Below are 57,671 nucleotides of genomic sequence, written 5' to 3' on the forward strand. Positions count from 1 at the left end.
TCCACATCGCGTCCGCCACTGAAAAAGAAAGTAACGTGCGGATACTTTTCTGTCTCAGCAATACGCAATTGCTTTTTGTTGTTTTGTACCAGCACTTCACCAAACGTGTTGTCCAGATTTTTCGGTTCATAGGCAACAAAGCCTCCAACCGTTTCACTGAACAAGGTCAGGCAAACAAAGTGCAGATCCTTAGGCCATTTTGGCCCACGGTCAAAACCACGGAAATCTTCATTGGTAAATACTTGAGACAATTGAATCGCACGGTCAGGACGGAAATTCAGGAATACGACAGAGTCATTGCTTTCGACCAGCCCTACAGGGCTTCCATCAGCCTTCACAATAACAGTTGGTTCCACGAATTCATCGAACACTGACTTTTCATACGATTCCTTCAATGCTTCGAGTGGGTCGGTGTATTGAGGACCTTCACCGTATACGATTGCACGGTAAGACTTCTCAACACGTTCCCAACGTTTGTCGCGGTCCATTGCATAATAGCGCCCTTGTACGGTTGCAATTTGGCCAATGCCCACTTCCTGAATTTTAGCGACCAGTTGTTGCATAAAGCCTACGCCGCTATCAGGCATAACGTCACGTCCATCCATGAAAGCATGAATGTACACTTCAGTTAATCCTTCTTTTTTAGCCAGATCCAGCATAGCGAACAGATGGCTGATATGGCTATGCACACCACCGTCGGACAGAAGTCCGTACAGGTGAAGTTTAGTGTTGTTCTTCTTCGCATGTTGCACGGCTTTAACCAATGTTTCATTGTCGAAGAACTCGCCTTCACGGATGGACTTCGAAATACGAGTCAAATCTTGATATACAATTCGACCTGCGCCGATGTTCAAGTGACCTACTTCGGAGTTACCCATTTGTCCTTCCGGCAGACCCACCGCTTCACCAGAAGCCGTCAACGTGGTATGTGGATACTGTTTTAAATACTGGTCGTAATTCGGTTTGTTGGCCTGTGCAACCGCATTGCCTTCCACAGTGTCACGCAGTCCGAATCCGTCCATAATAATTAAAGCTACCGGTTTTGGTGCTGTCATCTTACTTCGCCCCCTCAACAAGCGCGATGTACGACGCCGGTTGAAGACTGGCACCGCCCACGAGCGCGCCGTCAATATCGCTTTGACCCAGGTACTCAGTAACATTTTCAGGTTTTACACTACCACCGTACTGAATACGTACAGCATTTGCTGTATTTTCATCATACAGCTCTTTAATCAGACTACGGATGTAGGAAATCACTTCATTCGCATCCTGCGAAGTAGAGGATTTGCCTGTTCCGATGGCCCAGATTGGCTCATAAGCAACTACGACTTGTGCTGCTTGATCTTTAGCCAGACCAGCAAAAGCTGCTACAGTTTGCACTTTTACAACTTCTTTGGTTTGACCTGCTTCACGGTCTTCCAGCTTTTCGCCTACACATACAATTGGTGTCAGGCCATGACGGAATGCTGCATGAACCTTTTTGTTCACCGTTTCGTCTGTTTCGTTGAAATACTCACGACGCTCGGAGTGTCCGATCACAACGTAGTCTACGCCCAGATCTTTAAGCATTCCGCCGCTGATTTCACCTGTAAATGCGCCATCTTCTGCAAAGTGCAGGTTTTGTGCGCCGATTTTAATAGATGTGCCTTTTACTGCTTCAACCAGAGCAGGAAGATTTGTAAATGGAGCACATATAACGCTCTCCACTCCTGCAACCTCTGCTTTACCTTTGATCTCTTCGATGAAGGTTTTAGCTTCTGGTACGGTTTTGAACATCTTCCAGTTACCCGCGATAATCGGTGTTCTCAATGGTTTCAACTCCTAACTATTAGGTGCCCTAAAGCCTTTATTACGCGTAATGCGTTTGATTATTTATCGTTAAGTGCAACAACACCCGGAAGTGCTTTGCCTTCCATGAATTCCAGGGATGCGCCGCCGCCAGTGGAGATGTGATCCATTTTGTCAGCCAAGTGGAATTTTTCAGCCGCAGCCGCAGAATCACCGCCACCAATGATGGTGTATGCTTCTGTTGTAGCACAAGCTTCCGCTACTTCACGAGTACCGCCAGCGAAAGGCTCGATTTCAAATACACCCATTGGTCCATTCCAAACAACCAATTTGGAGTTTTTGATAACATCTGCATAAATTTTACGAGTTTTCGGTCCGATATCCACGCCTTCCCAATCTGCAGGAATGCCGTCGATGTCCACAATGTTCGTGTTCGCTGTAGCACTGAAATCGTCAGAGATAACGATATCCACAGGAAGGTAGAAGTTTTTGCCAAGCTTCTTCGCTTTTTCAATAAATCCAAGAGCTACGTCCAGTTTGGATTCATCCAGCAAAGATTGACCCACTTCATGACCTTGAGCTTTGAAGAATGTATAAGTCAAACCGCCGCCAATAATTACGTTATCTGCAATGTTCAGCAGGTTGTCGATTACGTCGATTTTGTCTTTTACTTTGGAACCACCAATAATGGCTGTAAAAGGACGATCTGGATTCGACAAAGCTTTACCAATAACAGACAACTCTTTTTCCATCAGCAAGCCGGAAACAGCCGGAAGGAAATGCGCGATACCTTCTGTAGAAGCATGAGCACGGTGTGCTGCACCAAAAGCATCATTCACGAAAATGTCAGCCAGTTCAGCAAATTGCTTAGCCAGTTCAGGATCATTTTTCTCTTCTCCTGGGTAGAAGCGTACATTTTCAAGCAATAGCACATCGCCGTTTTGCAGTTCAGCCACTTTCGCTTTAACAGCTTCACCAACTGCTTCGTCCACTTTAACAACTGGCTTTTTCAGCAGTTCGGACAAACGTACACCAGCAGCAGTCAGACGCATGGATTCAACGACTTGACCCTTTGGACGTCCAAAGTGACTCGCCAAAATAACTTTTGCACCTTTTTCAATCAGGTAGTTAATGGTTGGCAAGGTTTCGCGAATACGCTTGTCATCTGTAATTTTACCATCTTCAACCGGAACGTTAAAATCTACACGAACAAACACCCGTTTTCCATTCAGTTCTATATCACGTACGCTCTTTTTGTTCATCTCCATATTCCTCCGCACCCTTATAATTTTACTAAACAGGAATTTAAGGCACATTTTGATATATAAAGAGCGGAAACAATAACACCTGTTTCCGCTCTATGATGTTGCTCGATAAGGAAATTCTTATTTAGCCAATTTAGCGAAGTATTCCAAAGTACGGATCAATTGTGCAGTGTAGGACATTTCGTTGTCGTACCAAGCTACAGTTTTAACCAGTTGTTTGTCGCCAACAGTCAGAACTTTAGTTTGAGTTGCATCAAACAGGGATCCGAAAGTCAGACCTTTGATGTCAGAAGAAACGATTTGATCTTCAGTGTATCCGTAAGTTTCAGGATCGGAAGCTTCTTTCATCGCTGCGTTGATTTCTTCAGCAGTTACGTTTTTCTCCAGAACTGTTACCAGCTCAGTCAGGGAACCTGTTGGTACTGGAACACGTTGAGCTGCGCCATCCAATTTACCTTTCAGCTCAGGGATAACCAGACCGATTGCTTTAGCAGCACCAGTAGTGTTAGGGATGATGTTTTCAGCTGCTGCGCGAGCACGACGGAAGTCACCTTTAGCATGTGGAGCATCCAAAGTGTTTTGGTCGCCAGTGTAAGCGTGAATTGTAGTCATCAAGCCTTCAACGATACCAAATTTGTCTTGCAATGTTTTAGCCATAGGAGCCAGGCAGTTAGTTGTGCAAGAAGCACCGGAAATTACAGTTTCAGATCCGTCCAGAATTTCATGGTTTACGTTGTAAACGACAGTTTTCATGTCGCCAGTAGCTGGAGCGGAGATAACAACCTTTTTAGCGCCGCCTTTCAAATGTTTCTCAGCAGCTTCTTTAGTTGTGAAGAAACCTGTGCATTCCAGAACGATGTCTACACCCAGGTCTCCCCAAGGCAATTCTTCTGGGTTACGGTTAGCCAAAACTTTAACTTCTTTACCGTTTACTTTGAAGAAACCATCATGTACTTCTACTTCCCCTTGGAAAGTACCTTGTGTTGTATCATATTTCAACAGATGCGCCAGCATTTTGGAATCTGTCAAGTCGTTAATTGCTACTACTTCAATACCTTCTACGTCTTGAATACGGCGGAAAGCAAGGCGTCCAATACGTCCGAAACCGTTAATACCAACTTTAACTGTCATGAGTGAGTTCCTCCCAAAGTTCGTTTAGTTTAGTTTTATATATTCAAGACAGACCCGAAAGCCCGTCAAGACAACACAATTAAAAAACCTTATCAATCTCTTAAATAACGGCTTACAATCTCGGCAGCAGCGCCTTCGTCAGTGACAAGAATGTCTTCCTGTCCGAAACGCAATACCGCATGAATAGCAGCCGCCTTGCTCTTGCCTCCAGCCACACCTAACACCGTCTCCGTGCGCCTGATGTCCTCCAAACGGAGTCCAAGCGTCAGCATTCTGTGAACAACGACGCCGTCTTCGTTAAAATAATAACCAAACGATTCGGCGACCGCGCCCTCATTGCTGATCTGGGCAAAGGTTTCAGGGTCAAGCTTGCGTCTGTGGGCCATTGCTATGGCGTTGCCTATCCCGTGAATGATAATACGACTCTCTCGAATCAGGCTCAATATATCCTGAATATTCGTATCCTCAAGCAAGGAGTTGTAAGCATGATTGCTGAGCAAATCCGGTACATGGAGCAGACGGTATTGAGCGCCGACCTTGCGAGCCATCGTGGAAGCAATTGTATTTGCCTGCATTTCCATGCTCTCTCCCAAACCCCCGCGTGCCGGTACAAACCATCCGCCTTTAAGCGGGCCGTTAGCAGGTAATGTCAGTTGTTCCGCCACATCTGCAATCGTCGTGCCACCTGTTACAGCGACCACGTCCTCGTCATCCATAACACTCAGCAGCGCCTTTGCGCCAGCACGGCCCAGTTCCTGCTTCGCTAACGGTGAAGCATCCGAATCCCCTGGAACGACAACCACCTTCCTCAAACCGTAGGCTTGACGAATCTGATCCTCCAATTGGGACAGGCCGAACAAGTTGTTCGCAATCGGCTCCAGCTGTTCCAGCAGATCCAGTCCTGCTTTGCTCACCTTCATGCCCACACTCTCAATCTCAATTAGCCCTTGCGCTTTAAGGAGATCAGTCTCAGCGCGCAGTACGCGCTCGGTCATATCCAGTGAAGCTGCCAGTGTTCTGCGTCCAATAACTTCGGACAGCATAATCTGATGCAGGATCGTGTACCTTTTTTTCAAAACATCCATGAGGTCGGGCAGAAGCTGCTTCTGTATTTCTAATATCTTTCGCATGCTTTCCACTCCCGCACACTTCTAAGTTCTGTCTCTATGCTATATCTCTAACTGGTCTTAAAATGTCCCGGGATAACTTTTTAAGTCCCACGTATATCTTACCCAATATTTGCTTCACATGCAAGTCTATCTGAACCTATATTTCTCAACTTTTTATGTGAATATGCGCACGTAATAAAAGCTTGCAATTCAATGCCGTATATCATATAATCATCTTTGTTTCCAAATTAATTAGTTAGTTGCTTGTAATGTTCATCTGTGCGCCCGTGGTCCAACGGATATGACGTAGGCCTCCGGAGCCTGAGATCGAGGTTCGATTCCTCGCGGGCGCGTCGTTTTATATGATTGGCTAAATGTTCCATATAATGTTTTTAACCAAAAAGAGCGCTGAGCGCTCTTTTTTTAATCAATAGTTTGACTTTCTTTGACTTTTTGTTTGAAATTGTTTATCATGTGGTTAATACGGTAACAGTTTATAAATAGGGATGTGTAATCGGCATATCCACCAAATCCACTAACGATATTTAAGGGAGGTTTTTTGACGTGAGCTATGTTCCTATGGTAGTAGAACAAAGTAACCGCGGCGAACGCGCCTATGACATTTATTCCAGACTGTTGAAGGATCGCATTATTTTGTTGGGCTCGGACGTCAATGACGTTGTAGCCAACTCAATTATTGCACAAATGCTGTTTTTGGCTGCTGAAGATCCTGAAAAAGACATTCACTTGTATATTAACAGTCCTGGCGGTTCCATCACAGCTGGTATGGCCATTTTCGATACGATGCAATACATTAAACCTGACGTATCTACCATTTGTGTAGGTATGGCTGCTTCCATGGGTGCTTTCTTGCTGAATGCAGGTGCCAAAGGCAAACGTTTTGCCTTGCCAAACAGTGAAATTATGATTCACCAACCACTGGGCGGTGCACAAGGACAGGCAACGGATATCGAAATTCGCGCCCGTCGCATTCTGAAAATGCGTGACAAATTGAACCGCATTCTCGCAGATCGCACAGGTCAACCACTGGAACGCATCGAAAAAGACACAGACCGTGACTATTTCATGTCCGCTGATGATGCCAAAGAATACGGTATTATTGATAAAGTGTTAACTAGCTCCTCTCCAGAAGGTGTATAAGAAAAGTGGTTTACTTCTGAATAGCTGGTAAATAGAAAGGCTGCCTCGGATTTTTGTATCCAGTAGGCAGCCTTTTTGATTTGCTATTTTTTAAAAATATAGGTCATCCAAATTATTGATTTTGTCCCGCAAAAGGCTTCCCGCCCTGAGGCAGCAGTTGAGCGAACGAGTAAGTAAACTCTGGAATTCCATACGCGTATGGAGCATAATCATACAAATCAAACACGATGATTACTCCACTATTGGTCACATAAAAATTCTGATCTGCGGCCAACTCTTTAAATTTTTCAAAACCTTCGCCAGCCTGGAGCGCATCAATTTTTTTCTTCAGATCAGCATTCAAAAACTTTTTATAGTTCGGATTTGCCTTCAATACGTCAGACAATTGTAGCAGCTTGCCATCAGCGAGCGAGAACGTGTATCCTTTACGCGCCGTCATACCATGTGCGCCACCTGTATACGAGTAGTCCTGCATAATCACACTTAGAATACCGTCCTTGTTATAGGCAATTGCAAAATCATTTTCGAAATCATACGGTCTTTCTGCTGTAACCTCTCCCTCTGCCACCATCTTTTTGCCTGCTGCCAATACTGTCTCTGCATGCTTCTTAAGCACATTATTAATGGCCTGTTGAGCCTCAGAATTTAGCTGATTGCCGCTGATTTGCGGATACTTAATCTTATAAGACACCTTTGCATTACTCGAAGCTGGAAGCGTCTGAGATGCAATTGTAATTGGATTTAGCTGGCTTTTACTCAATGTTACGGTTTTCTGAGCTGCATTCCACTGAGCATCGATACCCAGATAGTCTTTCAGCAGACTCATAGGGATGTATAACTTCCCGGCGACCATTTTGGCATCCATGCTGCGCGTGTTGATTCCGTTCACATTGACATAGGCATCCGAGGAGGAGACCACGATATAGAGCTTGTTGTACCCACTCCCCACTGTATATGTCCCTTCTTTGGTGTCATAGCTCACCGGAATTCCCAAGCTGTCACGCAGTGCTGCCACTGGAATCATGGTGTTCCCGTTCACTTGAATACCTTTAGCGGCCAACGTTTTACCATTCCATTGGATGGCGATCCCTGGTTGCTGTGTTGTCGCTTGCTGCTGTTTGGTCGATGCTGCCCCAATATAGGAAACCGGAATAACCGCAACTCCTGCTAAAATTCCCGCTGCCAGCAATGCTGAGCCCCATTTTTTTGTATGTTTGTTCATCGTAAGTATTCCTCCTATTGCAAATCTGTATAATCTATGTGTTTTGATCACTTTTCTTATTATATCTATACCCTATTGTATGTAGTTTACAATCTGTACACTCCCTGATTTCAATCTGTACACCTAACAGCCATTAGCAATGACAGACTCATTACAAAATGGTTTCAATAGACAAAAGAAGCCAACAAGTCATCCTGCAATGTTGCAGGCGCTTGCGGCTCCGCTTAATGGTCTATACTAGTTCATCTCATATTGAGCAGACACTTGGACTTTCACCGTTACTTGACCCGACTGTATCTCTGTTCCGCCACTCATATCCATGAGCGCTTTGGACATGGCATTCTCACGTTGTGTGAAAACCTGAGCTTCCCCGCCATCTACTGTAACATTCACCAGAGCTCCTAAGCCACGTTTAGCTGATTTTGCTACGGCACTGGCTTTGGATTGAGCATTATCCAACGCCTTTGCAATGGCTGCTTCCTCATAAGCGGAAGAATTCTCTACGGAAAACTGTATATTATCTACGTTGTTTGCCCCGGAATTTGTAGCCTCATCCAACAGTTGACCAATTTTGTCCAAATTGCGATATTTCACTGAAAGTGTATGGTTGGCCATGTAGCCTTTGAGCTTCTGTCCTTCTTTCTCGTTATAGGTATAGTTAGGTTGTACAGAGAACTGGCTTGTCTGAATATCGTCTGCACTAATGCTCCATTTTTCTTTTAATAGCTGTGTAACCTTGTTTATTTTCGCAGCATTGGCTTTTTGAGCAGCAGCAGCGGTGTTCCCTTCCGATTGCACACCAATAGAGAGATAAGCGATATCTGGCTTAGCCATTATTTCACCACTTCCACTCACGTTAATTACACCATTCGCCGTTGCTGCATAAGCGCGATCAGCTCCCGTCCACAGCCCTCCTGCTATTCCCCCAGCTAATAATGCTCCTGCAAGAATTGCTGTGCTTACTGTTTTTGTCCAAACTCTCATTGTAGTCAGCCTCTTTCTTGAAAATGTTTGTACCTTCCAGACGGAAAAAACGGGAAAAGGTTGCAGTCAAGCGGTATAAATTTCCGAAACAGAGCATTACCCAGGGGTTTTAACTATTTGTAGCTTGGACTTAACGCGGTCGCTATATTCAAATAAATATACATAAATAGCTTAATGGCGGGGCTGGTTGAATGCTTTTTTCTGGATACAAAAAAAAGCCCCCGAGGGGGCTTTCACTAAGAGCATACATCATATCACAAAGCAAATGCTCGTTTATTGATTTTCCAGCTCTACCTTACTAACCAGACTTACTAAAGCGTTTACAGCCTGTTCGGCGTCCGCACCTTCAGCACTAATATTGATTTCAGTACCTGTACTGATGGCGAGGCTCATAATACCCATGATGCTCTTGGCATTAACCTTTTTGTCTTCTTTTTCCACAAAAATTTCAGATGAATATTTATTCGCTTCCTGTACGAACAACGCAGCAGGTCTGGCGTGCAGTCCTGTTTTCAAGCGTACAACTACTGGATGTTTTGACATGTCAGCTTACCCCCTCATCAAATAAATCTGGACGCTATTTACTCCATTTTATTTATCACATTATAACATTAACCCGGGACAGACACTAGAAAAAAAACTAAAAAAACCGGTTCTAAAAGCCCCACAGACCCTCTTTTACGGAATCAGGCCGTTTTCCCCCCTGATTTTGTCAGCCATCTCATCAATTTTGCGAAGTCGATGATTTACACCCGATTTACTCACGACCCCTTTGAGCATTTCCCCGACTTCTTTTAAATTCAAATCGGGATGAGCAAGCCGAATTTCTGCCACTTCACGCAGTTTATCTGGCAAGGTCTCCAAACCAACTTCCCTCTCCAGCAACTTAATATTCTCAATTTGCCGGACAGCAGCTCCGATCGTCTTGTTCAAATTAGCTGTTTCGCAATTAACAATACGGTTTACGGAATTGCGCATATCGCGCATGATACGTACATCTTCAAATTTGAATAAGGCTTGGTGCGCCCCAATGATACTGAGCAGCTCAATGATCTTCTCGCCTTCCTTGATGTAAAGGATAAAGCCTTTTTTTCGCTCAATACAGCGGGCATTGAGATGAAACTCATTAGCGAGATCAACTAGCGCCTGACAATGCTCCTCATACATCGAAGAAATTTCAAGGTGGTAAGACGATCCCTCTGGATTATTCACAGAGCCACCTGCCATAAAGGCACCCCGCAGATAAGCCCGCTTACAACAGTTTTTCCGAATGATATCTCGATTAATCCCGTCAGTGAACAAGAAACCTTCTGAGACAATATAAAGCTCCTTTAGCAGCTCTTGTACACCATTAGGAATACGGACAATATACACATTATTTTTTTTCAAGCGCATTTTTTTCCGTACAAGCAGTTCGATGTGAAGTTGAAAATGCTTTTTGATCAAGGAGTAAATCCGCCTTGCAATCGCGGCATTTTCTGTGGACACGTCCAATATCACCCTTTTATTCGACAGTTGTACGGATCCGAGCATACGTATGAGCGCAGACAGTTCCGCTTTTTCACAGCAGGGCTGGCTTTCAATCATCGTAAGCTCTTTTTTCGTTTGTGCCGCAAAGGACAAGGGACTCACCTCCTTCTTAACATCCAGTTTTGTACCAATTGGTAAATATGCTGGCTCAGTTTGTCGGCGTCATGCCGTAAATACGTGCGGAACAGAACTAACGTATCTGCCACTACTTTATATCCTCGATCAGCCAGCTCGCCCATGTCTACTTGAACAGGCTTAGCTCCCTGCTCGGCATACATCTCCTGTACTTGGGGCGGAATTTCTCCGTTATTTACAATGACATAGTCGAACAGATGATGTCCTACATGCTCATAGATCGCTTGCAGGTGATCTCCCACTGTATAGCCATCGGTTTCCCCCGGCTGGGTCATCACGTTGCAGACAAATATTTTGATAGCATCTGATTTCACCACAGCCTCAGCAAGTTTCGGTACAAGCAAATTCGGTAAAATGCTGGTATATAGACTGCCGGGACCAATCAGAATCGCATCGGCTTCATTAATGGCTTCCACAGCCTCAGGCAACGGCTCCACGTGAGTCGGTTCAAGAAAAACACGTTTGATTCGTCCGCCCGCTTCTGGGATTTTGGACTCCCCGGTGATCACCGTACCATCCTCCATCTCGGCGCTGAGCACAACGCCTTCTTCAGCCGCCGGTAGTACACGCCCTCGGACAGCAAATACACGGCTAAGCTCACGCACCGCCGTTACAAAATCCCCCGATATATCAGTCATCGCTGCTAAGATCAAATTCCCCAAGCTATGGCCTGACAACCCTGATCCAGCACCGAAACGGTATTTTAGCATATCTGACATTACTGGTTCCACGTCAGCCAAGGCAGTCAGCACATTGCGGATATCCCCTGGAGGGGGCATCTGCAGCTCACTGCGCAATATCCCGGAGCTTCCGCCATCGTCAGCGACTGTAACAATAGCCGTAATATCCAGCGGCTTTTGCTTCAAGCCCCGCAGCATGACGGACAAGCCGGTTCCGCCGCCCATAACAACAATACGTGGGCGCTCCCGTTGTGATCCGGTCTCTTTCATGATTTCACCTCATTAATGCCGGTCCCGATCAGCATCCCGATGCGAAACAGAAACGGATTCTGTCTCGCTGGCACCCAGCATTTTTCCTAAATACTCCGATATTGCAACTGAACGATGCTTACCTCCAGTACAGCCAATACCGATAATGACCTGGCTTTTACCCTCTTTGCGATACTGCGGAATCAAAAAGTGCAACATATCCAGTAACTTGGTCAGAAACGCCTGAGTCTCCGGCCACTTCATAACATAATCATATACATCGCTATCCTGTCCCGTGTGTGGACGTAGCTGGTCCACATAGTGGGGATTAGGCAGGAAGCGCACATCGAATACAAGATCGGCATCAATGGGAATACCATACTTGAAGCCAAAAGATGTAATGTTCACGGACAGCATACTGCTCTCCAGATGAGAAAATCTCGAGATAATCCTCGCCTTTAAGGTTGCGGGCTTCATCGTACTTGTATCAATAACCTGTGTAGCGGAGCTTTTGAGTTCCTCCAACATCTTACGCTCCAAACGAATCCCATCCAAAGGCATACCATCTGGAGCAAGCGGATGCCGTCGACGGCTTTCTTTGTACCGCTGTACGAGAACACCGTCATTCGCATTCAAGAATAAAATTTCACAATGAATCGTAAAATGATCTTTAATATAATTAAGCGATTCCGACAAGGCGGTGAAAAATTCTCGTCCGCGTAAATCAATGACAAGAGCCACTTTGCCTATTTTACCGTTAGACTGCTCAATCAACTCGGCAAATTTGGGAATCAGCACAGGGGGCAGATTATCAACGCAGAAGAAGCCCAAGTCTTCAAGGCTCTGCACCGCAATGGTCTTCCCTGCGCCTGACATCCCCGTAATAATAATGAGCGTTGCCCACGGTGCAGCATTTTTTAGATTGTCTGTCATATGGACTTCCCTCTCCTTTTGCTTCTTCGCTCTATGCCAGTACCCCTATCATCAACCTGTGGATTAGGAGCGTAGCAGCAACCCTGCAGCTCCTACGATACCCGCGTCATTGCCTAACACCGCTGGTACGATATATACACCTTTTTGAAGCGGTTCAGGTGCCAGCTTGGCGTATACGCGACGCATCTCTTCAAACAAAAAGTCGCCTGCTTTAGAAACACCGCCGCCTATAATAAACAATTCTGGATTGAGCACAGCGGCAACAGCTGCCATCGATTTCCCCAAATAAAAGGCAGCCCGGTTCACGATACGCAGCGCGACTTCATCCCCGGCTTTAGCAGCATCGAATACTTCCTTAGCAGCAATGTGATCTTCCAGAGCCAGAGAGGTCCGGTCGCCACGTTCCACAGCATCCTTGGCCATACGAATGATGCCTGTTGCGGAAGATACAGTTTCCAAGCAACCCATTTTGCCGCATCCACACTGAATAGCCTCCAGATCAGGCACAACGCTGATATGGCCAATTTCCCCAGCCATGCCCGAAGAACCTTGATATATTTTACCGTTTATAATAATACCGCCACCTACGCCTGTTCCCAGGGTATAGCATACGCAGTTTTCAATGCCTTTGCCTGCACCAGCCCAAGCCTCACCCAGCGCAGCAACATTCGCATCATTGTCTATTTTCACAGGCTTGCCAATCCGGTTCTCTAGGAGCGCACGGATCGGTACGTCACGAAAGCCAATATTAGGAGCGAGGACAATAATACCATCACGAACATTCGTAAAACCTGCAACGCCTGCACCGACACCCTTTAGTTGATCCCACTCATAAGGAGATTCCTCAACAATGTGCCGCACATATTTTTCGATATTACCAATGACAACGTCTACACCTTTATCGGTTTCGGTTGGTCCCTCATATGTGTGCAAAAGCTGTCCGTTTTCATTACAAATGCCGACTTTAATCGCGGTACCACCCAAATCGACACCTACATAGATACTTTCAGACATGTTCCAAGCCACCTTTTATGTTTACTTAAAAATCTGGTATGAAATATAGCTTAAAATTCCTGCCTCATAATAGTAATCCTACGTTCCAACTATAATTGAAGCCCCCGTTACGGTCAAGGACACTTGCCTGTTGAAAAATGTACGATTAGCTGAACTTTTAACCTCATGCCTCCATAAGAAAAACGTCTGTTGACGTACTTTCAAGGAAGCCAGACCACGCTTAACGGAAATTTTTCTTGCGATTAAAGAATTGTTCAGCTCCGCTGAACATTTATAAATTCTATAATCATAAAAAGGAGAAAGCCTGTGCAAATGCACCAGGCTTTCTCTTCCTGAACAAACAACGGGGCTTAACAGAGGGCCCTTAGCCCCTCACATTAGCCACTTTGTGTATTATAGACACCCTTTATTGATCCAGTGTTTCGCTCCAGTCGTGGACGGCGCTGCCTTCAAGATACTTCTCGCAATCCATAGCCGCCATACAGCCCGTTCCCGCAGCCGTAATGGCTTGTCGATAACGGTTATCCTGAACGTCCCCACAGGCAAAAACACCCGGGATATTCGTTTCCGTCGTGCCTGGCTTCACTTCAATATAGCCGTGCTCATCGGTATGGATCTGTCCGTTCAGAAAGCCTGTATTCGGTGTATGCCCAATCGCCACGAACACGCCATCTGCCTCTATTAGCTCATCCTGGTTGGTCTCATTATTGTGTACTTTCAAGCCCTTTAAGCCAGTTTCTCCCGTCACAACTTCCAGAGGAGTCCGGTTTAATGCCCAATGTACTTTTTCATTCTCGCGTGCGCGGTCTTGCATAATTTTAGATGCCCGCAACTCGTCACGACGATGGACCAAGGTTACACTGGAAGCAAAACGGGTCAAGAAGCTCGCTTCCTCCATGGCTGAATCGCCACCGCCGACCACGATAATCTTTTTCCCACGGAAAAAGAAGCCGTCGCAAGTTGCGCATGTGCTAACTCCGCGACCTACATTGTCCTGCTCACCTGGAATGCCGAGGTATTTGGCGGACGCACCTGTAGCAATAATAACCGACTCCGCCTCAATGATGCCTTTACCCTCTACCTTCACTTTAAAAGGGCGCTTGCTGAAATCGACTTCCTCTACCCAACCGGAAGTAAACTCAGCGCCAAAACGTTCGGCCTGCTTGCGCATGTTATCCATCAGCTCAGGTCCGAGGATACCTTGCTCAAAACCCGGGAAATTTTCAATTTCAGTCGTTGTGGTAAGCTGCCCACCGGGCTGCATTCCTTCAATGATCAGCGGATTCATGTTGGCGCGTGCCAAATAGATAGCGGCTGTGTAGCCTGCAGGACCTGTACCAATAATTATGGATTTATACATACGTTTGTTGCCTCCTTTAAGTGATGTTTGGAGCAGGTCTCAGACCTGCTTTTTAAACGTGGAGAGCGGCTGCTTCAGCTTCTGTTTGATACCACACACGCTGTCAATTTGACGTGCGTAGCGGCTTACGGTCGATACGGAAATACCATAGCGGTCGGCTACTTCCTGATAGGTGACTGAATGATGATGCATTTTGGCTGTCAAATATTCCAGCGCAGCTGCCCATCCCTCAGTATGCTGAACCATCGGGACTTCTGGAGCAAGCCGATCCAGATACTCCTGCCAAAGTGATCTCAAATCATGCTGCATGGCCGGATCGGATGATTTGCTCATGACGGTCAGTACCTTGTCCAGCACGGCCTGCCATTGTGGATCAACTGGCGAAGCAGAGATATCACCTTCGGTTGTATGCGGATCTTTCTCAGCCTCCAACCGCTCAGGATGCTCCGTAACCGCGTGTGTATTCTGTACTTCCTGCTCTGCCAGCTCTTGCAATACTTGCAGAGCACGGCGTTTGAGTTCACTCTCCTGATCCGGGTCTTCTACGAAGGACTCCAGCGCCTGACGCACCTCATCGTCACCGATCAGGCTTAACGCCTGAATGACCTGAAGCTGAGTCGCCCGGTCTCCGTGGCGCAAGGCCCAAAAGAAAGATGACCGGATTAGCGGGTCCTTCTTCATACTGTCAGGCACCTGCTCAGCACCAAACTTCTCCCACATGCGGAATTGCTCTTCAAACGGGAGATGATAGTGATAGCTGAGCACTTGCAGCGGTGTACCTTCCTGCTGAAGCTCTTCCAATCTGGACAGGAAAAATCTTGGAACCTCCGAGGAAGCATCCTGCTTTTGCAAATGACTCCATAACCGCCGAGCTTCCGCATATCTTCCTGTATTGCTGGCAGCTACCGCTGTGTAATGGTACAAAGAAGCGTCCGCATTGTTCTCTCCATTGCCATGAAGCAACCTACGAAAATGTCTGTAGGCCTCCTCATGACGTCCGAGAATCCCCATAGTGGTCGCCAGCTTGAATACCTGCTCCTCCTGAAACGGTATAGTGACCGCCAAGGTTTGAACCAGACGATCCAATTCCGGACCGCCGCCTTCGTGCTGATAAAAAATCGCCAAGTTGCACAATGCGTGTAAATTACCTGGCTCATCCTCCAACACTTGAATAATGGTAGCCTTAGCATTTTGGAACAATCCCATGTAGTAATACGCTAGCGCCAGATTATTCCGCGCAGCGAACATGTCTGGTTGCTCCTCAGAAATTTGCTTGAGCAGTTGGGCTGCCTGAGCAAATTTCCCTTCCTCCAGCAGAACACGGGCCTGATCATGCTCAACCACTCCCTGCCGGGCCTTAATGCGGTTCAGCTTCGTCGGACGGTCCAGCTCATAATAGAGCAGCTCCATCATTTCCTCGGCTTCATCAAGAAACTGGCCTTCTTCGTCCTCCTCCAGGTACGTGACCAATGCTTTTTCCGCTTCTTCAAACTGCTCCATATTAGCGTAATTATTCGCCATATAGAAATAACATTCTGTCATCGACGAGTCTACGTCACTCAGAACAGAGGACAGGATCTCATTCGAACCTGCATAATCCCCCATCTCTGATAATATACCCGCCATATTGCAATGATTCACCGGATTATCCGGTTCATATTCAACGGCTTTGCGAAAATATTTCAATGCCTTGTCATAATGATTGCGATCAAGCGAGCGCACAGCTTTCTCAAAAAAGAAAGATGCGTCGAAACGCAAAGCAATAATCTTAGGGCTAGGTTCCGAAACTCGCAGATGTTTCCCTTTCATAAATAACCAAGGCACCTCCTTTAAAAGTAACTGGCATGTTCATACCCTTCAGTATACCACAACTTCAAAACGACTTGACAGTCGATCCTACCTCATTCCAAAAATCGGTTCCGTACTCATACCCCGATAGATACATATGCAAAAATACGCAAAATAGCCGAGCGCATTTTCCCTGTATGAAAGGTGCGTTCGGCTAGCAACTAGATATAACATTTTGACCCAATAAATAAGTATTATAGCGTTAACGGTACCCGTGAACGTTCACGATGCTGAAATACGGCAAGCTCGCGATAGCCGACTTCATATAAAAGTGATCGCGCCTTCTCCAAGTGCTCAGACAGCTTCGCTGGATCATGGGCATCCGAGCCGATGGTCAACGGGATACCTAGCGTGAAAGCTTGCTCCAGCATGCGGCGGCTCGGAAACATTTCGACACAGGGTTTGGATAGTCCTGATGCATTCAGCTCCATGGCCCGACCGCTGCGGGCTACGGCTGAGAGTGCGGAGCGCTCCAATTCACGCAGCTCCTCCTCTTCCTCTGGTTTCGGATGATAGCCGAAGCGCTTAATGACATCCAAATGACCCATGATGTCATACAACCCCGTAGCGGCCGCCTTGGAAACCGCATCATAATATGTGCGGTACACCTCTAGCACATTTTTACCTTCCCAATGGTGTACCTGACGGAAGTCGGTGACATCCCACTCACCGAGAAAGTGGACGGAACCAATCACATAATCCCATGGGTATGCATGGACGATATCTTCGATTTCGCGTTCCCAGCCCTCGATATAGTCGCCTTCCAAACCAACACGAATATCAATTTGCCCTTTATAACGCTCCTTCAGATCCAAGCATTCTTCCACGTATCGGGGCAGCTCATCCATAGGCATCGCCATTTCTGGATAATAGTTGGCTGGTTCTACATGCAGCAGCGGCATATGATCGGATAAGCCGAGCTGATCCAGCCCCAGCCGGATCCCCTGCTGCACATACTCCTCCAGACTTCCTATCGCATGCCCGCAGCGGGAATGATGCGTATGATAGTCAATTTTCATGCAGCCCTCCCCCTTTCAAATCCTACAATAGCCGTCCTAATCACGACGAGGGCGTTCATGACGGCGATTCAGCTCAGCCAGCACGTCATCGAGTGGTAGCTTGCGCTCCTGCAACAGCACCAGCAGGTGATAAATCAGGTCGCTGACCTCCAGACGCAACTCCTCATTATCTTTATTTTTGGCTGCAATGATTGTCTCAGATGCTTCTTCGCCAACCTTTTTCAGGATTTTGTCTACACCTTTATCAAAAAGATAGGTCGTGTAGGCTCCTTCAGGACGCGTCTCCTCGCGTTCCTTAATAATTGCTTCCAATTGGGCAAGCACCTCAAAGCGGCCTTCTGAAGCAATGGGAATAGCATCGGTACGAGTTACCGACACTTGAGCTCCTGCTTTTCCTGCCACAGGTGTTACAGCTGTTCCTGGCACGGAAATATCACGAGAAAAGCAACTCGTTGCGCCTGTATGACAGGCCGGACCGCTCGGAATGACACGCACCAATAGAGCATCGCCGTCACAATCCAGCTGGATGGAGGAGATCTTTTGCGTATTCCCAGAAGTTGCTCCTTTGTGCCACAGCTCCTGTCTGGAACGTGACCAGAACCAGGTCTCTCCTGACTCCAAAGACCGTTTCAGCGACTCGCGGTTCATATAGGCCAGCGTCAACACCTGAAGTGTAGCATCATCCTGCACAATCGCCGAGACAAGCCCCGCCTCGTTCCAGCGGACATTATCCAGTATCTGCTCCAGAGATAGCTGTTGGTTCAATTCGTTGCTCATCGTATCTCCACTCCTCTGCGCTTCAAATCCCGTTTCAGCTCAGGGATTCCGATTTCTTTATAGTGAAAAATCGTTGCTGCTAATCCAGCATCCGCTTTACCTGACGTAAACACGTCATAGAAATGTTCCTGTTTGCCTGCTCCGCCGGAAGCAATCACTGGAATCCCTACGGTATCCGAAACCGCGGAAGTCAGCGGCAGGTCAAAGCCATCCTTAGTTCCGTCTGCATTCATGCTGGTCAGCAGAATCTCACCGGCCCCCAGATGCTCTGCTTCCTTGGCCCAGGCCAAGGCGCGAATACCCGATGGCGTGCGGCCTCCGTGCGTGTATACTTCCCATTCGCCCCACGCCTCATTGTACTTGGCATCGATGGCAACAACGATACATTGTGAACCAAAGCTGCGCGCACCTTCCGCGATCAGCTGAGGGTTGCGGACAGCCGCCGTATTTACGCCGATTTTATCAGCACCGGCACGCAAAATGCGTTTCATATCATCGACATGAGATATCCCGCCACCTACGGTGAAAGGAATAGCAATTTCTCCGGCTGTCTGCCGAACTACTTCTTCCATCGTGGCACGACCTTCAACCGAAGCGGAAATATCCAGAAATACGATTTCGTCCGCCCCTTCCCGGTCATAAAGCGCAGCCAGCTCCACCGGGTCACCTGCATCGCGCAAGTTCACAAAATTAACGCCCTTAACCACCCTGCCATCCTTTACATCTAGACAGGGAATAATACGTTTAGCCAGCATGCCTACTCCCCCTATGCCTTTGCTACAGCTTGTACGGCAACCTGTAAATCAATGCTCCCTGTATACAATGCTTTACCCACAATTGCACCACCTACGCCTTCTTTCGCATAGGTGCTCAGTGTGATTAGATCATCCATCTTGCTGACTCCGCCGGATGCAATCACGGTTCGTCCACTGCTTTTGGCAAGCGCTGCAATAGCCTCTACATTCGGGCCCTGCATCATGCCGTCGCGAGAAATGTCTGTAAAAATAAATGTTTCAGCTCCCTTGGAGGCCAGTTCAGCAGCCAATTCATCTGCTCGAACCTCCGAGGTTTCGAGCCATCCACGCGTAGCCACATAGCCATTTCGCGCATCTAGACCGATGGCGATCCGATCACCGTAGGTACCCAATACCGCTTCCGTAAAAGCACGATCCTCAATAGCTGCCGTGCCCAAAATCACCCGGCTCACGCCCAGCGACAACAGCCGCTCCACATGCTCAAGCGTACGTAAGCCACCGCCCACTTGTACAGGTACTTGCACCGCAGAAGCAATCCGTCCAATGAGCGCATCATTCACCGGTTGACCTGCTTTGGCACCGTCCAAATCAACCAAATGAATGTAGGAGCCGCCCAAGCGCTCCCATTCTCGTGCTACTTCCACCGGATTTTCGTTGTATATTGTCTCCTGGTTATAATCACCTTGTACCAGTCGTACACATTTGCCATCGCGAATATCAATCGCCGGGTATATCGTGAACAAAGTATGACCCCCTTATGAACTAATCAGCAGCTATATACCTTCACACCCATCAACGCCCAAATTTGAGCCTACTAACACAAACGCTCAAGTAGTTATGCTCGCTTTTCCGCTTCCGCCAATTCCAAAAACTGACGAAGCAGACGCATCCGCTTTTCTCCGGATGGAACTGCATACCGTATACATGGCCTCTGCCAACAATAGCCGTTACAGGTCCACCATATTCGGTTACTGCCAGCAGGTCACTTTCAATCTCCGGCTTTGCATGATAGGAATGCACAAAATACACATGCCCTTCCTCCAAGCCCTGCAATAACGGGTGCTCTGGCTGGGTGATATGCAGACGATTCCAGCCCATATGTGGCACTTTAACGCCCAGATCAGGAGCAAACCGAACGACCTCGCCTGGTAATATATTAAGTCCTTCGTGACTGCCGTATTCTTCACCACGAGTGAATAATAGCTGCATTCCCAAACAAACACCGAGCAGCGGTTGTCCAGCACTTGCAACCTCCTGAATAACCCGATCCAATCCACTGGAACGCAGATGTTCCATCGCATCCCCGAAAGCCCCTACCCCCGGCAAAATTACACCGCTAGAGGTACGAATCACTTGAGCATCTCCTGTCACTACAGCCTCATAGCCAAGGCGCTCAACCGCCCTGCTCACACTATGCAGATTCCCTCTGCCGTAATCCACAATGGCAATGGACATGGACTACAGCACTCCCTTCGTTGAAGGCACTCCTGTCACGCGCGGATCAATGGAGGTCGCCTCATCCAAAGCACGCCCCAGCGCTTTGAACACCGCCTCAATCATATGGTGGGTATTTTGCCCGTAGTGAACAATGACGTGCAGCGTCATGCGAGCCTCCAATGCAAATTTCCATAGAAATTCATGCACCAGCTCTGTCGAGAAGCTGCCTACCTGCTGAGACGGGTACTCTGCGCGATACTCAAAATGAGGTCGATTGCTCAGATCAATAACAACCTGCGCGAGTGCCTCATCCATCGGTACAAAGACGCTGGCATAGCGCTTGATACCTTTTTTATCACCCAATGCTTCCAGCAAGGTTTGCCCCAGACAGATCCCAATGTCCTCGACGGTATGATGATCGTCAATGTCCACATCCCCTCTGGCCTGTACATTTAGATCAAATTGTCCGTGCTTGGTGAACAAATCCAGCATGTGATTCAGAAAAGGAACATCCGTTTCAATCTCGGCCTGCCCTGTCCCGTCTACTGCAAATGACAGCTGAATGTCTGTTTCGTTCGTTTTCCGGCTGACACTGCCTGTACGCTCTGCTTTGTTATTTTCGTTCCCCATCGCCATCCACCGCCTTCTTCTCATTGTCCAATCGAACTTGTATCGCCCGTGCGTGGCCTTCCAGCCCTTCATGCCGGGCAAGCTGCATAATGGTCTCTCCATTGCGCAGCAGTGCTTCCTTGCTGTAATAGATCATACTCGACTTCTTGATAAAATCATCAATATCCACTGGCGAAGAAAAGCGTGCTGTTCCATTCGTCGGAATGATGTGATTAGGTCCGGCAAAATAATCGCCTACCGGCTCTGAGCTGTACGCTCCCAGAAAAATAGCTCCCGCATTTTCAATCAGCCCCATATGCTCCATCGGCTGCTCTGTCATGATCTCCAAATGCTCTGGGGCAAGCCGGTTGACAATACGGATGCCCTCTTCCAAATTGTCAACGACAATGATGGCTCCGTATGCCTCCACCGATGCAGCAGCGATATCTCTGCGCGGCAACTCCGCCAATTGGCGCTGTAACTCGGCTGATACTTCTTCGGCCAAGCGTTGCGAAGGCGTAACCAGAATGGCTGAGGCCATTTCGTCATGTTCCGCCTGTGAAAGTAGGTCGGCCGCTACATAAGAGGGATTCGCTGTGTCGTCTGCCAATACGACAATTTCACTCGGTCCCGCAATACTGTCGATATCCACTGCACCGTATACCTCTCGCTTCGCCAGCGCTACATAAATGTTGCCGGGACCGCAAATTTTATCAACCGGTTCAATACTATGTGTCCCGTATGCAAGCGAGGCAATAGCCTGCGCTCCGCCAACCCTGTATATTTCCGTTACACCAGCCTCTGCCGCAGCTACCAGTGTATAGGGGTCGATCCCTGCTTTGCCGCCTGTCGCCGGGGGTGTCACCATGACGATCTCCGGTACTCCAGCCACTTGAGCTGGAATAACATTCATCAATACCGAGGAGGGATAGGCAGCTTTACCACCTGGAACATACACGCCTACACGTTTCAAGGGTCGGATGATTTGACCGAGCAAGCTACCATCTGATTGTAAATCTATCCATGAGTTACGCTTTTGCTTGGTATGAAAAGCGCGAATATGAGCGGCCGCTTCTCGAATCGCCTGTATAAATGAAGGCTCTACCTTATCATAGGCCAACTTTAATTCTCCATCTGTCACACGAAGCTGCTCCGCTGTCAGCGATACACCGTCAAACATTTCTGTATACCGCAGGACAGCCTCATCTCCCTCTTGGCGTACCGATTGAATAATCGTACGCACAGCCTCGTTTTGCTCAGGTGTTCCGTAATCTACCTCTCGTTGGAGATTGAAATCACGGGCTGCTACGATCTTCATTTGCTCATTCCCCCTTACCTGCTGCTTGCTTGCAGAATGCTCCTTAACCGTTGCTCCGTTCCTTTAACCCTTCGGTACTACTTCAGTTGGAATCACCTGATGCAATCGATCACACAATGCCTGAATCGGACCATTTTTCATCCGGTAACTGACCCGGTTGGCAATCAAACGACTGGTAATATCTAGTATGTTAATCTGCTCAACCAATCCGTTCTCCCGCAAGGTCTGCCCAGTCTCCACCATATCTACAATGCGATCTGCCAGACCAATTAACGGCGCCAGCTCGATGGAGCCATTCAGCTTAATGACCTCCACCTGCTGACCTTGCTCCCGAAAATACTGGGAAGCCACATTTGGATATTTGGTTGCGACCCGCTGACGAATACCTGGTTGCCAATCGGGTAAAGCAATCACCGACATCCGGCAACGGGCAATCCCCAGATCCAGCAGCTCATATACATCCTTGTTTTCTTCCAGCAACACATCCTTACCTACAATGCCGATGTCAGCTGCACCGTACTCCACATACGTAGGAACATCGACGGGCTTCGCCATAATAAATTCCATCCCCAGCTCAGGCAGTGGAATGACCAGCTTGCGCGTTTCGTCCACATCCAGTGGAATGGGGACTCCTGCCCGGCGAAACAACTCAGAAGCCTGCTTGTAAATCCGTCCCTTCGGCATGGCTACCTTTAATGTTTCCGTCATGACAATTCCCCCCTTTGTACGGGCTGTCTTCCTTCAGCTGTATAGCTGTATACCTCTGCGTACAGATCCTGCTGCTCACGACGTCGATCCTCCAGTCCCCCCGTGAGTCCTGTCACCACAGTAAAACCCTCTGCACGTAGCTGTGCTGCGGCGGATAGCGCCTCTTGTCGTTCCTGCTCGTCATAACGAATAAATACCGGACGCTTCGTCTCTATTGAGATACCATCCACACCATCGACGATTCGGTTCGTCTTCAATGCGAATCCCGTTGCCGGTACCGATCGCCCAAACTGCTGAAGCAGATTGTCATAACGACCTCCGTTGCATACCGGAAACCCGATTACTGCTGCATAGCCCTCAAAAGTCATTCCTGTATAATATGAAAAGTCACCGATCATGGTAAGGTCAATTAACACATGCTCAGATACGCCGTATGCCTCCAGCACTTCCCACACCTCGCATAAATGTGCAATGGATTGAATCGTCTGTTGCTCCACACTAAGGCGGGTAGCCTGCTCGCAAATTTCCTTCCCACCACGTAGCCGAAGAATAGCCTCCAGCTTATCCCGATGCGCGGGGGCCAAACCTAAAGCTTCAATCGCCGTTCGGTAGCCCACTACATCACGACTGAGCAACAGTTCTTTTAGTGCTTGCTGTTCAGCCTGTCGACCTGGAATAATTTCTTCAAACAACCCGTTCAGGAATCCCACATGTCCCATGGCGATTTTAAAAGAGGTAACACCCGCTGCCTGCAATGATGCAATGGCCAATGCTACAACTTCTGCATCAGCCTCAGGTGAGTCATCCCCTACCAGTTCCACGCCTGTTTGAAAAAACTCTGCCTCTCTTCCTGCCTCTTCCTCAATCGCTCGAAATACATTGGCGTGATAGGAAAGGCGAAGCGGTACTTCCTCTTCCTTTAGCAACGAAGATACCACCCGTGCAATTGGAGCAGTCATATCAGAACGAAGTACCAACGTAGTCCCTCGGTTGTTGAGCAATTTAAACAGCTTCCGATCAGAAGTAGAGCTAGCTACTCCTACCGTATCGTAGTATTCCATCGTAGGCGTCATAATCTGACGGTAACCCCAACGTTCCATACAAGCGAGTACATTCAGTTCAATGGCCCGCAGCTTCGACACTGCACGTGGAAGGTAATCCCGAACCCCTATAGGAATCTCGAATCCTTTTGGCTTAGACATCTCTATCACCTCATGATTTCAATATCTTTATCATGGTAAAGTGCTAACAAACTAAAGTATATTCGATATATTATCATGCCCTACTTATGAACGTCAACCAAACGAAGCAGCCCATTTTTACAGCTCAGACAAGTCGCTGTCCTTCTCTATATTTTATCCAATGCAAAATGCATGAATCCTAAAAAAAGACTGTCAGCCTTAAGCCAACAGTCCAAGTCAAAATATTTAGCAATTTGCCTGTTCATCTTTACTCTGGGATGGAAACTTCGGAACTGTGCCCAAACCGATCCATGAAAATGGTACATATCGAAAAAACAACGTCACAATCAGCCATGATCCAAACAGCGCCAACACCCATCCGCCAGCAACAGAGAAGACATATTCTATCGGTGTACCATGCAAATCCAGTTTGCGATACACTCGTAATAACGCCGGATGAAGTAAATATATACCGAAAGAACATGCTCCCAGCCAACTGATGAACATTCGCAGTCTATCACTAGTATGACGATATAATAAAACTGATAACTGAAACAGCACCAATGCAGATACGAGAGCATATGCATTATGTAGCAGTTCATAGACCAGCGAGTCCGCATAAATGGCTTTGCGGTAGGCTATAAACCATATTTGTACATAAACGATCCCGAGTAATAACCAAGCCGCCCACAAGGCCCACCAGCTGATCAACTGGCCGCGACCCATTACCGTACCTGGGACTGGAAAAAGCCACTTTTTAAACCCTTCATATCCAATCGCTACAGCGGCACCCAAGGCAAAGTAACTGATATACGTAATCGCAAGGCTTCCTCTCTCCTCTTGCCAAACATATTTGTTCAGCAGTACAAACCCCCATTGAATGAGCAACCCTACTGCCAAAATGACAAAAGCTGCTCTCCGTGGATTCGATATCCAATGACGTAAACGCTGCACTCCCCACAACAGTAGCGGAAAGACCAAATAAAATTGGATGATAATAATAACATAATACAAATGCGTATACGCCTTTCCCGTTAGCAGCACGAGCGGAAGATCACTAAGCGGCATCAACCCACGTGTCACCAAGGTCAAATAGTACATAAGAGAAAATAAAACGTAGGGTAACACAATAAACATCAGTCTTTTTCGAAAAAACAAAAGCATACTCTTTCCACGAAGTGGCCGATCGACATAATTGTAAAATAAAACAAAACCGCTCACAAAAATAAATACAGGCACTGCAAAGCTGCTAAACATATTTAAAAATAAAAAGGGGTAAAACAATAGAGAATGACGCGCATCAATCAATGCCATTGAAGTTGCATGAATAGTAATGACGGCCGCAATTAATATTCCTCGGTAAATATCAAGCTCTGGTATACGTTCTTTTTTGACCAAATCAACACGCTCCCATATCGCCTTGCAAAAATATTTATTATCAATTTTTAAACATAACCAATATGCATTACCCCACTTATTATACAGAAAAACAGCACAAGAAAGACCCCTTAACACATAAGGGGCCTTTCTTATCGTGCTATTTACTTTTCATCCACACCAGAGCGTCTTAAATCACGCAACGGATTACCGCCTACAAATGCACCTGCCGGTACATCTTTATGCACAACCGCTCCGGCCGCTACAACAGCTCCGTCACCGATGGTAACACCCGGCAATATGGTTGTATTCGCGCCGATCAGCACACGATCCCCGATCACCACTTTACCGATGCGATACTCCTGTATAAGGTATTCATGAGCCAGTATGGTCGTGTTATATCCAATGACCGAATTGTTCCCGATCGTAATATGCTCTGGGAAAAAAACATCCACCATCACCATCAGGCCAAAAGCAGCATGTTCCCCCACCTTCATCCCCAGTATTCTGCGGTAAATAGCATTTTTCAGAGAAAGCACAGGACAATACCGGGCAATCTGTATAAAAATGAAGTTCTTAATGCCTTTCCAAGGGCTCACCGTCCGATAAATTTGCCACAACGCATTGGGACCTTCTACAGGATAGCGGTTCACCTTTCTCACGATACATTGACACCTTGAAGCTCCAGCTTCAGCAGATCCCTCATATCATATAGCATGTAGTCTGGTCCATATCCGCGCAAAGTTTCCTCACCCTTGAGCGACCAGGCCACCCCAGCAGATTTCACACCTGCCGCCTGAGCTGACAAAATATCAAAGGAACTGTCACCAACCATCAACGTATGTTCCGCTTTAGCATTTAAACCTGCCAAAGCCTTGAGCACTGGCTCCGCGTGAGGCTTCGGATGTTCCACATCGTCAACCGTCACAATGTAATCCATAGACGAAGTCAGATCAAACAGGTTAAGTACACGCATCGTGGATGGTCGTATCTTGGTTGTCACAACCCCTAGCTTAATTCCTCGTGCGCGCAGCTCCTGAATAACCTCAATAACATGTGGAAATGGCTTCACCATTTGATCATGATGAATTTGATTATAAGCACGGTAGTCTTTAATTAGCCCAGATACATCCGTTAATCCCGTAAAAGTACGGAGTTGATCGTCCAGTGTTCCCCCCATATGAGGAATAATATGCTCCCGCGTTAGCGGATCAGCATCTGGATGGTTCAAAATGTGTAAAAATGTGCTGATAATCAACTCATTCGTATCCATAATGGTACCGTCTAAATCAAACAAAATCGTATTTATCATAGATGCTCCTTCTTGTCCTCATCCGTGTCTTCCTTAGATAGCTTATCCACCGTGGCAGTTGGAGAAACCGCATCCTGTCCAGGACGGGACACCTGTTCTGGCGTCACATCAGGTACCTGATCAATCCCTGTCTTGCTGGAGACAATCGGGTCGCTATATCTCGCAACGGCTGAGCCCTTCCGACGACGAACCAAGATGAAAATCACAGCAGCTACAATGATGAAAATAGCAAGCAACTGTGAGATCCGTACGTTACCGTAATTCGGATCCAAGTACCCCGGTTCAAACCCTAGCCATACCATAGGGGACCACAGAGCATTCACAAAGGAAGCCAGCCAGTCCGGTCCCTGAAAGGCCAAGCTGTCCGTCCGCACCCGCTCGATGAAAAAGCGACCAATAGAGTACCAAATGAAGTAAAATGCAAACATTTCACCCGCACGTACAAATTTCATCCGGCGAATCACAAGCAGCAAAATCACGCCTACAATACTCCACAGCGATTCGTACAGGAACGTAGGGTGATGAAACACCCCGTTAACGTTCATCTGATTCACAATGAAGTCCGGTAGATGTAGCTGATCGCGCAAAAAAGTCTCTTTCGTTGGTCCACCGTAAGCCTCTTGATTGACAAAATTACCCCAGCGTCCAATCGCTTGACCGATTAATAGACCCGGCGCACAAATATCAGCGATACGCCAGAAGTTATACCCTTTATAGCGGAAATAAATAACCGCACATATAATGGCACCAATCAAGGCACCATATATCGCGATACCGCCGTTCCAAATTTTAAAGACATCCCATAGATTATCTCGGTAGTCTTCCCATTTGAAGGCTACATAATAAATACGCGCTCCAATAATGGCCGATGGAACACCCAGAAGCAGCATATCCATAAAGAATTCCTGCGGAATACCGAATCTTTTTCCCTCACGGATGGCGAGATATAAACCCACAAGTGCCGCCAGCCCCAAAATAAGCCCATACCAATGGACCTTGATTGCCCCGATTGAAAAAGCAATCGGATTCAGCAGTAATGTTGCCGTTGACATATGTTTCTCTCACTCCTTGTTATTCCTTGCAACCGAACGAACCTTAATCCATCTCTTCCATATCTTCAGAAATCGTCGCAGTCAGCTTGTTTGTAAATTGCAGAGCTGCATTAACGCCCATTTGTTTCAACCGATAGTTCATGGCCGCTACCTCGATAATAACAGCCAGATTTCGGCCCGGACGTACTGGAATCGTAACGAGTGGAACATCTGTATCAATAATGCGTGTGGTTTCTTCATCGAGACCGAGACGGTCATACTGCTTGTCCTGTTGCCATGCCTCCAGACGGACAACCAATGTAATCCGCTTATTATTACGAACTGCACCAGCACCAAACAGTGTCATCACATTAATAATGCCCACGCCACGAATTTCAAGCAGGTGACGAATTAGTTCAGGTGCTGTTCCATGCAACTGAAAGTCGGACGTTTGCCGGATTTCTACCGCATCATCTGCTACCAAGCGATGCCCACGTTTAACAAGTTCCAGTGCTGTTTCACTCTTACCAATTCCACTACTGCCAGTGATAAGCATTCCCACGCCATACACGTCACACAGTACACCATGAATAGTCGCCGTAGGTGCCAGCTTTCTTTCCAGAAAACCTGTGATCCGGCTTGATAAAATCGTCGTCGCCATATTGGTTCGCAGTACAGGAATATCTCGCTCTGCGCTTGCCTCCACTAACTCGGCCGGTACCTCCAGGCCACGTGTGATGATAATACATGGAGTCAGCTCTGTACACAAACGCTCCATCCGATCCCGTCGCTCCTCAGGAGGCAGCATACCCAAAAAAGCTAGCTCAGACCTTCCCAAAAGCTGTACCCGCTCCTGTGTATGATATTCAAAATACCCGGCCATCTCCAGGCCTGGGCGATTCAAATCGTCCACGGTGATCAGTCTGCGCAGACCTTTTTCACCGGAAATAACCTCCATTTGAAACTGCTGTACAAGCTCGGATACCTTTACCTGTTTAGCCATTGTATTCTCTCCTTCATCTGCAAAAACCGGATTCTATACGCCATTTGATTTATGTAGCATTATTCTATTAACCATACAAACCCATGCAGTCTATCCTGAATGAGTCCACACTTCACTTGATTTAACAATAGGATTCCAGGCTATCCCTATCCCGACAGTTGAACCCCCAAGCCCCAATCTAGGACTTATGCCAACGAACCTTGTCTGAGTCTAGACCTGCACCATTGTACACCCATCGTATCGGAATTTTCCATTGAATGCAATGCCAAAGCTAGTAGCGGATATCATATACAAAAGAGTCGCAGTTCTCCGCTTGGGGAAAACTGCGACTCTCTTCCAGAGGCTGATCTTATTCGCCAACCAGAATGCTCAATTCCGATTCCTTATCAAAAATATGAACTTTGTTCATATCAACAGCCAACTTCGCTTTGACACCATCACGAGTATTAGAACGTCCGTCTACACGGGCAATAATCGTGTCGTTTCCGGCACCGCTCAGGTACAACAGCATTTCATGACCGAGGTTTTCCGTTACATCCACAGTGGATGTAAAGATCGTGTTCGGAGAAGCCTCTAAGAATACAGGCTCTTCATGAATATCCTCAGGACGAATGCCCAAGATCACTTCTTTGCCAATGTAGCCTTTCGCTTTCAAAATCTGTCCCTTACCTTCAGGTACAAACAGATCCAGACCTGGTGCTGCGAAATGCAACGCACCTTCTTTTTCAACCAGCTTACCCGAGATAAAGTTCATCGTAGGAGAGCCGATAAAACCAGCTACGAACAGGTTCACTGGACGGTTGTACAGTTCATCCGGGGAAGCAGCTTGTTGAATGATACCATCCTTCATAACTACAATCCGATCACCCATCGTCATGGCTTCAACCTGATCATGTGTTACATAGATAACGGTCGTTTCCAAACGCTTAGCTAACTTCGTGATTTCCGCACGCATCTGACCACGCAGCTTAGCATCCAAGTTGGACAGTGGCTCATCCATCAAGAAGACTTGTGGATCACGTACAATCGCACGACCCAAGGCAACACGCTGACGCTGACCGCCTGATAACGCTTTCGGCTTGCGATCCAGCAGATGCTCAATATCAAGGATTTTAGCCGCTTCACGTACACGTTTATCAATTTCTTCCTTTTTAACCTTGCGGAGCTTCAGACCAAAGGCCATATTTTGGTATACGTTCATATGCGGATACAAGGCATAGGATTGGAATACCATCGCGATATCGCGGTCTTTTGGAGCCACATCGTTCACAACACGATCACCAATGTACAATTTACCGTCTGAAATTTCCTCCAAACCAGCAATCATACGAAGTGTAGTAGACTTCCCACAACCGGAAGGACCAACCAATACGAGAAATTCTTTATCTTGAATGTCCAAATTGACATCAACAACCGTAGCTTTTTCTGCACCTGGATATTTCTTAAAAATATGCTCTAAACGTACGCCAGCCATAGCTTTTGCCTCCCCAAGGTCAAGTTTTGAAATCGAATACATTTTCTACTTGTATCTTACCCTAGTACCCAAAGTATGACTATTCGCAAACTGCACAAAAATGCTATTTCCTTTTTGTCACTTTGTACAATAGCAGATATAGTTTGACCAAAACCGCATCATTAAACGTCCTCACGTCCAATCCGGTCTCCTGTTTAATCTTGTCCAAACGGTAAATCAACGTATTTCGGTGAACATACAGACGCTTGGCTGTCTCACTCACATTACAATCCAGTTGAAAAAAGATATCTAATGTAGCCATCGTTTCTGAGTCTTCCAGTATGACAGATGACTTCATTACTTGCTCCAAAAATAGCACACGTTGTTCCTTGGGAATGCGATTTAACAGTCTCTCCAAATGAAGCTCCCATGAAAGGTGGATGTGCTCTGTTACATGAAAAAGCTTGCCAAGATGGATCGTCTCCCATAATAAATTCAGCTCGTGGGGAAGACTTTGCAAAGGGATCGAGGGCTTGGAAATCGCCAAATGGAATACACCGACCCATTCATTCGCGATAAGTTCATATAACCCCAAGCTAAAAGCCGTAAGTACCTCCTCCAGCGGTTCCGCAAAATCTGCCTCTCTGGTCTCAGTATCTTTATCCCGTTCATCGTCGGCTCCTAATAAAAGCTCCTTTTTAGCGAGAATCAGCCAAGATTGTTCGTCTAATGGAGTAAGCAGCACATCCCCTCCAAAATAGCTCGCTAACAATCGATGAAGCTGCGTATAGGTAATAGCTCCATCCTGTGTTCCCTCACCATTTAGCAAAAAAGGCACCATACACGCTGATAGCGGATCACGAAGTTCTAATTCAGCAGGAACCTCTTCTTTACTGTTTAGGTTGGCTGCCTCCTGTATGAGCCATTGTCCAAAACGACTCATCCGCTCTTCCTCGCTATAAGCCCGGTTGACCGACAAGCTTGGACCATTGTGCCAAACTTGTTCCATGTTCCCCAGTAGCGCTTCTATCAACTTCCGTTCTCGATCCGACAAGTATCTGGCCTCTACTGCAAAAGCAGCCAGTTCACCTGCCGATGCACGAAACGGAAAATATAATTTATTTTCACTAACAAATGATCTATCCGGTATGACTGAATCGGTTGTTTCTCCTTCTGCCATCATTTCTGGGCACCAAGGCACTATGGTAAAAGGCGCTTGAATTATATTCTGAAGCTGTTGCTGAATCCACTCTGTATCCAAAGTCACGCGATCACCACTTCACTTTTTTTAGAATATAGATAAACACTAAGCGAACATAATGAACTTATTATAACCTGTCGATACCTTAAAACAAAAAGCTATATAAAAACATAACTTAAAACAATGCAAAAAAGCCATCAACTTATAGTTGATGACTTCTGATGAGCCATGAAGGACTCGAACCTTCGACACCCTGATTAAAAGTCAGGTGCTCTACCAACTGAGCTAATGGCTCATAAAACTGGTGGAGGATGATGGATTCGAACCACCGAACCCGTAAGGGAGCAGATTTACAGTCTGATGCGTTTGGCCACTTCGCTAATCCTCCATATAAAGGTGGCTCGGGACGGAATCGAACCGCCGACACGAGGATTTTCAGTCCTCTGCTCTACCGACTGAGCTACCGAGCCATATCCATTGCAAAAAAATAAAGTGCGGAGGGATACCCCTTCCCACTTTAGTACGGTGAAAATATTAAACTGAAAAATGGCGGAACTGACGGGATTCGAACCCGCGATCTCCTGCGTGACAGGCAGGCATGTTAGGCCTCTACACCACAGTTCCCTATATTTTTCAAAAAAATGGTGCCGGCGAGAGGACTTGAACCCCCAACCTACTGATTACAAGTCAGTTGCTCTACCAGTTGAGCTACACCGGCACAATGGTGGAGGCTGAGGGGATCGAACCCCCGACCCTCTGCTTGTAAGGCAGATGCTCTCCCAGCTGAGCTAAGCCTCCTGGGTATGTATGGTAGCGGCGGAGGGGATCGAACCCCCGACCTCACGGGTATGAACCGTACGCTCTAGCCAGCTGAGCTACACCGCCATAACATAATTCTCTAGCTTGTCCTAAATGGCGGAGAGAGAGGGATTCGAACCCTCGCACCACTTTCGCAGTCTAACCCCTTAGCAGAGGGTCCCCTTATAGCCACTTGGGTATCTCTCCATATGAATGGACTCGCTTAGTGAAATTCTACAGATATTCAGATTATCAGCAAAGTGAATCTGAATATCAAGCATAATTCCAAGGTGTTACACCCTGAAAACTGGATCCGAAACTTTATTGCGTCTTATCTTTAGGATAAGCCCTCGACCGATTAGTATTGGTCAGCTCCATGCATTACTGCACTTCCACCCCCAACCTATCTACCTCGTCGTCTTCAAGGGGTCTTACATACTGGGAAATCTCATCTTGAGGGGGGCTTCACGCTTAGATGCTTTCAGCGCTTATCCCTTCCGTACATAGCTACCCAGCGGTGCTCCTGGCGGAACAACTGGTACACCAGCGGTACGTCCATCCCGGTCCTCTCGTACTAAGGACAGCTCCTCTCAAATTTCCTACGCCCACGACAGATAGGGACCGAACTGTCTCACGACGTTCTGAACCCAGCTCGCGTACCGCTTTAATGGGCGAACAGCCCAACCCTTGGGACCTACTTCAGCCCCAGGATGCGATGAGCCGACATCGAGGTGCCAAACCTCCCCGTCGATGTGGACTCTTGGGGGAGATAAGCCTGTTATCCCCAGGGTAGCTTTTATCCGTTGAGCGATGGCCCTTCCATGCGGTACCACCGGATCACTAAGCCCGACTTTCGTCCCTGCTCGACTTGTAGGTCTCGCAGTCAAGCTCCCTTCTGCCTTTGCACTCTTCGAATGATTTCCAACCATTCTGAGGGAACCTTGGGGCGCCTCCGTTACTCTTTAGGAGGCGACCGCCCCAGTCAAACTGCCCACCTGACACTGTCCTCGCACCGGATCACGGTACCAAGTTAGAACCTAGATACGATCAGGGTGGTATCCCAAGGATGCCTCCTCTCAAGCTGGCGCTCAAGATTCTACGGCTCCCACCTATCCTGTACAGATCGTACCCAAATTCAATATCAAGCTGCAGTAAAGCTCCATGGGGTCTTTCCGTCTTGTCGCGGGTAACCTGCATCTTCACAGGTATTAAAATTTCACCGGATCTCTCGTTGAGACAGCGCCCAAGTCGTTACGCCATTCGTGCGGGTCAGAATTTACCTGACAAGGAATTTCGCTACCTTAGGACCGTTATAGTTACGGCCGCCGTTTACTGGGGCTTCGGTTCATAGCTTCGCTCCGAAGAGCTTACCACTCCCCTTAACCTTCCAGCACCGGGCAGGCGTCAGCCCGTATACTTCGCCTTGCGGCTTCGCACAGACCTGTGTTTTTGCTAAACAGTCGCTTGGGCCTTTTCACTGCGGCCCCCTCGGGCTATTCACCCTACCGAGGCACCCCTTCTCCCGAAGTTACGGGGTCATTTTGCCGAGTTCCTTAACGAGAGTTCTTCCGCGCGCCTTAGAATTCTCTTCTCGCCTACCTGTGTCGGTTTGCGGTACGGGCACCTTCTCCTGGCTAGAGGCTTTTCTTGGCAGTCTGAGATCATGACCTTCGCTACTATAATTTTCGCTCCCCATCACAGCCCAGCCTTAACGATGTGCGGATTTGCCTACACATCAGCCTCACTGCTTAGACGGACATCCATCAGTCCGCGTCACTACCCTACTGCGTCACCCCATCGCTCATCACGGATTACGGTGGTACAGGAATTTCTACCTGTTGTCCTTCGACTACGCCTATCGGCCTCGCCTTAGGTCCCGACTTACCCTGAGCGGACGAACCTTCCTCAGGAACCCTTAGGCTTTCGGCGGATCTGATTCTCACAGATCTTTTCGTTACTCATACCGGCATTCTCACTTGAATGCAGTCCAGCGCTCCTTCCGGTACACCTTCAACCCGCATTCAACGCTCCCCTACCCCTGATGCAAAAGCATCAAGCCATAGCTTCGGTGGTGTGTTTAGCCCCGTTACATTTTCGGCGCAGAGTCACTCGACCAGTGAGCTATTACGCACTCTTTCAATGGTGGCTGCTTCTAAGCCAACATCCTGGTTGTCTGTGCAACTCCACATCCTTTCCCACTTAACACACACTTGGGGACCTTAGCTGATGGTCTGGGCTGTTTCCCTTTCGACAATGGATCTTAGCACTCACTGTCTGACTCCCGGAACTAAATCTATGGCATTCGGAGTTTGACTGAGCTTGGTAACCCTTGCGGGCCCCGCACCCAATCAGTGCTCTACCTCCACGATTCTGTTTTCCGAGGCTAGCCCTAAAGCTATTTCGGGGAGAACCAGCTATCTCCGGGTTCGATTGGAATTTCTCCGCTACCCCCACCTCATCCCCGCATTTTTCAACATGCGTGGGTTCGGGCCTCCAGTGCGTGTTACCGCACCTTCACCCTGGACAGGGGTAGATCACCCGGTTTCGGGTCTACGTCCACGTACTCATTCGCCCTATTCAGACTCGCTTTCGCTGCGGCTTCAGCTCTTCACCTTAACCTTGCACGGGAACGTAACTCGCCGGTTCATTCTACAAAAGGCACGCCATCACCCATCGATCGGGCTCTGACTTCTTGTAAGCACACGGTTTCAGGATCTATTTCACTCCCCTTCCGGGGTGCTTTTCACCTTTCCCTCACGGTACTGCTTCACTATCGGTCGCCAGGGAGTATTTAGCCTTGGCAGATGGTCCTGCCGGATTCATACGGGGTTTCACGTGCCCCGCACTACTCGGGATCCGTCTCGGAGGGAACAAGTTTTGAACTACAGGGCTTTTACCTTCTCTGGCGGGCCTTTCCAGACCTCTTCATCTAACCGGTTCCTTTGTAACTCCATGTGAGACGTCCCACAACCCCAAGGAGCAAGCTCCTTGGTTTGGGCTAATCCGCGTTCGCTCGCCGCTACTGACGGAATCACTATTGTTTTCTCTTCCTCAGGGTACTTAGATGTTTCAGTTCCCCTGGTCTGCCTCTCACTCACCTATGAATTCAGTGAGTAGTGACTGTCGATGAAGACAGCCGGGTTTCCCCATTCGGACATCCCCGGATCAAAGCTTGCTTACAGCTCCCCGAGGCTTTATCGTTGTTCGCCACGTCCTTCGTCGGCTCCTGGCGCCTAGGCATCCTCCGTGTGCTCTTTGTAGCTTAACCTAGTATCTACATTGTAAATACGATATGCTACCTTTATTTCACTTGTTTACACAAGATCAGCTTAAAGGAATATTCTAAAACGCAATTTCGTTTCGGTATCCAGTTTTCAAGGTGCAATAATAAATCTTTTGGTGGAGCCAAGCGGGATCGAACCGCTGACCTCCTGCTTGCAAGGCAGGCGCTCTCCCAGCTGAGCTATGGCCCCAAAAGAAAATATAAAATTTATGGTGGGCCCTAGTGGACTCGAACCACCGACCTCACCCTTATCAGGGGTGCGCTCTAACCAGCTGAGCTAAGGGCCCATAATAAACCACCAAAGAAAGTTTTTCTTTAGTGGTTGCGCTTGGCGGCGTCCTACTCTCCCAGGACCCTGCGGTCCAAGTACCATCGGCGCTGGAGGGCTTAACGGTCGTGTTCGGGATGGGTACGTGTGGAACCCCTCCGCTATCGCCACCAAACGCTTGAGAGTTTGAACTCTCAAAACTGAGCAACGAGTGAGTAACAGGCCTAAACCTGAGTTTTGAAGCTTACGCTTCATATTTGAATGTTTCCATCGCAGGAAACGATTCTCCATAGAAAGGAGGTGATCCAGCCGCACCTTCCGATACGGCTACCTTGTTACGACTTCACCCCAATCATCTACCCCACCTTCGGCGGCTGGCCCCTTGCGGTTACCTCACCGACTTCGGGTGTTGTAAACTCTCGTGGTGTGACGGGCGGTGTGTACAAGACCCGGGAACGTATTCACCGCGGCATGCTGATCCGCGATTACTAGCAATTCCGACTTCATGTAGGCGAGTTGCAGCCTACAATCCGAACTGAGACCGGCTTTTCTAGGATTGGCTCCACCTCGCGGCTTCGCTTCCCGTTGTACCGGCCATTGTAGTACGTGTGTAGCCCAGGTCATAAGGGGCATGATGATTTGACGTCATCCCCACCTTCCTCCGGTTTGTCACCGGCAGTCTGCTTAGAGTGCCCAGCTTGACCTGCTGGCAACTAAGCATAAGGGTTGCGCTCGTTGCGGGACTTAACCCAACATCTCACGACACGAGCTGACGACAACCATGCACCACCTGTCTCCTCTGTCCCGAAGGAAAGGTCTATCTCTAGACCAGTCAGAGGGATGTCAAGACCTGGTAAGGTTCTTCGCGTTGCTTCGAATTAAACCACATACTCCACTGCTTGTGCGGGTCCCCGTCAATTCCTTTGAGTTTCAGTCTTGCGACCGTACTCCCCAGGCGGAATGCTTAATGTGTTAACTTCGGCACCAAGGGTATCGAAACCCCTAACACCTAGCATTCATCGTTTACGGCGTGGACTACCAGGGTATCTAATCCTGTTTGCTCCCCACGCTTTCGCGCCTCAGCGTCAGTTACAGCCCAGAGAGTCGCCTTCGCCACTGGTGTTCCTCCACATCTCTACGCATTTCACCGCTACACGTGGAATTCCACTCTCCTCTTCTGCACTCAAGCTCCCCAGTTTCCAGTGCGACCCGAAGTTGAGCCTCGGGATTAAACACCAGACTTAAAGAGCCGCCTGCGCGCGCTTTACGCCCAATAATTCCGGACAACGCTTGCCCCCTACGTATTACCGCGGCTGCTGGCACGTAGTTAGCCGGGGCTTTCTTCTCAGGTACCGTCACTCTTGTAGCAGTTACTCTACAAGACGTTCTTCCCTGGCAACAGAGCTTTACGATCCGAAAACCTTCATCACTCACGCGGCGTTGCTCCGTCAGGCTTTCGCCCATTGCGGAAGATTCCCTACTGCTGCCTCCCGTAGGAGTCTGGGCCGTGTCTCAGTCCCAGTGTGGCCGATCACCCTCTCAGGTCGGCTACGCATCGTCGCCTTGGTAGGCCTTTACCCCACCAACTAGCTAATGCGCCGCAGGCCCATCCACAAGTGACAGATTGCTCCGCCTTTCCTCCTTCTCCCATGCAGGAAAAGGATGTATCGGGTATTAGCTACCGTTTCCGGTAGTTATCCCTGTCTTTTGGGCAGGTTGCCTACGTGTTACTCACCCGTCCGCCGCTAGGTTATGTAGAAGCAAGCTTCTATATAACCTCGCTCGACTTGCATGTATTAGGCACGCCGCCAGCGTTCGTCCTGAGCCAGGATCAAACTCTCCATTAAAGACCAACCGAAGCTGGTTATAGAAAGAGCGATTAGCTCATTTTGAAACTGACGAGATAAAATATCTCATTGTTTGATTTTGCGAACAAAATCAGTTTACTCACTCGTTGTTCAGTTTTCAAAGATCAAACCTTCATTATGCCTTACTTTGCTTCATCACCGCATCTCAGCGGCGACTTAATTAATATAACACACACTCGGGATTTAAGTCAACACTTTTTTAAATTATTTTTCAATTTCATTTAAGCATTGCTCACACAAAAAAATTCCCGGGCTTTAAAAGCCGAGAATTAATGTATCACATTTTTGAATTCGTCGTCAACTATAATTCAAAAAATAAAACAATACCGCATCGGACTCACCAATACCCACTTTTTTTGGCACACTCTCCTTCCCTACAATAACGTTTCACACGGCCTGTCCGAACAATATTATTTTCAATCCCAGTAAAAGCGCAATGCCTGGCAAACCTAATATCGTTACTGCTCCCATCGTCACTGGGTTAATCGGAATGTACACCTGTGTAATCCATCCTGAATAATTGATAACATACAGTGCAATGGCTGCCAGAGCCATATGCGCGCCGAATACTACAAACCAACCGATCCCCAGATGTTTTTTGAGGACTAGATACATCAGTATTCCGGTACAAGCAATCAAGACAAGCCAGACTACCCCTCTCATTCCGCTCTCCGTTTGTGAACCCGGTCAGTATCATTGGCATACCCCGGTTCATCTGCTGGCAGGTGAAAACGATGTAACCCTTGTTGCTTTGCGCTTTTTAAATGTATTTGATATTTACGCTCTGCAGCTTCCAGGACAAAAATGGCGTAGTCGATTTCATCCTTACCCGTAGCTTCATGAAATAAACGATGCGCTCTTAACCATTCCGCATGCGAAGCTCGAATCTGAGCAAACAATTCCTGGCGATACTCTGCTTCTGATTTTCCATTCTCCTGACGACGGAAATTTTGTTTCATCCGTTCCCACATTCATTCATCCTCCTCACAAGCTGAATTATGTGTACAGTCTGCAAGACCACCTTATTCATACTTATTGAGTAGAGGACAAACTTAGAACTGGGAACGTCTATAAAGGCATCTATTACTGCAAATAAAAAAGGAGCCATAACGGCTCCCTAAGCGAGTCAAGGATGTCCCAAGGACATTTCAGACTCATAAATTATAACGTATAACTACACCTACTAATTAAGCTCTCTGCGGCCTTCTAGCGCTTTGGACAGGGTGACCTCGTCGGCATACTCCAAATCCCCGCCCACGGGCAAACCGTGAGCAATACGAGTAACCTTGATTTCAAAAGGACGCACTAGCCGCGAAATGTACATAGCCGTGGCCTCTCCCTCAATGTTCGGATTCGTAGCCAGGATCAACTCCTTGACACGTTCATCACTTAGCCTGGTCAGCAACTCCTTGAGTTTGATATCCTCAGGGCCAATTCCCTCCATCGGAGAGATTGCCCCGTGAAGTACATGGTACAAACCCTCAAACTCCTTGGTACGCTCCATAGCGACCAAATCCTTAGCATCCTGAACAACACAAATGACGGAAGCATCCCTCGTCTTATCCTGACAGATCCTACAAGGGTCCGTATCTGTAATGTTACCGCAGACTGAACAAAAGTGAAGATTGCGTTTTACATTGACCAGCGCTTTGGCAAAATCAATCACATCATCTTCCTTCATTTTCAGTACGTGAAAAGCCAACCGGGCAGCTGTTTTGGGGCCTACTCCCGGCAGGCGCGTAAAAGCATCAATCAGCTTTGCAATCGGCTCGGGATAATGCAATAGCGTGTTTCTCCTTTATGAGCAGACTAGAACAAGCCCGGAATTTTCATGCCACCTGTAAATTTACCCATATCATCATTAGCCAGTTCATCCGCTTTGGACAAAGCATCATTGACTGCAGTGAGTACGAGATCTTGCAGCATTTCTACATCATCAGGATCTACAGCTTCCGGTTTGATTGTGATGGACAACACCTTTTTATGTCCACTTACCTCTACAGTTACCACACCGCCACCAGAAGAACCTTCGATTACTTTCCCACCAAGCTCCTCTTGGGCTTTCAGCATTTGTTCCTGCATTTTTTTCACTTGCTTCATCATTTGGTTCATATTGTTCATTTCAATCATCTCCTTTAATGAAGTATACATCTACATTTGATTATTCTTTAATGACTACCAGATCTTCCCCGAAAAGCTGAATCGCTTCATCAATCCAGGGCTCCTTGGACTTTCCCGGCGCATCATGCTCCGGCTCCAGTTGCAATTCTTCGGCAGGTTGGTCAGAAACTCCTTCAATCGCAGCATTCCAATCCTTTTGCATCATCGTTACCAAACGATAAGGATGCTCCAACTGCTCATGTAAAACCTTCTCGATGACCTGCTTATTGGCAGGTTTTTCGGTAGTTTCACGATGAATGTTGTTCTTAAACGCGACCAATACACTGTCCTCTAACACAGAAACCGGCTCACCATCCATAAACCAAGCATGAACCGTAACTTTCGCCTCTTTTACCCCTTGTAAAATCTGGCTCCACTTACGCCCCACCGCTGCGAATGCTTCGCTTGACTTCTCAGCAATATAGCGATCCAACTGAGAAGGGAGTTTGGCCGGCGCTGAAAGACGTGGAGCAGGGGCACGACCACCAGAAGCCTGACGGCCGCCTGACGGTGTCTCCTGACCCGCCCCAACAGCCAAACCACCTTGCATTGCACGTTCCAGCTTCTTTTCCAGCTCAGCAAGCTGGCGTTTTAACATGGCCACATCTTCCTGGCCAGCTGCAGCACCAGAGCGCTGTGCAGTCGGCTGAGCAGCAGTTCCCGCTTCCCCCGGAATGCTGCATAACTTCAATAGAGCTACCTCAAATAAAGTTTGGGGCTGAACCGCATATTTCATCTCGCCCTGATAACGATTAAGGGTGTCGATCATTGCAAAGAGCTGCTCCTTGGTAAAAGCATCCGCCACTTCCTTAAACTGCTCCGGATTCAGCACTCGCTCCGTCATTTTGGTCGCCTGCGGCACCATCTTGATCATTAGCAGATCTCGGAAATAGTACAGAAGATTCTCCATACACTTATCCGCACTTTTCCCTTCCTGCATAAAGTTCTCGATCAATTGGAGCACTGTGCCTACATCTTCTTTCAGTAATGCCAAGGCCAATTTACCGAATTGCTCGGATGCGATCCCGCCCGTCATATCCAACACCTGCTGATACGTAACCCGGCCATCAGTAAACGAGGATATCTGATCCAAAACACTAACCGCATCTCGCATCCCGCCATCTGAAAGACGTGCAATATATTGCAGTGCATCCAAATCAGCTTGGATGTTCTCCTGTTGGCATATCAGGTCAAGCCGCTCTGTCTGCTCCTCCAGCGATACTCGCCGGAAGTCAAAACGCTGGCAACGCGAAATAATTGTCGCGGGAATCCGATGCGGCTCTGTCGTAGCCAATATAAACATTACGTGTGGCGGCGGCTCTTCCAGCGTCTTGAGCAGCGCATTGAACGCTTCCGTCGTCAGCATGTGCACTTCATCAATGATATAAACCTTGTGCCGCACTTCTGTGGGCGCATATTTGACTTTATCGCGCAAATCACGAATCTCTTCAACACCCCGGTTAGAGGCTGCGTCAATCTCCTGTACATCCATGACCGCTCCGGCCGTGATCCGTTTACAGGCTTCGCATTCGTTGCAAGGTTCCGGCGCAGGTCCATGCTCACAGTTGATTGCCTTGGCCAAAATTTTGGCCGCACTGGTCTTACCCGTTCCTCGCGGACCACTGAACAGGTAGGCATGGGACGTGCGATTTTCGCGGATGGCATTCTGCAATGTCTGGATAATATGCTGTTGTCCTACCATGTCCTTGAAAGCCTGCGGCCGCCAAGCACGGTACAACGCTATATGTTCCAATGCGCGTTCCCTCTTTCCCATTCACTTTCATGACCATTTATGGTCACTTCATTATACTATACTCCCGTCCGAATCTAAACTAGACACATTTCAATTTATAAACACAAAAAAACATCTTCGCATAATTGCCAAGATGTTCTAATTACTAATATAAACCGTGCACCTGTTATTGATCGTTGTGATCCGAGCGGCAACCCTGAACAACAACTCGGGCTAGGCAACCCTCCGGCACAAGAGTGGGCTTGCTTATGGCTGCTTCCTTCCGGACCTGACCAGGTTCACAAGTACTCATTGCGGAGGACCCAACCGTCAACATTGTGCGCAGGGACCAGCCTCACATCAACAACACCTCTAACAGGAATTCAACCTCGCTATAGCGGATTGCGAGTTACAGGGCACCGCTACCTCCCCATCTAGCACGGTGAAAATAAGTATATCGCATGGTTGCACAAAATGCAAATAGCAAATAACGACAAAAAGAGCCTCCTGCAATTGCAGAAGGCTCTAATAACTTTATCTCTTGCGGCAACTTATTAAATACCGTATTTCTTCTTGAAACGATCCACACGTCCACCAGCATCAATAAACTTCTGCTTACCTGTGAAGAACGGATGGCAAGCGGAGCAAATCTCTACACGCAGAGATTCTTTTACAGAACCAGTTTCAAACGTATTCCCGCAAGCGCAAGTAACATTAGTTACGTTATACTTCGGTTGAATAGCCTGTTGCATTAACTTTCACCTCTTTCCGCCCTGAACGTCCTATCAGCCCAGAGTTGTATGAACACATGTTCAAATTATAGCACTTGAATATAAGTGTTTCAACATCTTTTTAGTACACAAAACAGTGTAAGATCAGTGTGTTTTAAATATCTTCCGACCGTTTAGCTTCTGGCAAATTTGGGACGTGCCAGCCCTTGCGGCGGCACATGAGTGTAAGAACCGATAACCACATCCGGCAGTTCCTCACGATAAATCTCAAGCATTTGCTTCATACCAAGTATCTCCCCTTGAGCCGGTGGAATCAATTCCAGATAGCTTTCAGGATCAATATTCAGATTACGCATTTGAATCAGCTTGAGCTTAGTGCGTTTGGCAAATTCAATCATTGCCTCAATTTCTTCCTCCCGGTCTGTTACACCCGGAAAAATCAAATAGTTGATGGACGTATACACTCCCTGCTCTGACGCATAACGGAGTGACTTTTCCACATTAGCAAGCGTGTATCCGCGCGGCTTGTAATACGCATTGTAATGGTCGTCCAATGCACTAATTGTACTTACTCGCATAAGATCAAGACCCGCATCCACAATTCCCCGGATATGATCATTCAGTCCCGCATTCGTGTTGATATTAATATACCCCATATCTGTAACGGAACGCACTTCTTTGATCGCATCAATAATCAGTTTGGCTTGAGTGGAGGGCTCACCTTCACAACCTTGCCCAAAACTGATGATAGACTCAGGTGTCTTCAAATGTTCCAACATAACTTCTACAATCTCTTCCACGCGGGGACGAAAGTTCATTCTTGTCTGCGGAGATACAAAACCACTGTCATCCGGCTGTTCAGATATACAGCCAAAGCAACCCGCATTACAAGAATAAGATACCGGAACTCCCCCTTCCCAGCGATTCAGGAACGTATTCGAAGAAGTAAGACATTCGTACCCCAGCGCACAGTTAGACAAATGCTGGTACAGCCTATTTTCGGGATACTGTTCTGTCATTCGCTGAACTCCCAATTTAACTTGATTGCGGTCGCAGTTTTCGGGATTCCATTTGGAAGGACTGTCACTCTGCTCTGCTGTTACATAAAATGCCCCATCTTTCCAGACAACGGCCGAATAACCGAACAAGGGGAGTTTATACTCCTTATCCGTCTTCACATATCCCGGCAGACACAGGCGTGTAAAACCTTGCGGTAACAAAGCCCCTACTGCCTGCATATCTCCCGGAAGAGAGACCATTTCCCCTGTTTCAGGGTTCATACCGACCGGGCGGGTGCTGGGCAGGCTTACCAGTGTGGCTCCTTCCGGCAACGGAATAAGCTCATCCTCCATGATTTCAACAATCATGTCTGCACTACGGGCAAGCCCATACAAAGAAGCATGATCATATACATTGCCTTTTTCGTCGGCATACACCAAATACATTATGGAGCTCCTTTCGTTCCATTAAGCGCACCATTAACCAAAAGGATGGTAATGGCTGTCTACTTACAGAACAGATAAAATACATGAATTGGGTTTAATTGGTTGTGGCGGGAACCGACGCTGTGGTAGAACGCGTAGTTCTTCGTTGTTGACCACCAGAGCTACCTTGCGAACCGCTGGAAGAAGGTGCTGTCAAATCAAACGAAGCTAAAAACTCAGCGTTAGTTTTGCTGTTACGCAGCTTTTTGAGGAAGCCTTCCACAAAGTCATGGCTTTCCGTCATATTTTTACGAATAGCCCAGATCGTATCTAATTCTTCCTTTTTCAACAGTACTTCCTCACGACGTGTACCGGAACGCCGAATATCAATCGCAGGAAAGATACGACGTTCTGCCAGTTTGCGGTCCAAATGCAGCTCCATGTTACCTGTGCCTTTGAACTCTTCATAAATGATATCGTCCATACGAGATCCTGTATCAATCAGCGCTGTGGCAAGAATCGTCAAGCTACCGCCTTCCTCCACATTCCGAGCTGCACCAAAAAAGCGTTTTGGACGGTGAAATGCTGCCGGATCAATACCCCCACTCAAAGTACGACCAGAAGGAGGGATAACGAGATTGTACGCACGAGCCAACCGTGTAATACTATCCAACAGGATGACAACATCCTTTTTATGTTCTACGAGACGCAGTGCACGCTCCAACACCAGTTCTGCCACTTTAATGTGATTTTCAGGAAGTTCATCAAATGTAGAGGCCACAACTTCACCTTTGACAGAACGCTGCATGTCCGTCACTTCTTCAGGGCGTTCATCAATCAACAAGACAAATAGCTCAATCTCGGGATTGTTGGTAGAAATGCTATTGGCAATTTCTTTGAGGAGAAGCGTCTTCCCAGCTTTGGGAGGTGCCACAATAAGTCCGCGCTGTCCAAGTCCGACAGGGGCCAGTACATCCATAATTCTCGTAGACAAATGGTTGGGGGAAGTTTCAAGGACTAATTTGGTTTGCGGATACAGTGGAGTCAGTGCAGGAAAATGTAGCCGCTCAGCAGCTTGCTCAGGACTTCTTCCATTGACGGCGTTAACTTGAAGCAATCCAAAATACCGTTCATTTTCTTTTGGCGTTCGGCACTTACCGGAAACAAGATCGCCTGTTCTCAAGTCAAACTTGCGGATTTGTGAAGCAGAGATGTAAATATCTTCGGTACTCGGGAGATAATTGATCGGCCTCAGAAAGCCGTAACCTTCAGGAAGTATTTCCAGAACACCCTGCATAAACATTAATCCACTCTTCTCAGCTTGTGCGCGCAGGATGGCGAAAATCAATTCTTTCTTCTTGAGCGTTCCGTAGTACGGGATCTGGTATTGCTTGGCCAGCTTGTACAGGTCGGTCAGCTTCATTTCTTCCAGATCGGAAATTTGCAGATCCATATAATAACCACCTATTCAATTATTAAGTCCATTCATACATCTAAATGATAGACAATGATATCATAAACACCATCAACATAATTTTAACCAAAACAAATAAAGTTATGCAGCCAACTGCCTGGATTATACCGAATTATTCCGGTTTTTTGATAAAAGATTGTTAGGTATGAACCAAATCTTATATCAAGCAGCGGCTGCATAGGTGTTACCTGTTTTATCGCTTTGGTTACGACGAGTTCATACAAAGGACAGACATGGTTTAATTACTCAGTCTGCCGCCATACATCTGCGCCCAGAAGGCGCAGGTTGGAGACGAGGTGATCATAACCACGGTCAATATACTCGACACCTGCCACCTCAGTTACCCCTTCGCTTACTGTAAGCCCAGCAATGACAAGGGCCGCTCCAGCGCGCAGATCTGCAGCCTTCACTTTAGCCGCATTCAGTTGACCACCCTCAATAATGGCAGACCGACCCTCTACGCGAATTTTAGCCCCCATTCGCACCAGTTCAGGGACGTGCTTAAAACGATTGCTGTACACAAAATCGCTCAACACACTGACACCCTGAGCCTGGGTTAGCAAGCTGGTCATGGGAGATTGTAAATCCGTGGGGAAGCCAGGGTATACCAAGGCTTTAACGTCGACATGCCCATAGGAAGGTGCACCCAGTACGCGAATACTTTCATCATATTCCTCGATGCCGATGCCCATTTCCTGCATTTTGGCAGTGAGAGCCTCCATATGTTTGGGGATTACATTGTCAATCAATACATTTCCACGGGTTGCCGCAGCAGCAATCATATATGTGCCTGCTTGTATACGGTCAGGTATGATGGAATGACGGCAGCCATGCAGCTCCGACACACCTTCAATACGAATCGTCTCCGTTCCAGCGCCTTTAATAATCGCCCCCATGGAGTTTAACAGAGTTGCTACATCTATAATCTCAGGCTCTTTAGCCGCATTTTCGATAGTTGTGGCGCCTTTGGCACGTGCGGCCGCCAGCATAATATTAATGGTTGCCCCTACGCTGCTGACATCCAAATAAATCTTGGTGCCGCGCAGTTCTTTGGCGTGCAAATGAATAGCGCCGTGCTCGTTCGTAACCGTGGCACCCAGCGCCTCAAAACCTTTGATATGCTGATCAATGGGCCGGGGTTCAAAATTACATCCTCCTGGCAAACCGATGATCGCTTCCTTGAATCTGCCCAGCATGGCCCCCATCATATAATAAGAGGCTCGTAATTTCTTAACAGGTCCATTCGGCATAGGAATGGATTTAATGGAGGAAGGGTCTATCTTCATCTGGCTACCTTCCCAGGCAACCTTTGCGCCAAGCTCCTCCAATATCTCGGAATACACCGCCACATCACTGAGCAGCGGCAAATTATCCAAAATGACTTCCGACTCTGCCAGAATGGCTGCGGGAATCAAGGCGATGGCACTGTTTTTGGCACCGCTGATGGAAACTGTACCCTGAAGCGGCCGTCCACCGGTGATCATCAATTTTTCCATAAGCTTGAGGGTCCCCCTACGTGTTTTGCAGTCGGTCAAACAATGAACTGAAACCATAAACTTTCAACTTTTTAAGTGGTTAAAATGGAAAGACACCGGCTAAGCGGTGTGCTTTCCATACCAAACTATTCAACTGTACAGATTTAAATGTTTTGTGCAGCATAAATACAGCTACAATGAAAAAAATGCATTCAGTCTATGCAGTCGCATGACTAGTTGGAACATTATTACGCTTTGTTGTTGGAACCGAACTCACGGATTTTACCGATAACAGTTTGTTTAATCGCTTCACGACCTGGTTGGATGAATGTACGTGGATCGTAAGCATCTGGTTTTGCAGCAAGCACTTCACGAACCACTTTCGCAAATGCGATTTGGTTTTCAGTGTTTACGTTGATTTTGGAAGTACCCAGGGAAATGGATTTTTGGATGTCATGTGTAGGGATACCTGTTCCGCCATGAAGAACGAGTGGCAGTTTCACGGCATTGCGAATTTCTTCCATTTCTTTAAAGCCCAGGTTTGGCTCACCTTTGTATGGTCCATGAACAGAACCCAGTGCAGGAGCCAGTGTGTCGATGCCTGTTTCTTTAACGATACGTACACAATCGTCCAGCTTAGCGTACATTACGTCACCTACAACATCATCTTCTTGACCGCCAACCATTCCAACTTCAGCTTCAACGGAAACGCCTTTGGAATGTGCATATTCAACAACTTTCTTCGTTGTTTCAATATTTTTCTCGATTGGGCTGTGGGAATCGTCAATCATAACGGATGTGAAACCAGCGTCGATCGCTTCTTTACATTTGTCAAAGCTAGAACCGTGGTCCAAGTGAATTGCAACTGGAACCGTAATTTTCATGTCATGAATAAGACCTTCTACCATTTTAACAACAGTGTAGAATCCGCCCATGTGACGTGCTGCGCCTTCAGAAACACCCAAGATTACTGGGGATTTTTCTTCTTCAGCAGCGCCCAAGATAGCTTGAGTCCACTCTAGGTTATTAATATTGAATTGACCTACTGCATACTTTCCTTCGAGTGCTTTGTTCAACATGTCTTTCATAGATACCAATGGCATGGTTACAGTCCTCCTAAAGGTGTTTGGGTTTGTCTATATTTTTAGCCGACATCACATACGGGCTTATTATACCACAACCCATGTTAAATACTAAACAAGCTTTTGCATATCAACACATACAAAAATCACGCCCAGGACGCCGTTTTTCCATAGAATTGTATAAGGAGAGGATTTACTTTCAGTATTTCCCATAATCACAAACAAAAAACCCTGTTTTGTTAACAGAGTTCTCAACCAAAATGACTTACCTAGTCACCTCTGAGTTGTTTGTTCACGGCGATCCGCATTTCATCAATATCAAAGGGCTTGGTAAAATGCATAAGTGCACCTAGCTCCGTCGCCTCTTTAATCATGTCCAGTTCTCCATACGCTGTCATCATAATAACCTTGATATCGGGATTCATGCTTTTTAGGTGCTTCAGAATTTCGAGTCCGTCCATACCTGGAATTTTCATATCGAGCAGAACCAGATCAGGTGGTTCCTTCTCAACAATCTCAAGAGCAATTTTCCCGTTCGCTGCCTGAAAGGTCTCATAACCCTCACTTCCGAACACTTCCATCAGTAAAATCCGTATTCCATTCTGGTCATCGACGATTAATACTTTTTTCTTTTCCAATGTTTTAACCTCCTAAGATCTTAAAACGAGGATCATGCAGCTATTGCCATAACAGCGTCCGATGACGTACAATATCCGTCCCATACCTAAAACTATATTCGCTCCTGCAAAAAGAAAATCCTTCTCATATACATAATTGTGGAATATTCTTTCATAATCAGGAAGCATGGGATAAAAAAAGACCTCCCAAAGGAGGTCTTTCAAGCTGAAGCATTAACCTTGAAGCTGCAATGCCGCCTTTACAAATTCACGGAACAAAGGCTGTGGACGATTCGGACGGGAAGTAAATTCTGGATGGAATTGTACCGCCAGGAACCATGGATGCTCAGGAAGCTCCACAATTTCCACCAAACGTCCATCCGGTGAAGTACCAGAAATACGAAGGCCTGCTTTTTCAATAACTTCACGATATTCGTTATTGAATTCGTACCGATGACGATGTCTCTCGTATACCAGCTCGTCGTTGTAGCAAGCCGATGCCAGGGAACCTTCCACCAGTTTACATGGATACAAGCCAAGACGCATGGTACCGCCCAAATCTTCGATGTCTTTTTGGTCAGGAAGCAAGTCAATGACAGGGTAATCGGTAGCCGGGTTAATTTCCGAGCTGTTGGCTCCTTCGAGACCGGCCAGGGAACGAGCAACCTCTATAACAGATACCTGCATACCCAGGCAAATACCGAAAAACGGAATTTTTTGCTCCCGTGCATAACGAATGGTGCTGATTTTACCTTCAATTCCGCGATCGCCGAAGCCACCCGGTACGAGAATACCGCCAATGCCGCCCAGCATGTCAGCTACGTTCTCGTCCGTTACTTCTTCAGCGTTCACCCAACGGATTTTCACGTCCGCATTTGCATCAAATCCAGCGTGGGAAAGTGACTCAACAACACTTAAATACGCATCATGTAACGCAACATATTTACCAACAATAGCAATTTCAACCGTTTTGTCCAACTTGCTGATTCGATCAACTAACCCTTCCCATTCGGTCATATCTGGTGCAGGTGTTGTCAGCTTCAGGTGGTTAACTACGATTTCGTCCAAACCTTCTTCACGCAGGTTCAACGGAACCTCGTAGAGAGTCGAAGCATCGCGGCATTCTACCACTGCATTCGCATCAATATCGCAGAACAATGCAATTTTAGCCTTCATGTCGGAGGACAATTCATGCTCTGTACGGCAAACAATAACATTCGGTTGAATGCCGATACTGCGCAGTTCTTTTACACTGTGCTGAGTTGGTTTTGTTTTAACCTCACCAGCAGCTTTAATATAAGGAATGAGCGTTACGTGAATGTACATCACATTCTCGCGCCCAACTTCACTTTTGAGCTGACGAATGGCTTCCAAAAATGGCAAGCTTTCAATATCGCCTACAGTACCGCCGATTTCCGTAATAATGACATCCGAACCCGCTTCACGGCCTGCACGGTACACGCGCTCCTTGATTTCGTTCGTAATATGAGGGATAACCTGTACTGTACCACCCAAATATTCTCCGCGACGCTCTTTGCTGATCACGCTGGAATATACCTTGCCTGTTGTGACATTGCTGTTCTTGGACAGATTAATATCAATAAAGCGCTCATAGTGTCCCAAGTCAAGATCCGTTTCCGCACCATCATCCGTTACAAACACTTCACCGTGCTGGTAAGGGCTCATAGTACCCGGATCGACATTCAGGTAAGGATCAAATTTTTGAATCGTTACCTTCAGTCCCCTGTTCTTCAAAAGCCTCCCCAGTGAAGCTGCCGTAATCCCTTTGCCCAAGGAAGACACAACCCCGCCTGTCACAAAAATATACTTCGTCACTGTTCAAAACCCTCCTAGATAAGATGCAAAAATTCAGGCGACATTATGATGTTATCGTAACCCGTTTGCACGGATTATCATCCATGAAGAAGGCAGCGGTTATATTTTCCAATCCGCCGCCCTTAGCCCTCTTTCATGAGTGAAAACACCCCTATAAAAAACAAAAAAGCACTCCCGTAGTACGGGGCACTTTTATACAAAAAGCAAACATATAAGTGAATCAATCATAAGCCCAAGCAATAGTTTACCCCGTGTCCAATCCGCTGTCAAGGAAGTTATCTGTGTTAATTTGTCCATTGAACCAGATTGGAATAAATCTATCTGAAAGCTATAAATCAGCAGGGGTTTCAAGAAAACGGTCATGAAAAAGGGGAGAGCGTATCTCCCCTTTCAACCTGTTCCTAACGAAGTGAATCGTCGTCGTCTTCGATCGACTCATCATCATTTTCATCATCTGTATCTTCCTCATCACTGAGGTCTTCATCGTCAATAACTACGTCATCGTCACTATCATCGTCATCTTCTCCGTCGAACAGCTCGTCTTCGCCATCCTCGTCTTCGCTATCTGCATCGAAGTCGTCATCGGAGTTGTATGTTTCTTCTTCCTCATGATAGTCATCTTCATCGTCATCGTCTTCATCGTTAATAATACGAGGACGCTTGGCGCCTGTCAGGGCATCTTCGGATTTATCTACCGGATACCAACGTTTCAAGCCCCACAAATTCGTACCGACACAGGCAAAACGCCCGTCAATGTTGATTTCAGTATATAGCTGAGCAATAACGTCATTAATTTCTTCGTCGGACAAGCCGCGCAATTTGGCGACTTCATTCATCAGGTCACGGTAATAATATGGAGTATTGGCTGCTTTCAATACCATAAATGCCAAATCCACCATTGGAGTCTCGTGGACTTTCTCCGGGTCAATCTTCAAGTTGAGTGGTGTACTCACCTAGGGACACTTCCTCTCACACGTAATTCACAAGAACATGTTTCAGAGCATACACGATACATGCAATACTAACATATCCATTATCAAAACTAAGTAAAACCTATTTGGAAGCAAATTGCAAGTTAAACATGGGTATCGTCATAATTTCCAAGAATATCCCTCTGCACAAGACGGCACACGTAAAAAGACGGGGTTCCCCCCGCCTCCGACTGTACCCGCTCCGGGAGAGGCCTCCCAAAGTTGTTGCACAAGAGCTTATGCCCTCCATGTATCGTATGTGTCCACAGCTACTTTGACACGACAAGCAGGCCTATTTCCATAAAAAAGGGGCAAGTTTCCCATGCCGTAGCTGACGCTTGCTCATACAATACCTCAGCATGGCTCATCGGAGGGGGACCGTCTCAAATGGACTATCCGGATTTTTTGCAGCGTTTGCATGAGGGTATTTCGGAGCCGTCCGGCAGTGGACGGAACAAACAGATTATCACATTCGATAAGCCTCACCAATACCGGGAATGTCTGTCCTATCTCAGGAAGCTGAAACCTGAGCTTGTGGGATTACGGCAAGTACAACCGGCTAGGCTAATCCGTGCTCTCATCGCTCCGCTTTCAGGGGGAGACAGGCTGGGCAAATATCACCACGGTGTTACCGTTGAAGAAGATACCCGCATAAAGGTTCACGCAGAAACGGCTTATATGCCGAAAGCAGAGAAAAACCTTTCCATGCCATGGGGAGTTAAACAGGTACGTGCATACAAGGCTTGGCCTTCCTCGACAGGGAATCGGGTCAGGATCGGTGTGATCGACACAGGAGCGGATTTTCATCATCCTGATCTTCGCCATTCCCTCGCCAGAGGTATCAATTTGTTGAACCGGACCATGCTACCCTATGACGACAATGGCCACGGTACCCATATTGCTGGAACCATCGCGGCATCCAACTATGATGAAGGTATGGTTGGCGTAGCACCACGGGCTTTAATTCATCCTGTAAAAGCATTTGATCATAATGGAGCCGCCTATGTCTCTGACATCATTCTCGGTATCGACTGGTGCGTATTAAATCGTGTCGATATTATTAATATGAGCTTTGGCATGAAGTCGCGCAGCAAGGCACTACTTGATATGGTGAATAAAGCATATCATAACGGCATTGTAATCGTAGCTTCCTCGGGAAATGAGGGCAAGCGTCGAAGTATTGACTATCCAGCCCGCTATTCCCAGACGATTTCAGTCGGAGCTACCGACAAATACAGACGTATCGCTCCTTTCAGCAATCGGGGGCAATTCGTAGACGTGTATGCACCTGGTGAGAAGATCAGATCCTCCTGGATTCATGGAAAGCATCATGAAATGAGCGGCACCTCTATGGCTACTTCCCATGTGACCGGGAGCATCGCACTTCTCCTTTCACTGAAACCGGAGCTGGAGCCTGGAGAAATTAAAGCACTGCTTAAACGCACCGCCACACCGCTACGCCTTCGTAAAAGCGCCGGACGCAGTTCCATCTCCACCAAGCTTGGAGAAGTGGATGCCTTCCGATTGATGCAGGAGGGCACAAAGTGAACCACGATCTGATGATACTAAACCTCTATTGTTGAACCTGGCTCCACAGAATGAACTTCTCTGGCAGGACCTCCATGTGCATTATTTTCTTCTCTTATCAACACATCTCGTACAAGGTCGGTCTGCGGTTTTGGTGCATGAACGAGTACAGCCTGTTTGCTAGGCAGATCCTTCAACATTTGCCTCACATCCGATAATCCCTGATGCACCTTGTAAGTCAAATGCCGAGCTATACAGATGTCATTGGAGTCCGCACGTTCCAACAGATGCTTTCCAAAAGAACCATTGGAAGCATGACCGGTCAAAATCACACTGTTCCTAATGCTTTCTCCGCTGTCCATATCATTCAGCATATGGCGGTTATCCGACAGATATTGATAATACCAACGTGCCTGCGGGGAATCCATCATGCCGTCCCTTGTTACAATAATAGTGGCCGTGTTCCGTTCTAGCAGACTTATTCGTTCCGCAGCATCACGAGGCACGAACACCCTGTCACTGTTTAACACATGTTTTATTCGCGTGGAAGCTCCCGGCCGTAGCCACTCTCTCCAGCGATTTAACTGTTTCAATCCGTGCCACAGGTCAGGCTCTACAATTATTGCTTGTTCAGGGAATTGCTCACTGGCCCATACGATCAACTCCTGTCCTCTGCCAAAGGCAGGCACTGGCAACAACACATGACCGCCAGACCATAATATCTGCTCCATCTCGACCCTCAGCCGCTCCAACTTAACAGGCTGCGGGTCTATATCCATGCCATAGGCATTGTCCATGATAGATATGTCCACTAGATAGGACTGTGGCTTGCATTCAGGAAGGTCATCTATCCCCTCCCCCATACACAAGTCCGGTGCATCGGCAGCAAGCAGCTCAGACTCACGGCTATAGTCTCCAGAAAAGAACAACCGCTTCCCTTCCATTTCTATGATATACCACACTGCACCAGCCAAATGTCCACTGCGTCCCCACATTATTCTCACACCCGGACAAGCTTCACACCACACTCCTGAAGGCGCTTCGTCTTCTAGATAGCGATAGGTAATGGATTGGATATCCTGTTCACTGTAAGGCAATTCACCACCTCTCGATTCAACATAAGTCTGCCAGGAGCGAAAATAGGAGCCCAGCTGCTCAGCGGTGGCCTTGGTCGTCCAGACCTCTCCCCGGTATCCATACTTGTACAGTAAGGGGAGCGCCATGGAATGATCCTCATGTGCATGGGACAGCAAAACAGTAGTTAGCTCCTTCACCTTCTGTGGCGGAAAAATCGGATATTGCCCGATTCCTTCCTTTTTTACGCCACAATCCAGCATGATATGATGCTGCTTTCCTTCAAAAACATAACAGGAGCGGCCATGTTCGCCCGCTCCGCCCCAAATCCTAAGCTTGGTCATCATCATTTCCACTTTCTTCGCGAGTTTAAGCTTTCCATTAAGATTAGTAGCAGTGTGGTCAATCCAACCGATATAACAGCCATCGCCATGCCAAGCGACACCTGTCCCTGCTCAAACTGGGCAAATATATAGGTTGCAGACGTTTGGACGGATGGCGGTAAAATCAGCAATGATCCTACCAGCTCCCGTGAAGCAATGGTAAAGGTCATCATCCAACCAGCGAGCATCCCCGGTACAATCAGCGGCAATACAATCCGGCGGAATATGTAAGACGGTCGCCCGCCAAATACTTGTCCCGCCTGAAAAAGAGTATGATCCACCTGTGTAAAAGCGCTTTTGACATACTGAACTGTATAAGGGACAAACAAAATTACATACGTCAGAATAACCATGCCGTATGTGTTATACAACGGAATCGGCATCCACGGCGAGTTCCACCACAAAATCAGACCCACCACCATAACAATTCCCGGCACTGTATTCGGAAGCAAGCTGAATGCATCAACTGTCTGTTGGATTTTCGTGCGTGATCCACCGATAACCAGCGCAAACCAGGTCCCCAGCACCACAGCAATCGTCGATGCACCCAAAGAGAGAAATACACTATTCAGTAGCGCTTCCATGCTTTCTGAGCCCCACGACAGCAGTTCCTTGTAATAATCGAGTGTAAGGTTGTCCCATGCCAATCCGATTCCCCGCAGCTTCATGGAGGAGGCCGCGATAATTGAAAAGTAAGGGATACCAATAGCTGCGATGAGCAGCAATAGGATGAATGTGACACTCAGTGCTGTAGTCCAGCTGGATACACGAAAACGAGAAGGTCGCGAACCTTTACCCCCTACCAGTCTGTACGTGAACTTTCGATTGATCACCGATTGCACATACCACATAAGCAGGCAGGCCGTTAACAACACCGAAGCCATTGATATTGCTTTGCCAAAATCAATGGGCCAGCTGGAAATATATTTGTGAATTTCAGAAGTCATGACCTCATACCCGATACGGCGCCCAAAGGTAGCGGGTGTGCCAAACTCAGCAATCGTTTTAACGAAAATGAGCAGCGCACCCATTCCGTATGCCGATAACAGCAACGGTAAAATGATTCGACGGAACCTGTACAGAAATCCCCCGCCCATGACCGCACCTGCCTCTTCCAGACTCCCGCCAATCCTCACCAGCGCCCCGCGCAGCAGCAGGTACAAGAATGGAAACAGATGCAGGCTCATGATCATCACCATGCCACCAAGGCTGAAGAAGGAAGCCGTTAAGAAATGCAGGTCCGGGAACAACTGTTCCAGATACCCGTTTTTTTGCATAAACAGAATCCATCCCATGGACCCGATATAGGGCGGAGTCATAAACGGAATCAGCAGCACGACATCCAACCAGCGCCAGTGTGCAAGTCGGGTGTTGGACATGATCCAGGCTAGCGGAAGTGCAAGGGCAGTCGTTCCTGCGATCACACAGATGCCTAGCCAAATTGAACTGAATAGCACTCCTGCAAATTGAGAAGCAGCTAACGTTCGAAAAGGCGCTACCCATTGAAATTTCCCTTCAACATACACACTTTGGATGGAGATTTGCAGCAATGGCAGTACAATTAGGAAAAGAAGCGCGATCAGAGCTAGTGTCAGAGACCATCCCCTGATGTGTTTAACAGACAAACCTCCCATCGGCTTATTTGAACATTTGCGTGAACTTTTCCGTCACGTCTGATCCGTGCTCACCCATCCATTCCCAATTGGTTTTCAGCAACGGGATCTCGTCCAGGTTGGCACGCTTGTCAGCTTTGATATCCGTGCGTCCAGGGAGTAGGGAAGCATCTGCTACTAGTTTTTGTGCCTCGTCCGACAACAGATAGTCAATGAACGCTTTGGCATTTTGCTCATGCTGTGTGGACTTGAGGATTGCGGCAGGACGCGGACTAATAACCGTTCCCTCTGTCGGATAGACGATGTCAATCGGCTCGCCTTTGGCTTTAGCCTTGTAGGTCATGTAATCGACCGCAGCGACGACTACACCTTTAGCCCCCGTAATCACTGGATCTAGCGCTTCCTGATTGGCACCGGCCATGGCCACACCGTTTGCCTTGTACTGCTCAAACAACGTCCAGCCTCCATCGCCCTTGGCGCTCAGATAGCCTGTCATAAAATCCAACGCTGAGCCAGACAGCGATGGGTCGGGAATGTTAACCTGATCCTTGTACTCAGGCTTCGCCAAATCGGCCCATGAAGTAGGTGGTGTCTTCACTAACTTTGTGTTATATGCAATACCCAGAGCAGAAGCACTGGTGCTAAAATAGTTTCCCTCCTTATCGGACCAGTCCGGGTTTAGCTTGTCCGCGTTCTTGGCATCTGGATAGGGGAGCGTGAGTCCTTCCTTTTTCAAGCCTTGCACAGACGGAAGCGATGCTAGCACAACCACGTCCGCTACCGGATTCGTTTTCTCCGCTTCCATGCGGGCTAAAATCTTTCCTGTCGTTCCCTGGAATAACTCTACCTTAACTCCACTCTGCGCCTCATACCCCGCTACCAGCTTTTTCGCCAGTCCATCCGGGCCTGCGCTGTAAACAACCAGCTTCTGATCAGTCGACGCCACTCCTGCTTGTCCTGCTGATCCATCGGCTTGCGCCCCATCCTTCGATGTCGTAGCCGTTCCGCAGCCTGCCACAGCCAGTCCAAAAGTCAATGTTAAAGCAAGCATAGCCCCTTTTTTCCATCCTGTACGAAAAACACGCCTATTCATCATCTTATATAACCCCTTTTCCCTATGTTTCAAGTTGGTGGATGTATTGCGGTGATACCCAAATATGCATTTGTTCGCCTATGGGCAAGCGGGTGGAGTGATACGCAGTCCATTGCTCACCGTTTTCGGCTAATAGACGGATTTCATAGCGATCGCCCACATAGCTGACATGCAGGATCTCTACTGTAAAAGTGTGCTGATCCGCTTGCTCCTGTTCCCAACGGACATGTTCAGGCCGAAAAAGTGTCCGTTCCAACTCGATCCAGTTGGATTTACCGATAAACCTTGCCACCTCTGAATGAGCTGGGCGACTATAGATCACCTCTGGTGTTCCGGTCTGCAAAATATGTCCACTTTTCATAACGACCACTTCATCAGACATGGACATGGCCTCGATCTGATCATGGGTGACGTATAGGGCGGTTAGCCCCAAATCGCGCACAAGCGATATCATCTCAATGCGCATCTCCTCCCGTAGTACGGCATCCAGTGCACTAAGCGGCTCGTCGAACAAAACCAGTCGAGGCCGGATAGCAACTGCTCTTGCAAAAGCAACCCGCTGCTGCTGACCACCGGATAGTTGATGAGGGTAACGATCCTCCAGCCCTGACAACCTCACCTTATCGAGCGCCTCCAGCACCACTGCCCGCAGTTCCTTGCCTTGAGCGCTAA

General features: G+C 47.5%; 49 protein-coding genes, 11 tRNA genes, 3 rRNA genes and 1 other RNA gene (2 of these 64 running past the window's edge). 3 read left to right on the forward strand and 61 right to left on the reverse strand.

All coding sequences use genetic code 11. The features are described 5' to 3' along the window. The 5 genes from gpmI to ACXHJ2_RS22960 form a co-directional block, all read right to left on the reverse strand. Positions 1 to 1,055: the 5' portion of a 2,3-bisphosphoglycerate-independent phosphoglycerate mutase gene (gene gpmI, locus ACXHJ2_RS22940; protein ID WP_165084370.1), read on the reverse strand. The gene continues 490 nt to the left of window position 1, outside the view; 1,055 of the gene's 1,545 nt are visible here — the first part of the coding sequence; the start codon lies at positions 1,053 to 1,055; its stop codon lies off the left edge, out of view. A gap of 1 nt (position 1,056) precedes the next feature. Next, positions 1,057 to 1,809: a triose-phosphate isomerase gene (gene tpiA, locus ACXHJ2_RS22945; RefSeq protein WP_013308264.1), complete on the reverse strand. Its 753-nt coding sequence runs from the start codon at positions 1,807 to 1,809 to the stop codon at positions 1,057 to 1,059. A 59-nt stretch (positions 1,810 to 1,868) separates the two neighbouring features. Further along, positions 1,869 to 3,050 (reverse strand): phosphoglycerate kinase, encoded by a 1,182-nt coding sequence (locus ACXHJ2_RS22950; RefSeq protein WP_044786793.1) that lies wholly within the window; start codon positions 3,048 to 3,050, stop codon positions 1,869 to 1,871. Between the two features lie 123 nt (positions 3,051 to 3,173). Continuing rightward, a complete protein-coding gene (gene gap, locus ACXHJ2_RS22955; RefSeq protein ID WP_013368817.1) occupies positions 3,174 to 4,184 on the reverse strand; it encodes a type I glyceraldehyde-3-phosphate dehydrogenase in 1,011 nt (336 codons plus the stop codon). Positions 4,185 to 4,276: 92 nt separating this feature from the next. After that, positions 4,277 to 5,314, reverse strand: a complete 1,038-nt coding sequence (locus tag ACXHJ2_RS22960) for a sugar-binding transcriptional regulator (RefSeq protein WP_013368816.1) — start codon at positions 5,312 to 5,314, stop codon at positions 4,277 to 4,279. Positions 5,315 to 5,574: 260 nt separating this feature from the next. Here ACXHJ2_RS22960 and ACXHJ2_RS22965 point away from each other — a divergent pair. Continuing rightward, positions 5,575 to 5,646 (forward strand) — tRNA-Arg (locus ACXHJ2_RS22965). 211 nt (positions 5,647 to 5,857) lie between these two features. Beyond that, on the forward strand, positions 5,858 to 6,454 hold the full coding sequence (gene clpP / locus ACXHJ2_RS22970; protein WP_013368815.1) for an ATP-dependent Clp endopeptidase proteolytic subunit ClpP: 597 nt from the start codon (positions 5,858 to 5,860) through the stop codon (positions 6,452 to 6,454). Between the two features lie 112 nt (positions 6,455 to 6,566). Here clpP and ACXHJ2_RS22975 read toward each other — a convergent pair whose 3' ends face one another. The 52 genes from ACXHJ2_RS22975 to rpoE all read right to left on the reverse strand — a co-directional run bounded on the left by ACXHJ2_RS22975 (position 6,567) and on the right by rpoE (position 51,291). Continuing rightward, positions 6,567 to 7,676, reverse strand: a complete 1,110-nt coding sequence (locus ACXHJ2_RS22975; protein WP_165084368.1) for a PdaC/SigV domain-containing protein — start codon at positions 7,674 to 7,676, stop codon at positions 6,567 to 6,569. A 237-nt stretch (positions 7,677 to 7,913) separates the two neighbouring features. Continuing rightward, a complete protein-coding gene (locus ACXHJ2_RS22980) occupies positions 7,914 to 8,660 on the reverse strand; it encodes an SIMPL domain-containing protein (RefSeq protein ID WP_165084366.1) in 747 nt (248 codons plus the stop codon). Positions 8,661 to 8,933: 273 nt separating this feature from the next. Then, on the reverse strand, positions 8,934 to 9,203 hold the full coding sequence (locus ACXHJ2_RS22985; RefSeq protein WP_013368811.1) for an HPr family phosphocarrier protein: 270 nt from the start codon (positions 9,201 to 9,203) through the stop codon (positions 8,934 to 8,936). 135 nt (positions 9,204 to 9,338) lie between these two features. Continuing rightward, the gene (whiA, locus tag ACXHJ2_RS22990; RefSeq protein WP_013368810.1) at positions 9,339 to 10,283 is read right to left on the reverse strand and encodes a DNA-binding protein WhiA; all 945 of its coding nucleotides are present in this window, start codon (positions 10,281 to 10,283) and stop codon (positions 9,339 to 9,341) included. Between the two features lie 5 nt (positions 10,284 to 10,288). Continuing rightward, complete coding sequence (locus ACXHJ2_RS22995) at positions 10,289 to 11,275, reverse strand: gluconeogenesis factor YvcK family protein (RefSeq protein ID WP_013368809.1); 987 nt, start codon at positions 11,273 to 11,275, stop codon at positions 10,289 to 10,291. A gap of 12 nt (positions 11,276 to 11,287) precedes the next feature. Then, a complete protein-coding gene (gene rapZ, locus ACXHJ2_RS23000; RefSeq protein WP_013368808.1) occupies positions 11,288 to 12,187 on the reverse strand; it encodes an RNase adapter RapZ in 900 nt (299 codons plus the stop codon). A 63-nt stretch (positions 12,188 to 12,250) separates the two neighbouring features. After that, positions 12,251 to 13,201: an ROK family glucokinase gene (locus tag ACXHJ2_RS23005; RefSeq protein ID WP_013368807.1), complete on the reverse strand. Its 951-nt coding sequence runs from the start codon at positions 13,199 to 13,201 to the stop codon at positions 12,251 to 12,253. Between the two features lie 406 nt (positions 13,202 to 13,607). Beyond that, positions 13,608 to 14,561 carry a thioredoxin-disulfide reductase gene (gene trxB / locus ACXHJ2_RS23010; protein ID WP_013368806.1) on the reverse strand — a complete coding sequence of 318 codons (954 nt, stop codon included), beginning with the start codon at positions 14,559 to 14,561 and terminating at the stop codon, positions 13,608 to 13,610. 39 nt (positions 14,562 to 14,600) lie between these two features. After that, entirely contained in the window at positions 14,601 to 16,370 is a 1,770-nt protein-coding gene (locus ACXHJ2_RS23015; protein ID WP_165084364.1) for a tetratricopeptide repeat protein, read from the reverse strand. A gap of 233 nt (positions 16,371 to 16,603) precedes the next feature. Then, positions 16,604 to 17,428 carry a histidinol-phosphatase HisJ gene (gene hisJ, locus ACXHJ2_RS23020; RefSeq protein ID WP_165084362.1) on the reverse strand — a complete coding sequence of 275 codons (825 nt, stop codon included), beginning with the start codon at positions 17,426 to 17,428 and terminating at the stop codon, positions 16,604 to 16,606. 36 nt (positions 17,429 to 17,464) lie between these two features. Further along, a complete protein-coding gene (gene hisIE / locus ACXHJ2_RS23025; protein ID WP_013368803.1) occupies positions 17,465 to 18,205 on the reverse strand; it encodes a bifunctional phosphoribosyl-AMP cyclohydrolase/phosphoribosyl-ATP diphosphatase HisIE in 741 nt (246 codons plus the stop codon). Next, on the reverse strand, positions 18,202 to 18,960 hold the full coding sequence (hisF, locus tag ACXHJ2_RS23030; protein WP_165084360.1) for an imidazole glycerol phosphate synthase subunit HisF: 759 nt from the start codon (positions 18,958 to 18,960) through the stop codon (positions 18,202 to 18,204). Before hisF ends, hisIE begins: the two co-directional genes overlap by 4 nt. Positions 18,961 to 18,971: 11 nt before the next feature. Next, positions 18,972 to 19,703 (reverse strand): 1-(5-phosphoribosyl)-5-[(5-phosphoribosylamino)methylideneamino]imidazole-4-carboxamide isomerase, encoded by a 732-nt coding sequence (gene hisA, locus ACXHJ2_RS23035; protein ID WP_013368801.1) that lies wholly within the window; start codon positions 19,701 to 19,703, stop codon positions 18,972 to 18,974. A gap of 49 nt (positions 19,704 to 19,752) precedes the next feature. Next, on the reverse strand, positions 19,753 to 20,415 hold the full coding sequence (gene hisH, locus ACXHJ2_RS23040; RefSeq protein ID WP_457874375.1) for an imidazole glycerol phosphate synthase subunit HisH: 663 nt from the start codon (positions 20,413 to 20,415) through the stop codon (positions 19,753 to 19,755). A gap of 3 nt (positions 20,416 to 20,418) precedes the next feature. Continuing rightward, entirely contained in the window at positions 20,419 to 21,027 is a 609-nt protein-coding gene (hisB, locus tag ACXHJ2_RS23045; protein ID WP_013368799.1) for an imidazoleglycerol-phosphate dehydratase HisB, read from the reverse strand. Further along, entirely contained in the window at positions 21,011 to 22,324 is a 1,314-nt protein-coding gene (hisD, locus tag ACXHJ2_RS23050; protein ID WP_165084356.1) for a histidinol dehydrogenase, read from the reverse strand. Before hisD ends, hisB begins: the two co-directional genes overlap by 17 nt. Positions 22,325 to 22,387: 63 nt before the next feature. Continuing rightward, entirely contained in the window at positions 22,388 to 23,032 is a 645-nt protein-coding gene (gene hisG, locus ACXHJ2_RS23055) for an ATP phosphoribosyltransferase (RefSeq protein ID WP_165084354.1), read from the reverse strand. Then, positions 23,029 to 24,234: an ATP phosphoribosyltransferase regulatory subunit gene (locus ACXHJ2_RS23060; protein WP_165084352.1), complete on the reverse strand. Its 1,206-nt coding sequence runs from the start codon at positions 24,232 to 24,234 to the stop codon at positions 23,029 to 23,031. The genes hisG and ACXHJ2_RS23060 overlap by 4 nt, the downstream gene beginning before the upstream one ends. Before the next feature lie 225 nt (positions 24,235 to 24,459). After that, positions 24,460 to 25,611, reverse strand: a complete 1,152-nt coding sequence (locus tag ACXHJ2_RS23065; RefSeq protein WP_165084350.1) for an acyltransferase — start codon at positions 25,609 to 25,611, stop codon at positions 24,460 to 24,462. A 143-nt stretch (positions 25,612 to 25,754) separates the two neighbouring features. Continuing rightward, positions 25,755 to 26,252: an acyltransferase gene (locus ACXHJ2_RS23070; RefSeq protein ID WP_165084348.1), complete on the reverse strand. Its 498-nt coding sequence runs from the start codon at positions 26,250 to 26,252 to the stop codon at positions 25,755 to 25,757. Beyond that, positions 26,249 to 26,902 carry a pyrophosphatase PpaX gene (gene ppaX, locus ACXHJ2_RS23075; protein WP_165084346.1) on the reverse strand — a complete coding sequence of 218 codons (654 nt, stop codon included), beginning with the start codon at positions 26,900 to 26,902 and terminating at the stop codon, positions 26,249 to 26,251. The genes ACXHJ2_RS23070 and ppaX overlap by 4 nt, the downstream gene beginning before the upstream one ends. Next, a complete protein-coding gene (gene lgt, locus ACXHJ2_RS23080; protein ID WP_165084344.1) occupies positions 26,899 to 27,954 on the reverse strand; it encodes a prolipoprotein diacylglyceryl transferase in 1,056 nt (351 codons plus the stop codon). The genes ppaX and lgt overlap by 4 nt, the downstream gene beginning before the upstream one ends. 43 nt (positions 27,955 to 27,997) lie before the next feature. Further along, complete coding sequence (gene hprK / locus ACXHJ2_RS23085) at positions 27,998 to 28,936, reverse strand: HPr(Ser) kinase/phosphatase (protein ID WP_013308232.1); 939 nt, start codon at positions 28,934 to 28,936, stop codon at positions 27,998 to 28,000. Between the two features lie 349 nt (positions 28,937 to 29,285). Further along, on the reverse strand, positions 29,286 to 30,410 hold the full coding sequence (locus tag ACXHJ2_RS23090) for an ABC transporter ATP-binding protein (RefSeq protein WP_013368790.1): 1,125 nt from the start codon (positions 30,408 to 30,410) through the stop codon (positions 29,286 to 29,288). 103 nt (positions 30,411 to 30,513) lie between these two features. Further along, on the reverse strand, positions 30,514 to 31,656 hold the full coding sequence (locus ACXHJ2_RS23095) for a PucR family transcriptional regulator (protein ID WP_090737430.1): 1,143 nt from the start codon (positions 31,654 to 31,656) through the stop codon (positions 30,514 to 30,516). Positions 31,657 to 31,812: 156 nt separating this feature from the next. Further along, positions 31,813 to 31,885, reverse strand: a tRNA-Lys gene (locus ACXHJ2_RS23100). A 7-nt stretch (positions 31,886 to 31,892) separates the two neighbouring features. Next, a tRNA-Tyr gene (locus ACXHJ2_RS23105) sits at positions 31,893 to 31,978 on the reverse strand. A 9-nt stretch (positions 31,979 to 31,987) separates the two neighbouring features. Beyond that, a tRNA-Phe gene (locus ACXHJ2_RS23110) sits at positions 31,988 to 32,060 on the reverse strand. Positions 32,061 to 32,137: 77 nt separating this feature from the next. After that, positions 32,138 to 32,214: transfer RNA gene (locus ACXHJ2_RS23115), tRNA-Asp, on the reverse strand. A gap of 18 nt (positions 32,215 to 32,232) precedes the next feature. Beyond that, positions 32,233 to 32,308 (reverse strand) — tRNA-Thr (locus ACXHJ2_RS23120). A 4-nt stretch (positions 32,309 to 32,312) separates the two neighbouring features. Then, a tRNA-Val gene (locus ACXHJ2_RS23125) sits at positions 32,313 to 32,388 on the reverse strand. Between the two features lie 10 nt (positions 32,389 to 32,398). Continuing rightward, positions 32,399 to 32,475 (reverse strand) — tRNA-Met (locus tag ACXHJ2_RS23130). Between the two features lie 28 nt (positions 32,476 to 32,503). Next, positions 32,504 to 32,595, reverse strand: a tRNA-Ser gene (locus tag ACXHJ2_RS23135). Positions 32,596 to 32,726: 131 nt separating this feature from the next. Then, positions 32,727 to 35,656: ribosomal RNA gene (locus tag ACXHJ2_RS23140) — 23S ribosomal RNA — on the reverse strand. A 129-nt stretch (positions 35,657 to 35,785) separates the two neighbouring features. After that, a tRNA-Ala gene (locus ACXHJ2_RS23145) sits at positions 35,786 to 35,861 on the reverse strand. Between the two features lie 20 nt (positions 35,862 to 35,881). Further along, positions 35,882 to 35,958: transfer RNA gene (locus ACXHJ2_RS23150), tRNA-Ile, on the reverse strand. 39 nt (positions 35,959 to 35,997) lie between these two features. Beyond that, positions 35,998 to 36,114: ribosomal RNA gene (rrf, locus tag ACXHJ2_RS23155) — 5S ribosomal RNA — on the reverse strand. Positions 36,115 to 36,232: 118 nt separating this feature from the next. Then, positions 36,233 to 37,786 (reverse strand): 16S ribosomal RNA (locus ACXHJ2_RS23160). The 16S, 23S and 5S rRNA genes sit together here with 10 tRNA genes alongside, the layout of an rRNA operon. Before the next feature lie 408 nt (positions 37,787 to 38,194). Next, positions 38,195 to 38,470, reverse strand: a complete 276-nt coding sequence (locus tag ACXHJ2_RS23165; RefSeq protein ID WP_165084109.1) for a pro-sigmaK processing inhibitor BofA family protein — start codon at positions 38,468 to 38,470, stop codon at positions 38,195 to 38,197. Next, entirely contained in the window at positions 38,467 to 38,778 is a 312-nt protein-coding gene (locus ACXHJ2_RS23170; RefSeq protein WP_025676300.1) for a DUF2508 family protein, read from the reverse strand. Before ACXHJ2_RS23170 ends, ACXHJ2_RS23165 begins: the two co-directional genes overlap by 4 nt. A gap of 212 nt (positions 38,779 to 38,990) precedes the next feature. Beyond that, positions 38,991 to 39,590 carry a recombination mediator RecR gene (gene recR, locus ACXHJ2_RS23175; RefSeq protein WP_013368785.1) on the reverse strand — a complete coding sequence of 200 codons (600 nt, stop codon included), beginning with the start codon at positions 39,588 to 39,590 and terminating at the stop codon, positions 38,991 to 38,993. 26 nt (positions 39,591 to 39,616) lie between these two features. Then, complete coding sequence (locus tag ACXHJ2_RS23180) at positions 39,617 to 39,928, reverse strand: YbaB/EbfC family nucleoid-associated protein (protein WP_013368784.1); 312 nt, start codon at positions 39,926 to 39,928, stop codon at positions 39,617 to 39,619. Positions 39,929 to 39,968: 40 nt separating this feature from the next. Further along, positions 39,969 to 41,720, reverse strand: coding sequence for a DNA polymerase III subunit gamma/tau (gene dnaX / locus ACXHJ2_RS23185; RefSeq protein ID WP_165084111.1), 1,752 nt, complete (start codon positions 41,718 to 41,720; stop codon positions 39,969 to 39,971). Positions 41,721 to 41,875: 155 nt separating this feature from the next. Continuing rightward, positions 41,876 to 42,142, reverse strand: an RNA gene (gene ffs / locus ACXHJ2_RS23190) — signal recognition particle sRNA large type. A 111-nt stretch (positions 42,143 to 42,253) separates the two neighbouring features. Continuing rightward, entirely contained in the window at positions 42,254 to 42,451 is a 198-nt protein-coding gene (gene rpmE / locus ACXHJ2_RS23195) for a 50S ribosomal protein L31 (protein WP_013368781.1), read from the reverse strand. A gap of 152 nt (positions 42,452 to 42,603) precedes the next feature. Continuing rightward, positions 42,604 to 43,875, reverse strand: coding sequence for a radical SAM protein (locus tag ACXHJ2_RS23200; protein ID WP_165084113.1), 1,272 nt, complete (start codon positions 43,873 to 43,875; stop codon positions 42,604 to 42,606). A gap of 94 nt (positions 43,876 to 43,969) precedes the next feature. Beyond that, positions 43,970 to 45,307, reverse strand: coding sequence for a transcription termination factor Rho (gene rho, locus ACXHJ2_RS23205; RefSeq protein ID WP_013368779.1), 1,338 nt, complete (start codon positions 45,305 to 45,307; stop codon positions 43,970 to 43,972). Between the two features lie 263 nt (positions 45,308 to 45,570). Continuing rightward, the gene (locus ACXHJ2_RS23210; protein WP_013368778.1) at positions 45,571 to 46,824 is read right to left on the reverse strand and encodes a UDP-N-acetylglucosamine 1-carboxyvinyltransferase; all 1,254 of its coding nucleotides are present in this window, start codon (positions 46,822 to 46,824) and stop codon (positions 45,571 to 45,573) included. A 227-nt stretch (positions 46,825 to 47,051) separates the two neighbouring features. Beyond that, positions 47,052 to 47,906, reverse strand: a complete 855-nt coding sequence (fba, locus tag ACXHJ2_RS23215) for a class II fructose-1,6-bisphosphate aldolase (RefSeq protein WP_013368776.1) — start codon at positions 47,904 to 47,906, stop codon at positions 47,052 to 47,054. Positions 47,907 to 48,154: 248 nt separating this feature from the next. Then, entirely contained in the window at positions 48,155 to 48,523 is a 369-nt protein-coding gene (locus ACXHJ2_RS23220; protein WP_014599366.1) for a response regulator, read from the reverse strand. A 213-nt stretch (positions 48,524 to 48,736) separates the two neighbouring features. Further along, complete coding sequence (locus ACXHJ2_RS23225; protein ID WP_013368772.1) at positions 48,737 to 50,338, reverse strand: CTP synthase; 1,602 nt, start codon at positions 50,336 to 50,338, stop codon at positions 48,737 to 48,739. A 401-nt stretch (positions 50,339 to 50,739) separates the two neighbouring features. Beyond that, positions 50,740 to 51,291, reverse strand: a complete 552-nt coding sequence (rpoE, locus tag ACXHJ2_RS23230) for a DNA-directed RNA polymerase subunit delta (protein ID WP_013368770.1) — start codon at positions 51,289 to 51,291, stop codon at positions 50,740 to 50,742. Positions 51,292 to 51,696: 405 nt separating this feature from the next. Between rpoE and ACXHJ2_RS23235 the strand changes: the two genes are divergently transcribed. Continuing rightward, entirely contained in the window at positions 51,697 to 52,857 is a 1,161-nt protein-coding gene (locus ACXHJ2_RS23235) for a S8 family peptidase (protein WP_013368769.1), read from the forward strand. Between the two features lie 17 nt (positions 52,858 to 52,874). On the opposite strand, the gene ACXHJ2_RS23240 is transcribed toward ACXHJ2_RS23235, so the two are convergent. The 4 genes in view from ACXHJ2_RS23240 to ACXHJ2_RS23255 are tightly spaced (at most 19 nt apart) and all read right to left on the reverse strand, a layout consistent with a single transcriptional unit that may run on beyond the window. Continuing rightward, positions 52,875 to 54,260 carry an MBL fold metallo-hydrolase gene (locus ACXHJ2_RS23240; protein ID WP_165084115.1) on the reverse strand — a complete coding sequence of 462 codons (1,386 nt, stop codon included), beginning with the start codon at positions 54,258 to 54,260 and terminating at the stop codon, positions 52,875 to 52,877. Continuing rightward, positions 54,257 to 55,927 (reverse strand): ABC transporter permease, encoded by a 1,671-nt coding sequence (locus ACXHJ2_RS23245; RefSeq protein ID WP_165084117.1) that lies wholly within the window; start codon positions 55,925 to 55,927, stop codon positions 54,257 to 54,259. The genes ACXHJ2_RS23240 and ACXHJ2_RS23245 overlap by 4 nt, the downstream gene beginning before the upstream one ends. A 4-nt stretch (positions 55,928 to 55,931) precedes the next feature. Next, the gene (locus tag ACXHJ2_RS23250; RefSeq protein WP_165084119.1) at positions 55,932 to 57,002 is read right to left on the reverse strand and encodes an ABC transporter substrate-binding protein; all 1,071 of its coding nucleotides are present in this window, start codon (positions 57,000 to 57,002) and stop codon (positions 55,932 to 55,934) included. Between the two features lie 19 nt (positions 57,003 to 57,021). Next, positions 57,022 to 57,671 carry the 3' portion of an ABC transporter ATP-binding protein gene (locus ACXHJ2_RS23255; RefSeq protein WP_165084121.1) on the reverse strand. Its footprint extends 349 nt past the window's final position, so the window shows 650 of its 999 coding nt (coding positions 350–999); the start codon falls outside the window, past its right edge; its stop codon occupies positions 57,022 to 57,024.

This window comes from Paenibacillus sp. ALE3 (assembly GCF_054113405.1).

Bases quoted from the DNA above. Each gene is read 5' to 3' on its own strand.
- ACXHJ2_RS22950 (WP_044786793.1), bottom strand. From the start codon at position 3,050: ATGAACAAAAAGAGCGTACGTGATATAGAACTGAATGGAAAACGGGTG.
- gap (WP_013368817.1), bottom strand. From the start codon at position 4,184: ATGACAGTTAAAGTTGGTATTAACGGTTTCGGACGTATTGGACGCCTT.
- ACXHJ2_RS22960 (WP_013368816.1), bottom strand. From the start codon at position 5,314: ATGCGAAAGATATTAGAAATACAGAAGCAGCTTCTGCCCGACCTCATG.
- ACXHJ2_RS22975 (WP_165084368.1), bottom strand. From the start codon at position 7,676: ATGAACAAACATACAAAAAAATGGGGCTCAGCATTGCTGGCAGCGGGA.
- ACXHJ2_RS22980 (WP_165084366.1), bottom strand. From the start codon at position 8,660: ATGAGAGTTTGGACAAAAACAGTAAGCACAGCAATTCTTGCAGGAGCA.
- ACXHJ2_RS22985 (WP_013368811.1), bottom strand. From the start codon at position 9,203: ATGTCAAAACATCCAGTAGTTGTACGCTTGAAAACAGGACTGCACGCC.
- ACXHJ2_RS22995 (WP_013368809.1), bottom strand. From the start codon at position 11,275: ATGAAAGAGACCGGATCACAACGGGAGCGCCCACGTATTGTTGTTATG.
- rapZ (WP_013368808.1), bottom strand. From the start codon at position 12,187: ATGACAGACAATCTAAAAAATGCTGCACCGTGGGCAACGCTCATTATT.
- ACXHJ2_RS23005 (WP_013368807.1), bottom strand. From the start codon at position 13,201: ATGTCTGAAAGTATCTATGTAGGTGTCGATTTGGGTGGTACCGCGATT.
- trxB (WP_013368806.1), bottom strand. From the start codon at position 14,561: ATGTATAAATCCATAATTATTGGTACAGGTCCTGCAGGCTACACAGCC.
- ACXHJ2_RS23015 (WP_165084364.1), bottom strand. From the start codon at position 16,370: ATGAAAGGGAAACATCTGCGAGTTTCGGAACCTAGCCCTAAGATTATT.
- hisJ (WP_165084362.1), bottom strand. From the start codon at position 17,428: ATGAAAATTGACTATCATACGCATCATTCCCGCTGCGGGCATGCGATA.
- hisIE (WP_013368803.1), bottom strand. From the start codon at position 18,205: ATGAGCAACGAATTGAACCAACAGCTATCTCTGGAGCAGATACTGGAT.
- hisF (WP_165084360.1), bottom strand. From the start codon at position 18,960: ATGCTGGCTAAACGTATTATTCCCTGTCTAGATGTAAAGGATGGCAGG.
- hisH (WP_457874375.1), bottom strand. From the start codon at position 20,415: ATGTCCATTGCCATTGTGGATTACGGCAGAGGGAATCTGCATAGTGTG.
- hisB (WP_013368799.1), bottom strand. From the start codon at position 21,027: ATGGGGAACGAAAATAACAAAGCAGAGCGTACAGGCAGTGTCAGCCGG.
- hisD (WP_165084356.1), bottom strand. From the start codon at position 22,324: ATGAAGATCGTAGCAGCCCGTGATTTCAATCTCCAACGAGAGGTAGAT.
- hisG (WP_165084354.1), bottom strand. From the start codon at position 23,032: ATGACGGAAACATTAAAGGTAGCCATGCCGAAGGGACGGATTTACAAG.
- ACXHJ2_RS23060 (WP_165084352.1), bottom strand. From the start codon at position 24,234: ATGTCTAAGCCAAAAGGATTCGAGATTCCTATAGGGGTTCGGGATTAC.
- ppaX (WP_165084346.1), bottom strand. From the start codon at position 26,902: ATGATAAATACGATTTTGTTTGATTTAGACGGTACCATTATGGATACG.
- lgt (WP_165084344.1), bottom strand. From the start codon at position 27,954: ATGTCAACGGCAACATTACTGCTGAATCCGATTGCTTTTTCAATCGGG.
- hprK (WP_013308232.1), bottom strand. From the start codon at position 28,936: ATGGCTAAACAGGTAAAGGTATCCGAGCTTGTACAGCAGTTTCAAATG.
- ACXHJ2_RS23090 (WP_013368790.1), bottom strand. From the start codon at position 30,410: ATGGCTGGCGTACGTTTAGAGCATATTTTTAAGAAATATCCAGGTGCA.
- ACXHJ2_RS23165 (WP_165084109.1), bottom strand. From the start codon at position 38,470: ATGAGAGGGGTAGTCTGGCTTGTCTTGATTGCTTGTACCGGAATACTG.
- ACXHJ2_RS23170 (WP_025676300.1), bottom strand. From the start codon at position 38,778: ATGTGGGAACGGATGAAACAAAATTTCCGTCGTCAGGAGAATGGAAAA.
- ACXHJ2_RS23180 (WP_013368784.1), bottom strand. From the start codon at position 39,928: ATGAACAATATGAACCAAATGATGAAGCAAGTGAAAAAAATGCAGGAA.
- rpmE (WP_013368781.1), bottom strand. From the start codon at position 42,451: ATGCAACAGGCTATTCAACCGAAGTATAACGTAACTAATGTTACTTGC.
- ACXHJ2_RS23200 (WP_165084113.1), bottom strand. From the start codon at position 43,875: ATGTATTTGGTGTATGCCGACGAAAAAGGCAATGTATATGATCATGCT.
- rho (WP_013368779.1), bottom strand. From the start codon at position 45,307: ATGGATCTGCAAATTTCCGATCTGGAAGAAATGAAGCTGACCGACCTG.
- ACXHJ2_RS23210 (WP_013368778.1), bottom strand. From the start codon at position 46,824: ATGGAAAAATTGATGATCACCGGTGGACGGCCGCTTCAGGGTACAGTT.
- fba (WP_013368776.1), bottom strand. From the start codon at position 47,906: ATGCCATTGGTATCTATGAAAGACATGTTGAACAAAGCACTCGAAGGA.
- ACXHJ2_RS23235 (WP_013368769.1), top strand. From the start codon at position 51,697: ATGGACTATCCGGATTTTTTGCAGCGTTTGCATGAGGGTATTTCGGAG.
- ACXHJ2_RS23240 (WP_165084115.1), bottom strand. From the start codon at position 54,260: ATGATGATGACCAAGCTTAGGATTTGGGGCGGAGCGGGCGAACATGGC.
- ACXHJ2_RS23245 (WP_165084117.1), bottom strand. From the start codon at position 55,927: ATGGGAGGTTTGTCTGTTAAACACATCAGGGGATGGTCTCTGACACTA.
- ACXHJ2_RS23250 (WP_165084119.1), bottom strand. From the start codon at position 57,002: ATGATGAATAGGCGTGTTTTTCGTACAGGATGGAAAAAAGGGGCTATG.